Annotated in this window: 39 protein-coding genes and 1 pseudogene (1 of these 40 cut by a window edge); 25 read left to right on the top strand and 15 right to left on the bottom strand. The window is 71.7% G+C overall.

The annotated features are described in order from the left end of the window. Positions 1 to 30, top strand: the 3' portion of a protein-coding gene (locus AB0472_RS33485) for a TOBE domain-containing protein (RefSeq protein WP_366362068.1). The gene continues 393 nt to the left of window position 1, outside the view; only the last 30 of its 423 coding nucleotides appear in the window; the start codon falls outside the window, past its left edge; the stop codon is at positions 28 to 30. A 54-nt stretch (positions 31 to 84) separates the two neighbouring features. Here the strand turns inward: AB0472_RS33485 and AB0472_RS33490 are convergent, their stop codons facing one another. Beyond that, positions 85 to 1,080: a cytochrome c oxidase assembly protein gene (locus AB0472_RS33490; RefSeq protein ID WP_366362070.1), complete on the bottom strand. Its 996-nt coding sequence runs from the start codon at positions 1,078 to 1,080 to the stop codon at positions 85 to 87. Positions 1,081 to 1,461: 381 nt separating this feature from the next. On the opposite strand from AB0472_RS33490, the gene AB0472_RS33495 reads away from it, so the two are divergent. The 8 genes from AB0472_RS33495 (at position 1,462) to pstB (ending at position 13,355) form a co-directional block, all read left to right on the top strand. Next, positions 1,462 to 2,142 carry a hypothetical protein gene (locus AB0472_RS33495; RefSeq protein WP_366362072.1) on the top strand — a complete coding sequence of 227 codons (681 nt, stop codon included), beginning with the start codon at positions 1,462 to 1,464 and terminating at the stop codon, positions 2,140 to 2,142. Positions 2,143 to 2,527: 385 nt separating this feature from the next. Continuing rightward, positions 2,528 to 3,502 carry a phosphate ABC transporter permease subunit PstC gene (gene pstC, locus AB0472_RS33500; RefSeq protein ID WP_366362074.1) on the top strand — a complete coding sequence of 325 codons (975 nt, stop codon included), beginning with the start codon at positions 2,528 to 2,530 and terminating at the stop codon, positions 3,500 to 3,502. Positions 3,503 to 3,504: 2 nt separating this feature from the next. Further along, entirely contained in the window at positions 3,505 to 5,034 is a 1,530-nt protein-coding gene (gene pstA, locus AB0472_RS33505) for a phosphate ABC transporter permease PstA (protein WP_366362076.1), read from the top strand. After that, a complete protein-coding gene (gene pstS, locus AB0472_RS33510; RefSeq protein WP_366362078.1) occupies positions 5,034 to 6,704 on the top strand; it encodes a phosphate ABC transporter substrate-binding protein PstS in 1,671 nt (556 codons plus the stop codon). The genes pstA and pstS overlap by 1 nt, the downstream gene beginning before the upstream one ends. Beyond that, the gene (locus AB0472_RS33515; RefSeq protein ID WP_366362080.1) at positions 6,701 to 9,307 is read left to right on the top strand and encodes a hypothetical protein; all 2,607 of its coding nucleotides are present in this window, start codon (positions 6,701 to 6,703) and stop codon (positions 9,305 to 9,307) included. Before pstS ends, AB0472_RS33515 begins: the two co-directional genes overlap by 4 nt. Positions 9,308 to 9,460: 153 nt before the next feature. Next, positions 9,461 to 11,458 (top strand): Ig-like domain repeat protein, encoded by a 1,998-nt coding sequence (locus AB0472_RS33520; protein ID WP_366362082.1) that lies wholly within the window; start codon positions 9,461 to 9,463, stop codon positions 11,456 to 11,458. A 77-nt stretch (positions 11,459 to 11,535) separates the two neighbouring features. Next, a complete protein-coding gene (locus tag AB0472_RS33525) occupies positions 11,536 to 12,450 on the top strand; it encodes a sortase (protein ID WP_366362084.1) in 915 nt (304 codons plus the stop codon). Positions 12,451 to 12,587: 137 nt separating this feature from the next. After that, entirely contained in the window at positions 12,588 to 13,355 is a 768-nt protein-coding gene (gene pstB, locus AB0472_RS33530; protein ID WP_366362149.1) for a phosphate ABC transporter ATP-binding protein PstB, read from the top strand. A gap of 15 nt (positions 13,356 to 13,370) precedes the next feature. Here pstB and AB0472_RS33535 read toward each other — a convergent pair. Continuing rightward, positions 13,371 to 14,199 (bottom strand): annotated as a pseudogene (locus AB0472_RS33535) (M55 family metallopeptidase). A gap of 77 nt (positions 14,200 to 14,276) precedes the next feature. Here AB0472_RS33535 and AB0472_RS33540 point away from each other — a divergent pair. Together AB0472_RS33540 and AB0472_RS33545 are read left to right on the top strand one after the other, a co-directional pair. Next, positions 14,277 to 14,558, top strand: a complete 282-nt coding sequence (locus AB0472_RS33540) for a hypothetical protein (RefSeq protein WP_366362086.1) — start codon at positions 14,277 to 14,279, stop codon at positions 14,556 to 14,558. A gap of 131 nt (positions 14,559 to 14,689) precedes the next feature. After that, positions 14,690 to 16,489: a phosphatidylglycerol lysyltransferase domain-containing protein gene (locus AB0472_RS33545; protein ID WP_366362088.1), complete on the top strand. Its 1,800-nt coding sequence runs from the start codon at positions 14,690 to 14,692 to the stop codon at positions 16,487 to 16,489. Positions 16,490 to 16,510: 21 nt separating this feature from the next. Here AB0472_RS33545 and AB0472_RS33550 read toward each other — a convergent pair whose 3' ends face one another. The 5 genes from AB0472_RS33550 to AB0472_RS33570 all read right to left on the bottom strand — a co-directional run bounded on the left by AB0472_RS33550 (position 16,511) and on the right by AB0472_RS33570 (position 23,432). Then, positions 16,511 to 17,965, bottom strand: coding sequence for a HAMP domain-containing sensor histidine kinase (locus AB0472_RS33550; protein ID WP_366362090.1), 1,455 nt, complete (start codon positions 17,963 to 17,965; stop codon positions 16,511 to 16,513). Beyond that, on the bottom strand, positions 17,966 to 18,742 hold the full coding sequence (locus AB0472_RS33555) for a response regulator transcription factor (RefSeq protein ID WP_366362092.1): 777 nt from the start codon (positions 18,740 to 18,742) through the stop codon (positions 17,966 to 17,968). It lies immediately after the preceding gene. A gap of 812 nt (positions 18,743 to 19,554) precedes the next feature. Next, positions 19,555 to 20,151, bottom strand: a complete 597-nt coding sequence (locus AB0472_RS33560; RefSeq protein WP_366362094.1) for an FMN reductase — start codon at positions 20,149 to 20,151, stop codon at positions 19,555 to 19,557. After that, positions 20,148 to 21,281, bottom strand: coding sequence for an LLM class flavin-dependent oxidoreductase (locus AB0472_RS33565; protein WP_366362096.1), 1,134 nt, complete (start codon positions 21,279 to 21,281; stop codon positions 20,148 to 20,150). Before AB0472_RS33565 ends, AB0472_RS33560 begins: the two co-directional genes overlap by 4 nt. A gap of 195 nt (positions 21,282 to 21,476) precedes the next feature. Further along, on the bottom strand, positions 21,477 to 23,432 hold the full coding sequence (locus tag AB0472_RS33570; protein WP_366362098.1) for a sigma-70 family RNA polymerase sigma factor: 1,956 nt from the start codon (positions 23,430 to 23,432) through the stop codon (positions 21,477 to 21,479). A gap of 172 nt (positions 23,433 to 23,604) precedes the next feature. On the opposite strand from AB0472_RS33570, the gene AB0472_RS33575 reads away from it, so the two are divergent. Together AB0472_RS33575 and AB0472_RS33580 are read left to right on the top strand one after the other, a co-directional pair. Next, complete coding sequence (locus AB0472_RS33575) at positions 23,605 to 24,642, top strand: thaumatin family protein (RefSeq protein ID WP_366362100.1); 1,038 nt, start codon at positions 23,605 to 23,607, stop codon at positions 24,640 to 24,642. A gap of 123 nt (positions 24,643 to 24,765) precedes the next feature. After that, a complete protein-coding gene (locus AB0472_RS33580) occupies positions 24,766 to 25,650 on the top strand; it encodes an alpha/beta fold hydrolase (protein ID WP_366362102.1) in 885 nt (294 codons plus the stop codon). A 10-nt stretch (positions 25,651 to 25,660) separates the two neighbouring features. On the opposite strand, the gene AB0472_RS33585 is transcribed toward AB0472_RS33580, so the two are convergent. After that, positions 25,661 to 26,191, bottom strand: coding sequence for a YbhB/YbcL family Raf kinase inhibitor-like protein (locus AB0472_RS33585; RefSeq protein ID WP_366362104.1), 531 nt, complete (start codon positions 26,189 to 26,191; stop codon positions 25,661 to 25,663). Between the two features lie 36 nt (positions 26,192 to 26,227). Then, the gene (locus tag AB0472_RS33590; protein ID WP_366362106.1) at positions 26,228 to 27,304 is read right to left on the bottom strand and encodes an NAD(P)-dependent alcohol dehydrogenase; all 1,077 of its coding nucleotides are present in this window, start codon (positions 27,302 to 27,304) and stop codon (positions 26,228 to 26,230) included. A gap of 210 nt (positions 27,305 to 27,514) precedes the next feature. On the opposite strand from AB0472_RS33590, the gene AB0472_RS33595 reads away from it, so the two are divergent. Further along, the gene (locus AB0472_RS33595) at positions 27,515 to 28,900 is read left to right on the top strand and encodes an NADP-dependent succinic semialdehyde dehydrogenase (RefSeq protein ID WP_366362108.1); all 1,386 of its coding nucleotides are present in this window, start codon (positions 27,515 to 27,517) and stop codon (positions 28,898 to 28,900) included. Positions 28,901 to 28,986: 86 nt separating this feature from the next. Here the strand turns inward: AB0472_RS33595 and AB0472_RS33600 are convergent, their stop codons facing one another. Then, on the bottom strand, positions 28,987 to 29,463 hold the full coding sequence (locus tag AB0472_RS33600) for a hypothetical protein (RefSeq protein ID WP_366362110.1): 477 nt from the start codon (positions 29,461 to 29,463) through the stop codon (positions 28,987 to 28,989). Between the two features lie 122 nt (positions 29,464 to 29,585). Here AB0472_RS33600 and AB0472_RS33605 point away from each other — a divergent pair, with 122 nt between their 5' ends. The 4 genes from AB0472_RS33605 (at position 29,586) to AB0472_RS33620 (ending at position 31,710) form a co-directional block, all read left to right on the top strand. Continuing rightward, on the top strand, positions 29,586 to 29,918 hold the full coding sequence (locus tag AB0472_RS33605; RefSeq protein ID WP_366362112.1) for a YnfA family protein: 333 nt from the start codon (positions 29,586 to 29,588) through the stop codon (positions 29,916 to 29,918). A 157-nt stretch (positions 29,919 to 30,075) separates the two neighbouring features. Then, complete coding sequence (locus AB0472_RS33610; RefSeq protein WP_366362114.1) at positions 30,076 to 30,834, top strand: SDR family NAD(P)-dependent oxidoreductase; 759 nt, start codon at positions 30,076 to 30,078, stop codon at positions 30,832 to 30,834. Beyond that, complete coding sequence (locus tag AB0472_RS33615) at positions 30,834 to 31,004, top strand: hypothetical protein (protein WP_366362116.1); 171 nt, start codon at positions 30,834 to 30,836, stop codon at positions 31,002 to 31,004. The genes AB0472_RS33610 and AB0472_RS33615 overlap by 1 nt, the downstream gene beginning before the upstream one ends. Before the next feature lie 118 nt (positions 31,005 to 31,122). Then, on the top strand, positions 31,123 to 31,710 hold the full coding sequence (locus tag AB0472_RS33620; RefSeq protein ID WP_366362118.1) for a hypothetical protein: 588 nt from the start codon (positions 31,123 to 31,125) through the stop codon (positions 31,708 to 31,710). Between the two features lie 42 nt (positions 31,711 to 31,752). Here AB0472_RS33620 and AB0472_RS33625 read toward each other — a convergent pair whose 3' ends face one another. Next, on the bottom strand, positions 31,753 to 32,946 hold the full coding sequence (locus AB0472_RS33625) for an RtcB family protein (protein ID WP_366362120.1): 1,194 nt from the start codon (positions 32,944 to 32,946) through the stop codon (positions 31,753 to 31,755). A gap of 227 nt (positions 32,947 to 33,173) precedes the next feature. Here AB0472_RS33625 and AB0472_RS33630 point away from each other — a divergent pair, with 227 nt between their 5' ends. The 3 genes from AB0472_RS33630 to AB0472_RS33640 all read left to right on the top strand — a co-directional run bounded on the left by AB0472_RS33630 (position 33,174) and on the right by AB0472_RS33640 (position 36,512). Continuing rightward, the gene (locus AB0472_RS33630; protein ID WP_366362122.1) at positions 33,174 to 34,034 is read left to right on the top strand and encodes a DUF3558 domain-containing protein; all 861 of its coding nucleotides are present in this window, start codon (positions 33,174 to 33,176) and stop codon (positions 34,032 to 34,034) included. A 132-nt stretch (positions 34,035 to 34,166) separates the two neighbouring features. Continuing rightward, the gene (locus AB0472_RS33635) at positions 34,167 to 35,072 is read left to right on the top strand and encodes a DUF3558 family protein (RefSeq protein WP_366362124.1); all 906 of its coding nucleotides are present in this window, start codon (positions 34,167 to 34,169) and stop codon (positions 35,070 to 35,072) included. A 99-nt stretch (positions 35,073 to 35,171) separates the two neighbouring features. After that, complete coding sequence (locus AB0472_RS33640) at positions 35,172 to 36,512, top strand: DUF2637 domain-containing protein (RefSeq protein WP_366362126.1); 1,341 nt, start codon at positions 35,172 to 35,174, stop codon at positions 36,510 to 36,512. Between the two features lie 71 nt (positions 36,513 to 36,583). Here AB0472_RS33640 and lysS read toward each other — a convergent pair whose 3' ends face one another. Continuing rightward, positions 36,584 to 38,323, bottom strand: a complete 1,740-nt coding sequence (gene lysS / locus AB0472_RS33645) for a lysine--tRNA ligase (protein WP_366362128.1) — start codon at positions 38,321 to 38,323, stop codon at positions 36,584 to 36,586. 370 nt (positions 38,324 to 38,693) lie between these two features. On the opposite strand from lysS, the gene argS reads away from it, so the two are divergent. After that, positions 38,694 to 40,451 (top strand): arginine--tRNA ligase, encoded by a 1,758-nt coding sequence (gene argS, locus AB0472_RS33650; protein ID WP_366362129.1) that lies wholly within the window; start codon positions 38,694 to 38,696, stop codon positions 40,449 to 40,451. A 34-nt stretch (positions 40,452 to 40,485) separates the two neighbouring features. Here argS and AB0472_RS33655 read toward each other — a convergent pair whose 3' ends face one another. Further along, positions 40,486 to 40,659: a hypothetical protein gene (locus tag AB0472_RS33655; protein ID WP_366362131.1), complete on the bottom strand. Its 174-nt coding sequence runs from the start codon at positions 40,657 to 40,659 to the stop codon at positions 40,486 to 40,488. A gap of 140 nt (positions 40,660 to 40,799) precedes the next feature. Here AB0472_RS33655 and AB0472_RS33660 point away from each other — a divergent pair, with 140 nt between their 5' ends. Both AB0472_RS33660 and AB0472_RS33665 read left to right on the top strand, forming a co-directional pair. Next, positions 40,800 to 42,872, top strand: a complete 2,073-nt coding sequence (locus AB0472_RS33660) for a hypothetical protein (RefSeq protein WP_366362132.1) — start codon at positions 40,800 to 40,802, stop codon at positions 42,870 to 42,872. Positions 42,873 to 42,958: 86 nt separating this feature from the next. Next, positions 42,959 to 43,732, top strand: a complete 774-nt coding sequence (locus tag AB0472_RS33665) for a DUF4253 domain-containing protein (protein ID WP_366362134.1) — start codon at positions 42,959 to 42,961, stop codon at positions 43,730 to 43,732. A 13-nt stretch (positions 43,733 to 43,745) separates the two neighbouring features. Here the strand turns inward: AB0472_RS33665 and AB0472_RS33670 are convergent, their stop codons facing one another. Continuing rightward, on the bottom strand, positions 43,746 to 44,945 hold the full coding sequence (locus AB0472_RS33670; RefSeq protein WP_366362136.1) for a PLP-dependent aminotransferase family protein: 1,200 nt from the start codon (positions 44,943 to 44,945) through the stop codon (positions 43,746 to 43,748). Positions 44,946 to 45,256: 311 nt separating this feature from the next. Here AB0472_RS33670 and AB0472_RS33675 point away from each other — a divergent pair, with 311 nt between their 5' ends. After that, complete coding sequence (locus tag AB0472_RS33675; RefSeq protein ID WP_366362138.1) at positions 45,257 to 45,472, top strand: hypothetical protein; 216 nt, start codon at positions 45,257 to 45,259, stop codon at positions 45,470 to 45,472. Between the two features lie 40 nt (positions 45,473 to 45,512). On the opposite strand, the gene hemB is transcribed toward AB0472_RS33675, so the two are convergent. Continuing rightward, positions 45,513 to 46,505 carry a porphobilinogen synthase gene (gene hemB / locus AB0472_RS33680; protein ID WP_366362140.1) on the bottom strand — a complete coding sequence of 331 codons (993 nt, stop codon included), beginning with the start codon at positions 46,503 to 46,505 and terminating at the stop codon, positions 45,513 to 45,515. Positions 46,506 to 46,610 lie beyond the last annotated feature (105 nt).

The raw sequence follows: 46,610 nt of genomic DNA on the forward strand, positions 1-46,610 counted from the left end.
GCGACCGAGGTGTCCCTCGCGACCGCCTGACCGAGTGCGGGGACCCGGCCGGCGGTCGAACCGGCAGGAAGAGGTGCCCGGCCGTCAGTCCTCGCCGTGCTGGCGGCGGATCCTCGCGGCCACCTCGTTCTCCTCCGTCTCCCACCAGGGGCGGACCCGTTCGCCGGCCGGGGCGGGGGCGGCGGCCGGGACGGCGGTGGGCGCGGGGGAGGCGGCGGGGACCACGGCGAGCTGCTCGTCCAGGTGGCGGTCGAGGGCCGCCGTCTGGACGCGTTCCGCCCGCGCCCACTGGAACAGGAGCGCCAGCAGGAACGGCAGGGCGACCAGCTCGGCGATACTCAGCATCGCGCCGCCGCCGATCTGCTGGTCGTGCCGGACGTCCGGGGCCCAGGACGGGTGGTGGTGCAGGTACCACGCGCCGGCGATCAGCGTGCCGTGCGTCATCACGACGACCCCGGGGACCGCGTCGATCACACCGTCCAGGAAGACGAGGGCCGCCCGCACCGGATGGGTGCACCAGGCCGGGAGCGTCTCCTCGCGGGTCAGGACCGGTACGACGAAGAGGCAGCCCGCGACCAGCAGGTGCAGGTACATCAGCTCGTGCAGCCAGCCCACCCGCAGCGCGGTGGCGAAGTACGGGGTGAAGTAGACCGTCAGCTCGGTGGCGAGGACGAGGGCCGTACTGACCAGCGGGAAGGTCAGGAGGCGGAGCACGCGCCCGGTCATCGCGCGGCGGACCCGGGCCGCCGCGCCCTCCGGCAGCGCCTCCACCGCCAGCCGCAGCGGGTCGCCGAGGGCCAGGCCGAGCGGGGCCAGGAGGTCGAGCAGGATGTTCTGCACGGCCGCGGGCCAGAACAGCACATGGTCGTAGACGGCCAGGCCCGACATCGTCGCGACGACCAGGGCGCCCAGGCCCAGCACCGCGAAGGCGGCGGACCGGCCCGGCGACCAGGACCCGCCCGCGGCCCGCACGCGCCCAACGCCCCAGCCGTACAGCCCGCCCAGGGCCACGACCAGCAGCAGCGCCGGCACGTCCAGCTGCCACGACGTCAGCAGCCGGCCCACGGTCAGCTCGGCCATCCGGCTCACCCTCCTTCTTCGGTCGGGGACGAAACGGGTCAGGTCAGTCCACTGCGCGACGGTATACCCGTCGCGTCCCGCCTCCGCATCGGGGCCCGTGCGGAATCGGCGCGACGTCCGGTACCAGGTCGGCAGTTCGGTCCACGGCGACGCGGCGAACTCCGGCCGACCGCGCCCGGCCGGAGTTCGCCGCGACCCGCGAGGGGTGCCGAGCCGCCCGTCACCGGCGCCCACGGACCCGCGTCACAGTTCTGTGCCGGGTCACGGTGATCGTTGATCACCCGCGTCCGCCCGTGCCTAGAGTGATCGACGCGGCCCGCGGAGCCCGACCACCTCCGCCGCCGTACAGGGGAGACGGGGACCACGGGGGGATGCACCGCCATGAGGGAACGATTCGGCATGCCCCGGCGCGGGTCGGCACGGCCGTTGGCCGCGCTGCTGGCCGCCGTCGGTGTCGTCGCCGGGGTGCTGGTCGGCCGGCCGGGGCTGGAGACGGTGACGGGGTGCGGGAGCTCGGGGGACCTGTATCCGTCGCAGACCGCCGAGGACTGGGTGTCGTACGCCGACCACGTCGTGGTCGCCGGACCGACCCGGGAGCGGGAGACGAACCGGCGGACGTACACCAAGGGGGCCGTGGCGTACGCGACGGACCGGCTGGTGACCTTCCGGACCGACCGCACGCTGTGGTCGCGCGCCGCGCCCCGGCACGCCCTCGGCGCCACCTTCGACCTGGTCGCCCCCGGCTGGGAGGTCTACCGTTCCTCCGGCACCCGCGTCGCCGTGATGGCCACCGAGGCACCCCGCTTCCAGGTCGGCCACACCTACCTGCTCGCCCTGCGCCGGCACCAGGGCGGCTGGGTTGTCCTCGGCGAGGGCGCGGCGGTGCCCTTCGACGACCACACGGGCGACCAGGGCGAGTGGTGCGGACGCGTGCTGAGCAAGGAGGACGTCGCCGCGGGCGAGCGCTTCTCCCGGCACGACGACCACAGCCTGGAGAAGGCGCTGCTGGGACAGGACGAGCAGGCCGCCGAACGGGCCCTGGACCGCGCGGCCCGCGGCTGAACCCCGTCCTCCGGTTCTTTGCGTCCGGCCCCCTCCGGTCACCTACCGGCCGCCGGGGTGGCAGGACCGTCCCGCGCCCCGCTCCGCCGGGCGCGACCTGACCGAACTCGCCCTGCCCGCCCGCCCCCTGGACGGCACGGACGCCTCACGGGACCCGTCCGACCCGACCCTCCAGTACACAGGCACCCACATCTCCCCCACTGAAATGGCATGAACGGTTCACCTGTTCTCCACATTCGACGTGTTGGTGCGCAAGGAACCGGCCATTGACTCGACCCGCGCGGCCACCCGTTGGAGCCGCGTAGGGGGCCATTCGTTTCCGTATAGGGGGGGCACAGTGGTGTCCGCGCTCAAGGGTTCCGCAGGGGCGGAATCCGAAAGACCCGTGCCCAGGCAGCTGTCGGCCGCCCGGGGGCTCGGGGACCGCATCTTCCGGGTCCAGTTGACGGCCTCGGGCGTCACCGTCCTCGCCATCATGGCTGCCGTAGGGCTGTTCCTGCTGCTCCGGGCCGCGCAGGCGCTGCGAACCAGAGGGGTCTGGGGCTTCCTCACCACCGCCGAATGGCAGCCGGACGTGCACCGCTTCGGCATCGCGGCCGTGCTCACCGGCACCCTTCTCATCGCCGCCGTGGCCGTCACGATCAGCGTGCCGCTGGCCCTCGGGACCGCCCTGTTCATCTCGGACATCGCGCCCCGGCCGCTGCGCCGCACGCTCGTCTCCATGGTCGACCTGATGGCCGCCGTGCCGTCCGTGGTCTACGGCCTGTGGGGCCTCTTCTTCCTGCAGCAGCATGTGATCGGGCTGTCCCGGTGGCTGTCGGACTGGTTCGGGTGGATCCCCTTCCTGCACGTCGACGGCACCCAGCCGGGCGAACCGCTCGCCTCCCAGAGCGTCTACACCGCCTCCACCTTCGTGGCCGGCATCGTGGTGGCCCTGATGGTCGCGCCGATCCAGTGCTCGGTGATGCGCGAGGTGTTCGCGCAGGCGCCGGCCGGTGAACGGGAGGGCGCCTACGCGCTCGGCGCCACCCGGTGGGGCATGATCCGCTCGGTCGTGCTGCCGTACGGCATGGGCGGGATCATCGGCGGCACCATGCTGGGCCTGGGCCGCGCCCTCGGCGAGACCATCGCGGTCTACCTGATCATCTCCCCGGTCTTCACCATCCAGCCGCACATCCTGCAGACCGGCTCGAACTCGGTCTCCTCCCTGATCGCCCTGCACTACGGCGACGCCTCCACCTTCGGCATGTCCGCGCTGATGGCGGCAGGCCTGGCGCTGTTCCTGCTGACCCTCGCGGTCAACTTCACCGCTTCCTCGATCGTGGCGCGGTCACGGTCCGGCGCACAGAGCGAGGCCTGACGATGACCGTCGTAGACCTTGAGAAGGGCGCTCCCCAGGACGCCCCGCAGGACACCCCCGGCACCCCCGTGAGCGCCGCCGCGGAGACCTCCGACGCCGCGGCCGTCGCCGTGCTTCCCGACGTGCCGCGCCGGATCGGCGGGGTCACCCGCTCCGGTGTGCTGTCGGTGTCCGGCGCCGCCGCCTCCGGGCTGTGCGTCGCCGTCCTGCTCTTCGGCGAACTCGCGCCGTTCTCCGGCGCACTGGGGTTCTTCGTCACCGCATACCTCTCGTTCCTGGGCATCTACGCGGTGTTGACAGGGCTTGAGGAGGACGGGCAGGCCGTACGGGACCGGGTGATGACCGTCGTCCTGTGGTCGGCGGGCGGCCTGATGTTCGCCGCGCTCACGCTGGTCGTCGGCTTCACCGCGTGGCGCGGCCGGGAGGCCCTGCCGCACGCCAACTTCTTCACCCAGGACATGCAGGCCGCGGGTCCGCTCGACCCGCTGACCCACGGCGGCATCGCGCACGCCATGCTCGGCACGCTCATCATGATCGCCATCGCGCTGGCGATCACGGTCCCGCTGGGCCTGGCCTGCGCGGTGTACCTGAACCAGATACCCGGCCGCTTCTCCCGGTTCGTCCGCACGATCGTCGAGGCGATGACCGCGCTGCCGTCCATCGTGGCCGGCCTGATGGTCTACGCCGTCTGGATCCTCAACCTCGGCATGCAGAAGTCGGGTCTGGCGGCGGGCTTCGCGATCAGCGTGATGATGCTGCCGATCGTGATCCGCGCGGCGGACGTCGTGCTGCGCCTGGTCCCCGGCACCCTCACGGAGGCGTCCGAGGCGCTCGGCGCCCCGCGCTGGCGGACGGTCTGGCACGTGGTCCTGCCGACGGCCCGCTCCGGCCTCGCCACCGCCGTCATCCTCGGTACCGCCCGCGGCATCGGCGAGACCTCCCCGGTCCTGCTCACGGCGGGCTTCACGGCAGCGCTCAACGCCGACCCGACGAACGGCCCGATGGTCTCCCTGCCGCTGGCCGTCTTCAACTTCGTCAAGTCCCCCGAGCCCACGATGATCGCGCGCGGCTTCGGCGCGGCGGCGGTCCTGATGGCGCTCGTCCTGATCCTCTTCGTCATCGCCCGCGTGATCGGCGGCCGCGGCCCCGGCCACCAGAACAAGCGCCAGGCGAGAAGGGCGGCGAGGGCGTCCCGCCGGGACACCACGAGATTCGCCGAACTCCACACGCCGGGACTTGAGCTGTTCGAGACCGGCCCCGCCGAAGGCGACGTCGGGACCGAGCGCCCCGAAAGCAGCGCGCACACCGGTCCTTCCGAAGGCGACGGCCACGCCGAGCGGCCCGGAAGGGGCGCGGGGAACGGCGCGCCCAGCCCGGACGCACCCGCGGCCGACAACGGCGAGCAGTCCCCCGAAGACAACGCATCCGCACCCGCCGACGGCCCCCTTCAGGGGCCACCCGCACCCGACCACGAACCCCGCACGGGTGGTGCGGGTGGGAACACAGACCCAGCCACAGGAGACGCGCACTGATGTCCAGCCTTGTCATCAACGCCCTGAGACGGCTGGGCATCCTGGCCGCTCTCATAGGCATCATCAGCACAGCCACCCCCGCTTCGGCCGACTCCTACACCCCCATCGCGGGCGCCGGCTCCACCTGGGCCGAGAACGCCGTCGACGAATGGCGTCGCGCCGTCAACCAGTACGGCATGCGCATCAGCTACGCCGGCACCGGCTCTTCCGACGGCCGCCGTCAGTTCCTCTCCGGCACCGTCGACTTCGCCGTCTCCGACATCCCGTTCCAGACGAATCCCACCGATGGCAGCGCGGCCGAGCGCCCGGCCTCCGGGTCGTACGCCTACATGCCGATCGTGGCCGGCGGCACGGTGTTCATGTACCACCTCACCGTCAACGGCAAGCGGGTCAACAACCTCCGCCTCTCCGGCGACGTGGTCACCAAGATCTTCACCGGGGTCATCAAGACCTGGGACGACCCGACGATCAAGGCCGACAACCCCGGCCTGCAGCTCCCGCACCGCACCATCGTCCCCGTCGTCCGCTCCGACGGCTCCGGCTCCACCGCCCAGTTCACGATGTGGATGGCGAACCAGCACAAGTCGCTGTGGAACGCCTACTGCGCCAAGGTCGGCCGCTCGGGATCGTGCGGGCAGACGTCGTACTACCCCACCGTCTCCGGCATGATCGCCCAGTCCGGTGACCTCGGGGTCGCCGGCTACGTCGCCCAGAACTACGGCGAGGGCGCGATCGGTTACGTCAACTACTCGTACGCCATCAACGCGCGGTATCCCGTCGCCAAGGTCCTGAACCACGCGGGCTACTACACCGAGCCGACCCCGTCGAACGTGGCGGTCTCGCTCCTCAAGGCGAAGATCAACACCAACAGGAACTCGGCGGACTACCTCACCCAGCAGCTCGACGGCGTCTACAACGACAGCGACAAGCGCAACTACCCGCTGTCCAGCTACTCGTACATGATCCTGCCGCTGAAGGTGCAGGGCACCTTCACCGAGGCCAAGGGCAAGACGCTCGGCGCGTTCTCGTACTACTTCATGTGCCAGGGCCAGCAACAGGCACCAAAACTCGGCTACTCGCCGCTCCCGATCAACCTCGTCCAGGCCGGCTTCGACCAGATCCGCCGTATCCCCGGTGTGCGGGCGCAGAACATCAACATCAAGAACTGCAACAACCCGACCTTCACCACCACCGGCCAGAACCGGCTCGCCCAGACCGCGCCCTACCCCGCGGCCTGCGACAAGAAGGGCGCCGCGCCCTGCACCACGGGTACCGGCGGCACCAAGACCGGTTCCGGCAACAACGGCGGCGGCACCTCCGGAGGCAGCGGCAGCACCGGTGGCAGCGGCACGACCGGCACCGGCACCGACGGCGGCGGCGCCTCCGGAGGATCCAGCGCCCAGCCGTCGGTCGACCCCGACACCGGCCAGACCATCTCCCCGGACGGCACCACGGCCGGCGGATCCGCCACCGGCGGGACGGCCACCGGTGGCACCGTCGCCCTCGCCCAGCCGGTCGCCGTGGCCACCGCGCACGGCTGGACCGGAACCCAGACGCTGATGCTGCTGGCCGCGGTCCTGGTCTTCGGCCTGCTCCTGCTGCCCTCGCTGGTCTCCCGACTGGTGGGCAGCAAGGGCAACGGCCGTTCGGACGACGGGAGTACCCGATGAGACGACGGATCACAAACGCCTTCGTCCGGCTCCTCGCCGGCGCCACCGTCGGAGCCCTCGCCGGTCTCGCCGTGGCCCAGGCAGCCCCGTCCGCCACCGCGGCGAGCAGCGCCGGATCCGCCGTGACGGTGTCCGGCCGCGGCGAGTTCAAGGACATGAAGTTCACGGTCAGCCAGACCACGCACCTCACCAGCCAGGCCATCTCGGTGAGCTGGACCGGCGGCACGCCGACCACGTTCGCGGGCTCGCAGTTCAACACCGACTTCGTGCAGATCATGCAGTGCTGGGGCGACGACGACGGCACGGTCCCGGCCAACCCCGGCCCGGCGCGCACGCAGTGCCAGTTCGGTGCCTCCCCCTCCACGGACCGCGGCGGCTGGCCGGGCAACGGGACGGACGACACCCGGCAGATCTTCTACAGCGCCGACCCCACCAACTACGGCCAGGACGACCGGTACGGCGCCACCAACCCGAACGCCCCCGGCGAGGTCCCCTTCAAGTCGGTGGACGGCACCACCATCACCAGAAACACCCAGAACAACCCCCTCTTCAACTACAACACCACCAACGAGGTCGACTTCGCCCGCACCAGCGCCGACGGCAAGGGCCAGGAGTACTTCGAGGTCCAGACCGCGAACGAGGCACCGCACCTCGGCTGCGGCGTACCCGTCACCACCGACGGAGTCACCAAGCCCCGCTCCTGCTGGCTGGTGATCGTCCCGCAGGGCCATCTCGACCTGGACGGCAAACCGTACGCGGACCAGAGCCACGTCAATGCGGGCTCCCCGGTCTCCTCGACCAACTGGAAGAACCGGGTCGCCGTCAGGCTGGACTTCAACAGCGTGGGCACCAACTGCGCCCTCGGCTCGGACGAACGTCCGACCACGGGCAGTGAGCTGGTGGCCGACGCGATGACCAGCTGGCAGGCCACCCTGTGCTCGGAGGGCAAGGTCTACAGCTACACCGAGTACGGCGAGCCCAACACCCGGGCCCGGCTCATCTCGGACGGCTCCACCGGCCTCGCCTTCACCACCCGCAGACTCGGCGTCGACCAGGGCACCACCGCACCATCGGGCACGACGACCTACGCACCCGTCGCACTGAGCGGGGCCGTCATCGGATTCACCATCGAACGCAGACCCAAGTCCACCGCGCCGGAGAGCGTCCAGAAACTGGCGGGCACCAAGGTCGAGTCGATCAAGCTCGATCCCCGCCTGCTCGCCAAGCTGCTGACCGAGTCGTACCGCAACTCGACCTGGGGTTCGGTGCTCAACAGCGGCGTCGCCAAGGGCTACGGCTGGGCGAAGAACAACCCGGCGGGTCTCGCGTCCGACCCCGAGTTCATCGCCCTGAACCCCGAGTTCGCCAATCTCTCGGTCGCCGAGACGCCGGCCACCGACACCGACCTGATGACCTCGCTGGGCCACACCGACACCGCCCGCGCGCTCTGGCAGTGGATCGCCTCCGACAAGGACGCCCGGCAGTTCCTCGCCGGTGTCCCCGACGACGACGGGATGCGGGTCAACCCGTACTACAGCACCAACGCGGACCTGAACCCGTCCGGCGCCGCCTTCGACCCGTCGAACACCGACGAGTACCCGAAGAACGACCCCTGGTGCACGGTCCCGCCCGGCTCGGGCGCTCCCGAAGACGACAAGCAGTGCATGACCGACTTCCACCCCTACGTGGACGACATGCACGCCGGCGCCCTGCACACCCGGCGCGCGGACACGCTGTGGAAGTCCAGCTGGGACCAGCTGGCCAGCCCGCCCGCGTACAAGAGCGTCGGTCCGCAGACGGTCGGCTCACGCTTCGTGATCACAGTGACGGACGTGGCCTCCGCCGCTCGCTACGGGCTGCAGACCGCCGAACTGGAGAACAGCGCGGGCAGGTTCGTCGCCCCGACCGCGGCGAGCCTGACCGCGGCCGCCGCGACCGCCTCCGGCTCCGGCGTCGCCGAGATCACCCCGGCGAACGCCACGGCGAAAGACGCCTATCCGCTGGCCCAACTGGTCTACGCGGCCGTACGCCCCGGCAAGGTGAGCAAGGCGGCCCGCCAGGACTACGCTGCCCTGCTGCGCTACGCGGCGGCCGCCGGCCAGACCTCCGGCTCCGACCCGGGCAAGCTGCCCGTCGGCTATGCCCCGCTCTCCCGGACGCTGCGCGCACAGGCCGGCAAGGCCGCCGACGCGCTGCTCCACTACACGGGCCCCAGCCCCGCCGACACCGGTTCGGCCGACGGCGGCGGCACGAACACCTCCGGTGACGGCGCGCCCGGCTCCGCCGGTGACACCGCGGGCGCGAGCGCCGTCGGCGGCACGGGCACCGGGGCCGGTGGCACCAGCGCCTCGCCGAGTGCGTCGGCGTCGTTCGGGGGCGGCAAGGCGCTGGAGACGACCGCGGCCGGCAACACGCCGGCGGACCCGGCCAACCCGCTGCGCTATGCCGTGCCGGTCGGTGCCGCGCTCGGGGCCGTGGCCGGAGCGGGTGCGCCCTTCGCCGGTGGCCGTCAGCTGTCGATTGCTTCCGTGACGACGGCCGTACGTCGTCTGCGGGTGCGTCGTGGCTGGTCGCGCCCACGCGGCGGAGCCGCACATCGATAACGCCCCGCGCCCCTGAAGGGCGCCCCACGGAGCCCAGTGCTCCCCCACAGACGGCCGCCCGCCCCGAAAGGCAGTCGGGGCGGACGGCCCGCACCACCCTGCCAGATCCTCTGGCAACACCCCAGCTAGCTAGCTCTCGTCAGGAGACTCTCGATGCGCAGAATGCGCTCCTCGGCGGCGTTCGTCGCCGCGGCCGTGGTGGCCGGCGGTCTGGCCCTCGCCACCCCGGCACTCGCCGACCCCACCCCCGCCGGCACCTTCCGCCAGCTGGTCGGCGTGGGCTCGGACACCACCCAGGACGTGGTCAACGCCCTGGCCGGCGACACCGTCAACGGCAACAGCTACGCCGCCACCGCCGTGAAGTCGGCGAACGGCGCCGGTATCGCCTCGTACGACGCGATCGAGCCCGGCACCGGCTCCACCACGTCCACCATCGTCACCCGCTCCGGCGGTACGGCGTTCACCCGCCCGAACGGCTCCGGCAACGGCCAGAAGGCGCTGTCCGCGTCGCTGACCGGCGACAAGTTCCCGGCCGGCACCGGTACCGTCATCAAGGGCCAGGTCGACTTCGCCCGTTCCTCCGGCGGCCCGTCCACCCTCGGTTCCGCTCTCACCTACGTCCCGATGGCGCGTGACGCGGTCGGTGTCGCGGTCAAGGGCTCCGCCCTGGACTCGCTGACCAAGCAGCAGCTGTTCGAGATCTACTCCGGTTCGCTCACCGAGCTGAACGGCCAGACCCTGCACCCGAAGATCCCGCAGGACGGCTCGGGCACCCGCAAGTTCTTCCTGGCGGCGATCGGCATGTCCACCACGCCGCTCGGTGCGAACGTCCAGGTCGTCCAGGAGAACCAGGCCAACACGGCCCTCACCGAGGACGGCGCGCTCGTCCCGTTCTCCGTCGGTTCCTGGATCGCCCAGAACAACGGCGTCTCCCCCGACTACAGCAAGGCCGCTGCCGCCGCCGGCGGTCACCTGGCCTCCATCACGCTGCCCGGCGACACCGGTGCCACCAGCCCGGTCACCACGGTGAACGGCAAGCTGGCCCCGGTGCAGGCCTACTACGAGAACTCGACGTTCGGCCGTGACGTCTACAACGTCGTCCCGAGCCGCGCGATCGACCCGACCAGCGTCTTCTTCAACAAGGACCTGTACGACATCTTCGTCACCAGCGGCAGCCACACCGCCCAGCTGGCGTCGGAGAGCGCCGAGAAGGTCATCTCGGCCTTCGGCTTCGTCAACGAGCCGTACAACGGCTCCATCAACCTGCAGGCCAAGCACGCCCTGCAGGGTGGCCTGGAGGGCCTCTCCTCCGCCAACACGGTGCCGGCGGCGGCCACCCTGAAGACGACCGTGGGCGACGCGAGCCTGAAGCTGTCCTGGACCGCTCCGGCCGCCACCCCGCTGCCGCTGACCGACTACCGGGTGACGCTGACCGACGCGGACGGCGCGGTCGTCTCCACCAAGGACGTCCCGGCCACCACCACGACGTACTCCTTCCCCGGTCTGGCGACCGGCACCTACACCGCCACGGTCACCGGCTACAACATCGTCGGCGCCGGAGCGGACGCCACCTGGAAGGGTGCGGTCAAGTACACGAGCACCACCAAGGCCACCACCGCCACCACCGCCTACGGCAAGGTCCCGAAGGTCTCCGTCACCGTCGCCGGCTCGCACGGGGTGAAGCCGACCGGCAAGGTCACCGTCAAGGACGGCACCGCCGTCGTCGGCACCGGCACCCTGGACGCGTCCGGCAAGGTCTCCATCGGCCTGTCGAACCACCTCAAGGTCGCCACCCACTCGCTGTCGGTCTCCTACGCGGGCAGCTCCAGCCTGAACGCGTCCTCCGCCCTGGTATCCCTGAAGATCACCAAGGCGACGGCGTCCGTCTCCACCTCGCACCCGACCTCGGTGAGCCACACCGCCAAGGCCAAGGTCACCGTCAAGGTCACCGCCTCCGGCACCACCCCGACCGGCACCGTCCGCATCTACCAGGGCTCCAAGGTCATCGCGACCGGCACCCTGAGCGGCGGCAAGGTCACCGTCACCCTGCCGAAGCTGTCCAAGGGCAAGCACACCCTGCACGCCTTCTACGTCGGTTCCTCGACCGTGAACTCGAAGGCCGGCGCCAACTTCACCATCACCAGCAAGTGACCCTCTGACGGGCCCGCCGGGAGCCCGGACGGCTCCCGGCGGCCCCTCACCTATTCATCCGAAGGAGGCGGGCCGCCATGACCGTCGCCGTACCGACACCGAGACCCCTGGCTCCGGCCGTGCCCCGCAGGCCCGTCCGCAGCCTCACCTTCGTCCGCCACCTCTCGCGCGGCGGACTGCTCAGTCTCGCCGCCCTGCTGCTCGGCATCACCGCCCAGCTGCTGGTGATCAGCGGCGCCCAGGAGCACTCGGCCCAGCACGCCGACTTCGACCAGCTGCGCGAGCAACTGGCGCTCGGCACCGCCCCGGTGGCGCAGACCGGGCAGGACGGCAAGCTGCTGGCGCCCGGTACACCGGTCGCGCTCGTCGAGATACCGAAGCTGGGCCTGAGCCAGGTCATCCTGGAGGGCACCGACTCCTCGGTGCTGACCGACGGTCCCGGTCACCGCCGGGACACCCCGATGCCCGGCCAGGCCGGCACCAGCGTGCTGATGGGCCGGGCGGCGGCCTACGGCGGCCCGTTCGGCACGCTCCCGCGGCTCGCCACCGGTGACACGTTCTCCGTCACCACCGGCCAGGGCAAGGCGAAGTTCCAGGTCATCGACGTCCGGCGGGCCGGCGACCCGGCGCCGACGGCGCTGGCCGCGGGCAAGAGCCGGATCGTCCTCATCACCGCGACCGGCCCGAAGTTCATGCCCTCGGGCGTGCTGCGCGTCGACGCCGACATGGTCTCCGCACCGTTCCAGACCCCGTCGGCCGTGATCCGGGCCGGCACCCTGCCGGGCTCCGAGGAGCCGCTGGCCCGCCCCTCCGGGGTGCCGTGGCCGCTGGTGATGTGGCTGCAGGCGCTGCTCCTCACCGCCGTGGCCGCCGTCTGGACCTGGCACCGCTGGGGCCGCCACCAGACGTGGGTCGTCTTCGCCCCGGTCGTCGCGGTGCTCGGCCTCCAGGTCGCGACGCGGACCACCGAACTGCTGCCGAACCTGCTGTGACCGAGGTGAGTGAAGTGACCGAGACAACCGAAACGACCGTAGTGACCGAGACGACCGAGACCGCCGTGACCCCCGAGATGACCGACACCGCCGTGCTGCCCGCCGCCACCGCCGTGGTGGAAGGCCCCGCGCCCGCCATGCTCGAAGCCCGTGCCGTCTCCGCCTGGTTCGGCTCCCACCAGGTGCTCAGCCAGGTGTCGCTGACCATGCCCGCGGGCGAGGTGACCGCGCTGATCGGCCCGTCCGGCTGCGGCAAGTCCACGTTCCTGCGCACCCTCAACCGGATGCACGAGCTGATCCCGTCGGCGCAGTTCGGCGGCGAGGTCCTCTTCGAGGGCGAGGACATCTACGACCCGTCCTGGCGGCTGACCGACGCCCGCCGCAGGATCGGCATGGTCTTCCAGAAGCCGAACCCGTTCCCGGCGATGTCGATCTACGACAACGTGGTGGCGGGCCTGAAGCTGACCGGCACGAAGGTGACCCGCCGGGAGAAGGACGTCCTGGTCGAGGAGTCGCTGACCCGCGCCGGCCTGTGGAAGGAGGTCCGCGACCGGCTCCGCCAGCCGGGCGGCGCCCTCTCCGGCGGCCAGCAGCAGCGCCTGTGCATCGCGCGGGCCCTCGCGGTCCGGCCCCGGGTCCTGCTCATGGACGAGCCGTGCTCGGCCCTGGACCCCACCTCCACCCGCCGCGTCGAGGAGACCATCCAGGACCTGGCCGGGCAGGTGACGATCGTCATCGTCACCCACAACATGCAGCAGGCGGCGCGGGTCTCCCAGCAGTGCGCGTTCTTCCTGGCGGAGCAGGGCACCCCGGGCGGCATCGTCGAGCACGGCGACACCGAGGCCGTCTTCAACTCCCCGCAGGACCAGCGGACGGCCGACTACGTGGCCGGCCGCTTCGGCTGAGCCCGCCAGCGGGGGTCAGCAGTACGGCGGCTGGTTGGTGAGCGAGGAGGCAACCCGCATCCAGACGCCGAACCGGCGGTAGAGGGCGGGCAGCGGACCACCGGCCTGCACGGTACGGCTGTCCAGGGCCGTCACCCCGGGGATGCCGAGGAGGACGGCGGGGACGGAGGCGGACTGCCGGCGCACCGCGAGCACCGACGCGCCCTCGGGTCCGGCGGGCCGCTTCGGTACGGGCGTCAGGGCCGCGAGCACCCCCTCCTCGATCGCCCGGCGGGCCTCCTCCGCCGGGCGCAGCTCGGCGGCGAACCGGTCCCGGGCCTACTTCACGGGCACGGTGACCACCGATTCCGCCCAGGCCGTCATCTCGGCGCACGCCGCGTCGTCACCCGTGAGGGCCACGACCGGGACGCCGAAAGCCGCGGCGGTGGCGTGCGCGAGCCCGATCTCGCCGGCGGGCCTGCCGTCCAGCCGGATGTCCTCGATCTCGTGGCCCATGAAGCTGTGACCCAGCACACCGGGGGCACCGGCCCGGGAGTGGTAACCGACACATATCGCCGCGTCGTGCTCCGCCGTGAGCCCCTCGCATCATCATCTTCTTGGGCTTGCCGCGCACCAGGCGGGCCGCGGGGTGCAGGTGCTCGGGGAGCAGGTTCCGCATCGGCCCGTGGGCGTCGTTGACCAGCACCTCGGTCGCCCCGGCGGCCACCGCCCCGCGTAGCGCCGCGTTCACGTCCTCGGCCATCATCGACCGGCCGCGGTCGTAGTCCCGGCCGCCGGGCCGCACATCGTCCCGGTCGACGAGCCCGGTGAGGCCTTCCATGTCCACGCTGATGTAGATGCGCACGTCCTGAGGCTGTCCGGACCCTACGTATTGTAGGTTCCCCATCGGCCACGGCGGCTCGTCAGCTCACGGGGGTACTCATGCAGGGCACGGACACGCAGGAGGCGCGGCGCAGCCTCGCCCCCACGGTGGCGGTGCTGGTGGCGAGCCTGCTGGTCGCGGCGGTGGGCGTGTACGAGCTGTCCGGCTTCGGCCTGCACAGCCTCGACCGGCGCCCGCACCTGTTCAGCGACGGGCTGGCGACCGGCGGGGTGATCGTGGCCGCAGTGGCGGCGGGGGCGGCGATCGGAAACCTGGCGTGGATGCTGGCGGCCCGGCGGCGAGTGGAACGGGAACGGGCGCAGGCCCCTCTTGCTCCGTAAGAGGCGGTGCGCCGCTTCACACCGTATTCCGTACCACGGCGGATCGCTCCCCCGCCTCCCACCGTTACCCTACGGACTGTAGGGTCAGCCCTCCGTCAACCCGCTCCCCGTCCCCAAGGTGACCGGTCCCCATGCCCGCACAGCTGTCGACCCTGATCCCGGCCCGCGTCTCCGCCGCCCTCCGCGCCCCCACCGGCGCGTCCGGCGGCGCACTGCCCGGGCTGGCCGCCGACTTCACCGTCTGGTACCTGCGCGTGATCGCCGTACTGAACATAGTGGCGGTGGTCTCGCTCCCGTTCCGCCAGGAGGTCGACGAGCACAACAACGGCCGCATCACTCTGCACCTGCACCGGCAGCACGCGCACCACTCCGGCCAGTTCTTCACCCCGTACCTGGCCACGGCGGGCCTGGTCTCGGCCGCCCTCGCCATCTTCTTCGTGCTGGTGATGCGCCGCCGCAAGCGCGCGGCCTGGGTGGTCAACCTGGTCCTGTCCGCCCCGCTGTTCGCCCTCTACGTCCTCGCCCTCACCCAGCACGAGTACCGCGCCCACGCCTTCAACTGGGTCTCGGCGGCCGTCACCGGCCTCTTCGTGGCCGCGCTGCTGATCAGCCGCCGGGAGTTCAACGCGGTGGGCGACCCGTCGAACCCGAAGACGGCGCTGGCGGTGGGGGCCGCGGGCGTCCTGGTGACCGGCGGCCTGGGCACCCTCCTCGTGCACGCCACGAACAAGGTCCCCGGCGCGACCCTGCCCGACGAGATCGCCTACACCCTGCTGCGGGGTGTCAGCGTCGGCCCGCTCGCCGACCACGTCACCGCGGTGCACGCCCCCCGCTGGGCCGACATCGTCATCAACTTCCTGCTCGCCGCCGCCTTCTGCCTGGTCCTCTTCGCCGGCTTCCGGTCCCCGCGCGGCCGCCGCCTGCTCAGCCCGCAGGACGAGGACCGGCTGCGCGGTCTGCTGGAGCGGCACGGCGCCCGCGACTCCCTCGGCTACTTCGCGCTGCGCCGCGACAAGATGGCGATCTTCTCCCCCACCGGCAAGTCGGCGGTCACCTACCGCGTCGTCGGCGGCGTCAGCCTCGCCTCCGGCGACCCGATCGGCGACCCGGAGGCCTGGCCGGGCGCGATCGACGCCTGGCTGACGGAGGCCCGGCAGCACGCCTGGACGCCGGCCGTCATGGGCGCGAGCGAGGAGGCGGGCACCGTCTACGCCCGGCACGGCCTGGACGCCCTGGAACTCGGCGACGAGGCCATCGTCGACATCGCCGACTTCACCCTGGAGGGCCGTGCGATGCGCGTGGTCCGCCAGGCCCACAACCGGGTCCGGCGCGCCGGTTACACGGTCCGCATCCGCCGTCACGAGGACATCCCGGCCGACGAGATGGCGATGCTCATGGAGCGGGCCGACAGTTGGCGCGACGGTGCCACCGAACGCGGCTTCTCCATGGCCCTCGGCCGCCTCGGCGACCCGGCGGACGGCCGCTGCGTGATGCTGGAGTGCCGGGACGCGGACGACACCCCCCGCGCCCTCCTCAGCTTCGTCCCCTGGGGCGAACAGGGCCTCTCCCTGGACCTGATGCGCCGCGACCGCAACTCCGAGAACGGCCTGATGGAATTCATGGTCGTCGAACTCCTCCTCCGCGCCGCGGAACTGAAGGTCGACCGCGTCTCCCTGAACTTCGCGATGTTCCGCTCGGTCTTCGAACGCGGCTCCCGCCTCGGCGCGGGCCCGGTCCTGCGCCTGTGGCACGCGACCCTCACCTTCTTCTCCCGCTGGTGGCAGATCGAGTCCCTGTACCGCGCGAACGCCAAGTACCGCCCGGTGTGGGAGCCCCGCTACCTGCTCTTCGCCCGCAGCAGCGACATCCCGAGGATCGGGTTGGCGAGCGCCCGGGCGGAGGGGTTCCTGACGGTGCCCTGGGGGAGCTGACGGCGTCCGGGCCACCGCGGCTCAGACGGGCAGTGGCCCGCCCGTGATCCCTCCGCCCACCGTGAACCCGATCACCGCGCCGCCGCCCTCCCGGCGGGAGGCGAAGGGGGCGCCGCGGTGGGCGAGGGCGACCTCGCGGACGATGGAGAGGCCGAGGCCGGAGCCGGGCAGGGAGCGGGCGTCGGCCGCGCGGTAGAAGCGGTCGAAGATGCGGATCAGGTCGCCCTCGGCGATACCGGGGCCGCGGTCGAGGACCTCGACGCGGACCGTGCCGGGCCGGGCGGGGCCGGTCACGCTGATCTCGATGGGGGCCTTGCCGTCGCGGTCGAACTTGGCCGCGTTCTCCACGAGGTTGGAGATCGCCCGCTGCAGCATGCCGGGCCGGCCGTAGGTCGTGGTGTCGCCGGCCGCGCGCAGGACGATCTGGCGTCCGGTCCGGCGCCGGGCCAGCCCTGCCACGTCCTCGGCGATGTCGGCCAGGTCCACGTGCTGCGGGGGCTCGCTGTCGGACTGCCCGGCCGCGAGGTCGACCAGTTCGTTGACCAGGTCGGTCAGCTCGCGCGCCTCCTGGCCGAGGTCGGCGACGAGTTCGTCGCGGGTGGCGGGCGGGAGTTCGTCGATCCGACGGAGCAGGGAGATGTTCGTACGGAGCGAGGTCAGCGGGGTGCGGAGCTCGTGGCCCGCGTCCTGGACCAGGCGCCGCTGGTCCTCCTCCGACTGGGCGAGGCGGCCCAGCATCCGGTCGAAGGCGCGGCCCAGCCGGCCCACCTCGTCCAGTCCCGTCACCGGCACCTGGATACCGAGCTGGCGGGTGCGGGCCACGTTCTCCGCGGCCGCGGTGAGGATCACCAGCCGGCGGGTGATCCGCCGGGCCAGCCACCAGCCGAACAGCCCGGCGGCCACCACCACGGCCGCCATCAGCAGCAGCGTCCGCTGCTGGAGCGCCTGCAGCAGGTCCTCGGTGTCGCTGAACTCCTGCGCCACCTGCACCGCGCCCCGCCCGCCGCCGAGGGCGACCGTGGCGATCCGGAACAGGTCCTCGCCGGCCTGGACGTCCTTGTGCTGGACCGTCTTCCCGGCCTCCGCGGCGGTGGCGGCCGCCCGGTCGGCGGCGGTGACGGGCAGCACCGGGGTGCCGCGGTCGACGATCTCGCCGCGCGCGCCGAGCACCTGGACATCCGTGCGTGCGGGCCGGACCAGGTCATGGCCGGGCTGGGAGGAGGAGAAGTCCTCCGGCACCATCCGGTGCTGCTTGACCTCGTCCTGGACGTCGGAGACGACCTGCGTGAACACCGACTGCTGGTCGACGCGGACCAGCCGGGCGGCGGCGTTGTACGACAGGATGCCGACGACCACCGTGACGGCGGCCGTGACCGCCGCGAAGGAGACGACGAAGGTGGTCCGCAGGGAGACGAGGCCCGGCCGGCGCCGGGCCAGCACCCGGGTGAGCCGCTCCAGCCACTGGAGAGGGCCCACTCAGTCCTCCCGCAGCACGTATCCCACGCCCCGGACGGTGTGGATCAGCTGCGGGGCGCCCGGCTCGTCGAGCTTGCGGCGCAGGTAGCCGACGTAGACGGCGAGGTTCTTGGAACCGGGGCCGAAGTCGTAGCCCCAGATGCGGTCGTAGATCGTGGAGTGGTCGAGGACGATGCCCGCGTTGCGTGCGAGCAGTTCGAGGAGTTCGAACTCGGTGCGGGTCAGCTCCAGCTCGCGCCGGCCGCGCCAGGCCCGGCGGGCCTGGAGGTCCATCCGCAGGCCGGCCGCCTCGACCTGCCGGTCGGAGATCTGGGGCTCCCGGCCGGGCTCGGCGGCGACACCGCCGCCGACGCCGCCACCGCTGCCGCTGCCGCTGCCGCCACCGATGCTGCCGCCGCCGGTGGTCACGGGCGAGGTCCGGCGCAGCAGCGCCCGCAGCCGGGCGAAGACCTCCTCGACGTCGAAGGGCTTGACGACGTAGTCGTCGGCGCCGGCGTCCAGTCCCGCGATCCGGTCGGCGGTCTCCACCAGCGCGGTCAGCATGAGGATCGGGGTACGGTCCCCCTCCGCCCGCAGCACGCGGCAGACCTGGAGGCCGTCGATGCCGGGCATCATCACGTCCAGGACGAGGACGTCGGGGCTGGTGCGGTGGGCGTGCGCCAGGGCCTCCACACCGTCCGCGACCGCCGTCACCTCATAACCCTCCAGGGTGAGGGCCCGCTCCAGGGCGTGGCGGATGGCGCGGTCGTCTTCGGCGAGCAGCACAGTCTGGGGCACCTCCCCAGTCTGCCAAGGCCTCCGGCGGTTCTGCCGGGGTGAGTGGGCCTACGATCACCCTTTTTACCTGCCTCTCACCGTCACAGAAGCAACCGGACGCCGCGATCCGGGTGACGGACCGTGGTCGTTCGGCCGCGGCTGCGTGGGGGTCGCTCGCGCAGTTCCCCGCGCCCCTGACGGGGCGCTGTCGGCGCGTCGGCTCATGGTCGCGGGTGAGTGAGGGCCGGGTTTCGGCCGCGGGTGCGTGGGGGCTGCTCGCGCAGTTCCCCGCGCCCCTGGCGGGGCGCTGTCGGCGCATCCTGCTTCGTAGCCGCGGGTTTGTGAGGGCCGGGTTTCGGCCGCGGGTACGTGGGGGCTGCTCGCACAGTTCCCCGCGCCCCTGACGGGGCGCTGTCGGCGCATCCTGCTTCGTAGCCGCGGGTTTGTGAGGGCCGGGTTTCGGCCGCGGGTGCGTGGGGGCTGCTCGCGCAGTTCCCCGCGCCCCTGGCGGGGCGCTGTCGGCGCATCCTGCTTCGTAGCCGCGGGTTTGTGAGGGCCGGGTTTCGGCCGCGGGTACGTGGGGGCTGCTCGCACAGTTCCCCGCGCCCCTGACGGGGCGCTGTCGGCGCATCCTGCTTCGTAGCCGCGGGTTTGTGAGGGCCGGGTTTCGGCCGCGGGTGCGTGGGGGCTGCTCGCGCAGTTCCCCGCGCCCCTGGCGGGGCGCTGTCGGCGGTGTGGTTGCCCGGGTGTGGGCAGGCTTGGGGTTCGGCGGTGCGGGTGGGGGCGGTGGCAGTGTGCGGGTGCCGGGGGGCGTCGGCGCCCCCCGGCCCGGCTCAGCCGGCCGCGAGCCTCGCCAGTTGTTCTGCGAACGGCACGACCGGCAGCACCTCGGGCTGCTCGGGCACGCTCCGGCGAAGGCCCTGCATCAGCGCCGCCAGTTCCCCGGCCGCCCGCTCGATCCGGCCCTCCAGCCCCTCCGCGCCCCAGTCCTCCGAGGCCGCGTAGACGCCGGTCGGCACGACCACCGCCCGCAGGTACGCGAACATCGGCCGCAGCGCGTGCTCCAGCACCAGCGAGTGCCGTGCCGTACCCCCGGTCGCCGCGATCAGCACCGGCTTGCCCGCCAGCGCGTCCTTGTCGAGCACGTCGAAGAACGACTTGAACAGCCCGCTGTAGGACGCCGTGAACACCGGCGTCACGGCGATCACGCCGTCCGCCCCGCTCACCGCCTCCTGCGCGGCCGCCAGGTTCCGCCCCGGGAACCCGTTGGTGAAGTTGTGCGCGATCTCGACCGCGAGGTCGCGCAGCTCCACCACCTCGACCTCGACCGGGGTCCCGGCCTGCCGGCCGACCGCCGCGGCCAGCCGGTCCGCCAGCAGCCGCGTGGACGACGGCACGCTCAGCCCCGCCGACACGACGACGAGCTTCATACCCCGGCCTCCTTCTTGTCCGTAGCTTCCTGCGAGGCTTCCTCCGAAGCCTTCCCGGCCGCCGCGGCGGCCAGCAGCGAGGCGTGCGTCGGCGCCTCCGGGACGTCCGCCGGACGGCCCTTCGCGAACTCCTTGCGCAGCACCGGCACGACCTCCTCGCCGAGCATGTCGAGCTGCTCCAGGACCGTCTTCAGCGGCAGCCCCGCGTGGTCCATCAGGAACAGCTGGCGCTGGTAGTCACCCGCGTACTCGCGGAAGCCCAGCGTCTTCTCGATCACCTGCTGCGGCGAACCGACCGTCAGCGGCGTCTGGTCCGTGAAGTCCTCCAGGGACGGCCCGTGCCCGTAGACCGGGGCGTTGTCGAAGTACGGCCGGAACTCGCGCACCGCGTCCTGCGAGTTCTTCCGCATGAACACCTGGCCGCCGAGCCCGACGATCGCCTGCTCGGGCGTGCCGTGCCCGTAGTGCGCGTACCGCTTCCGGTAGAACTCGACCATCCGCTTGGTGTGGTCGGCGGGCCAGAAGATGTTGTTGTGGAAGAAGCCGTCACCGTAGTAGGCGGCCTGCTCCGCTATCTCGGGCGAGCGGATCGAGCCGTGCCAGACGAACGGCGGTACGTCGTCCATCGGCCGCGGGGTGGAGGTGAAGCCCTGCAGCGGTGTGCGGAACTTGCCCTCCCAGTCGACGACGTCCTCGCGCCACAGCCGGCGCAGCAGGGCGTAGTTCTCGATGGCGAGGTTGATGCCCTCGCGGATGTCCTGCCCGAACCAGGGGTAGACCGGCCCGGTGTTGCCGCGGCCCATCATCAGGTCCACCCGGCCGTCGGCCAGGTGCTGGAGCATCGCGTAGTCCTCGGCGATCTTCACCGGGTCGTTGGTGGTGATGAGGGTGGTGGAGGTGGAGAGGATCAGCTTCTCCGTCTGCGCGGCGACGTAACCGAGCATCGTGGTCGGCGACGACGGCACGAACGGCGGGTTGTGGTGCTCACCCGTCGCGAACACGTCCAGACCGACCTCCTCGGCCTTCAGCGCGATCGCGACCATCGCCTTGATGCGCTCCCGCTCGCTCGGCGTCCGGCCCGTGGTGGGGTCCGGCGTGACGTCGCCGACCGTGAAGATCCCGAACTGCATGCTCGCTCACCCTCCAGGTTGTTTACGATTCAACTATACCCGCAGAACGAGACCACACCGCCACCTATTCCCACGCCCGCCGACGCGACCGGCGTACCCACCCGCTCCGGAGGGCGCGGCCACCGCGTCACCCCGGACGTCGGCCCTGCCCCGGAGGGGGCCGGTACGGTCGCCGCCGGTACCGGCGGCGACCGCTCAGCGCGCCGCCTGGAAGGCCCGGCCCGCCGCGGTGGCCGCCGTACCGCTCGTGAACAGCCCGCTGCTCGGCTTCGCCGGGTCCGCGCCGAGCCCGAACCACGCGTACCGCTGCACGTACGGCAGCGCGTCGAGCGCCTTCGTGGACGCGGTGACGAAGTCCGCCTGCTGCTGCGCCGACGGGAACCGGGTCCCCTGCGAGAAGTCGATCAGCGCGTACTCCGTCAGCCAGATCGGCTTGTGGTAGCGCGCGTACACCGCCGCCAGGTACGAGGTCAGCTGCTGCACCGCCTGCGGGGTGCGGAAGTCACCGCCGTACCAGTGCAGGGTGATGAAGTCGACCCGGTACCCCTTCGCCTTCGCCCCGGACATGAACCGGTCCAGCCAGCCGCCGGCCGTGTCCCCGCCGTACGCCACCGCCGGGCTGCCCAGCACCTTGCCCGCCGCCATCAGCTTCGGCCACAGCCCGAGCGCCTGATCGACCGTCATGTTCGACTGCTGCGCCATGTCGGGCTCGTTGAAGCCCAGCAGGTACGGCCCCGCCGCCCGCGCCTGCGCCAGCGCCGAGGCGGTGACGGACGCACCGCCCCAGATCATCGGCACGAAGGAGGCCGCGGACGGCGTCGTCACGCCCTGGTGCTGGGTGTTCCAGGTGTAGTACCAGCTCGCCCCGCTCGCGGCGAGCGCCTGGCTCACGCCGTTGAACGTCCAGACCCCGACGCCCTTCTTCGCGCCGGAGACCACCGGCACCGCAGCCGCGGCGTGCTTCGAGGGGGACGGGTCGGCGGACGCCTTCGGGGAGGCGCTGCGGCTGGGGGAGGGCGAGGGGGACGCGGAGTGCGTCGGGCCCGGGCTCCGGCTCGGGGACGCGACGGCCACCGGCGTCGGCGGCGGGGCGGTGTCCGCGGCCGGGGCGGACGGGCCCGCCGTCATCCGGGCCGCGACCAGGGCGACCGCCACGACGACCGCGACCGCCGCCGAACCGCCCACGACCGCCTGCCTGCCCGCGAGGTGCCGGCCGGCCCGCTTGACCGCCCGCCGGCCCGCACGCCCGTGCCGCCCCCGCGGCGACCGGCCCCCACCACCGGCATCGGCGGCCCCGGTCGCATGGGACCCGGTGAGGTGGGACGCACCGGCACGGGCCCCGGTGACATGGGCCACCACCCGCGCCGGGTCGAGGCCCGCCGGCACGGCCACCAGCGGCAGACCGCTCAGCAGCCGGTCCATCGGCAGCAGCCCCCGCTCCAGGCCCGCGCACACCCCGCAGCCGCGTATGTGACGCCCGAACCGCTTGCGCCACAACGGGCTCGGCGTGCCGTCCCACGGCGCGGCGATCCCGTCCAGCTCGGCGCAGCGCGGGTCCGCCGTCAGCCCCCGCACCACCCCCCGCGAGACCTCCATCTGCCTCTTCATCCGCTGCACCCGCACCGCCGCATGCCGGTCCGACAGCCCCAGCGCACCGGCGAGTTCGGCACGCTCCAGGTCGCCGGTCTCCTCCAGCCACCACAGGGACAGCAGCTCCTGGTCGTCCGGGTCGAGCCAGCGCGTCGCCTCCGCGACCTCGCGGCGCTGCTCGGTCAGGCCCAGCCGCAGGATGGTCAGCCCGGCGAAGTCGAGCGCCGGGTCGGTGATCGTCTCCGCGTCGTCCAGGTGCGCCCGGCGGTCCCGGTCCGCGGCCCGCGACTGCTCCCGGTCGCGCACCTGCCGGATCGTGATGGCGACGAGCCACGACCGGAACGCGGACGGGTCCCGCAGCTTCTCCAGCCCCCGCACCATGCGCAACAGCGTCTCCTGAACGACGTCGTCGACGTCGGCATGACCGTTCAGGGCCCGGCCGACGATGTTGTAGACCAGCGGCAGACACGCGGTCACCAGGTGTTCCAGGGCCGCTCTGTCCCCCGCACGGGCGGCCGTCACCACGCCGGGGTCGGGTCCGCTCCGATGGTTCTGGGTCATGTGGGTCTGTTCCTCCGCGCAGAGTCCGGCTGTCGGAACGGAGACCCCGCGCGGGACGTGGGGACAACAGAAAACCGGCGAGTCGGCTTCGCGATTTGTGTTGTACGGCCCCCACCGAGGAGGTCACCGAAGGGCAGGCACACATCAGGTACCGCCCGAGGAAGGCACCAGGATGGCACGAGGACGCAGGAGACACGGCGCGAGACCACCGCGACGCCGCTGGTGGTACGCCGGCGCGGCCGCCCTCGCGACGGCCGCCACCGTGATCGTCACCTACGGCATGTGGACACCGGCCGGAACCCCCACCGCGCACCCGGACCGCCGCCCGGCCGCCGCCCTCCCCACGGGCCCGTCGGACACCGCGCTCGCCTCCTCCTCACCTTCGTCGTCACCTTCGTCGTCACCGTCGCCGTCACCGAGCCACCGCCCGTCCCCCTCCGCGTCGACCCACCCCGGGCCGTCGGCATCGGCGAAGACCCCGGCCGCCCCCGCCACCACCGTCCGGGCCGGACAGCCCACCGCCGCCCCCGCCGGCCAACGCCTGATCACCGTCGTCAACAGGACCCGGCAGACGGTGTGGGCGGTCGTCACCAACACCGCCGTCTACCCGGCCGGCCGCAGACTCGCCCCCGGCCAGAGCCTCTCGGTGACCGTCGCCGACAACTGGGGCGGCCGTATCTGGGGCCGTACCGGATGCACCGGCACGGCCGCGGGCGTCTGCGCCTCCGGCGACTGCACCAGTGTCTGCAGCGGCGGCAACCCGCCCACCACCCTCGGCGAGTTCACCTTCGACGCCTACGCGGGCATGGACTTCTACGACGTGAGCATGGTCGACGGTGCCAACCTGCCCATGTACATCAACGTCTCCCACACCACGACCACCGACCCGGTCAGCGCCTCCGGCTGCTACCGGGGCACCTGCACCACGGACGTCGACTGCCCCAAGGCCATGCAGGCCCTCTCCGGCGGCACGGAGACCGGCTGCAAGCCGCCCTGCGCGGCGTTCGGCGGCGACACCTACTGCTGCCGCGGCGCCTGGGCGGGCCGCGAGAACTGCGTCCCCGCCAAGTGGCCGGTGGACTACACCCAGGTCTTCAAGCGGGCAGCGCCCTACGCCTACTCCTACGCCTTCGACGATGGGGCGACCATGCCCTGCAAGGGCGCCTGCTACTACCGGGTGACCTTCGGGACGACGGCCGACTCCACCTGAGCGGCGCGGCCGGGGGCGGTCGGCCGTTCACCCGGACGGCCCGCGCACGGGGACACGCCGACGGGTCTCCTCGACGCTGGAATCCCGGGCGTCGTCCGACGCTCCCGCCCCCGAAGGACCGGCATGCACATATCCCGCTCCTCCCACCCCTCCCGCACGTCCGGCAAGCCCCGCCGCACCGCGCAGGCCGCCCGCTGGGGCGCCGCACTGCTGGCGCTGTCGGGCACCACCTCCGTCCTGGTCCCGGTGACGGCCCAGGCCGGCGGTCCGGCCGGCGACCCAGGCCGGGAGAAGCCCACCATCGTGCTCCTGCACGGCGCCTTCGCCGACGCGTCGAGCTGGGACGGCGTCGTGCAGCGGCTCCAGCAGAACGGCTACACCGTGGCCGCACCAGCCAACCCGCTGCGCGGCGTCGCCCAGGACTCGGCCTACCTCGCGAGCTTCCTGAAATCCATCACGGGACCGATCATCCTGGTCGGCCACTCCTACGCCGGGGAGGTGATCTCGCAGGCCGCCGTCGGAAACGACAACGTCAAGGCCCTCGTCTACATCAACGCGATCATGCCCGACAAGGGAGAGTCGCAGGCCACCCTCGCCGCGAAGTTCGCCCCCGCGCCCCTCACCAAGGCCCTCAAGGCGGTGCCCTTCCAGGCCGGTGCCGGCACCGCCGGCACGGACCTGTACATCCAGCCGGACAAGCTGCGCCAGGTCTTCGCCGCGGACCTGCCCACCAGCCGGACCACCGTCATGGCAGCCACCCAGCGCCCGGTCGCGATGTCGGCGTTCACCGACAAGCTCACCGGCGCCGCCTGGCGCACCAAGCCCGTGTACGCCCTCGTCGGCAGGCAGGACATGGCGATCAACCCGGCCCTGGAGCTGTTCGAGGCGAAACGCGCGCATGCCCGGAGGACGGTGGAGATCAACTCCTCGCACGTGTCCCTCATCTCCCACCCGCAGGCGGTCAAGGACCTGATCACCGAGGCCGCCGAGGACTACATGTGGAAGTAGGCCGTCGCGCCTAGGGCCGCTCGTACGTGCCGTACATCGTCGCCCGCGCGAGCGCGTGGCCGAACAGGAGGAAGTCGAGGTAGGCGGGGGTCGTCGACTCCGACACCGCCAGCTCCTCGGCGTCGACGGCGTGCACCACGAGGAAGTAGCGGTCCGGGCCGTTGCCCGGCGGCGTCGCCGGGCCGAGGTACCTGCGGTAGCCGGCGTCGTTGACCAGCGTCACCGCCGCGCCGGGCAGCGGCCCACCGTCTCCGGCACCGGCGGGCAGGCCGGTCACGGAGGCGGGCAGGTTGGCCACCGCCCAGTGCCAGAACCCCGAGGCGGTGGGCACGTCGGGGTCGAACATCGCCACCGTGAAACTCCGCGTCCCGGCGGGAAACCCGGACCAGCTCAGCTGCGGCGAGATGTCCTCCCCGCCCGCACCGAGAATGCCGCTCACCTGCTCCCGGGCCAGTTCCCCGCCATCGGCAACGGATTCCGAGGCCACCGAGAAGACCCTGATCGGCGGCAGGAAATCATAGGGACCATAGGGTCTGATCATGGCAGTCCCTCGACATCGCGGGCGCCGGCATCACGCTCACCCGAAGACGATGACCTGGCGTCCGACGACGTCACCGTGGCCCAGGGCGTCCAGGTTCTCGTTGATGTCCTCCAGCGCGACCTTGGTCACGTTGTGCTTGACGAGGCCGGCCTCGGCGAGCGACAGGACCTCGACGAGGTCCAGGTGGTTGCCCCAGAACGACCCGAGGTAGGACAGCTCGGTGCCCACGAACGGGAACTGCCGGTGCTCGACGCGCTGGCTCATCAGGCCGACGGCCACGAGCGCGCCCTCGGGGCCCAGCAGGTCGAAGCCCATGGAGATGGACGGCTCACTGCCGACGCAGTCCAGGATGGCGTCGATCGTCCGGCGGCCGGTCAGTCTCTCCAGCTCGTCCTGGATGGCCTCCGTGGACCTGTTGCGCACGTTGATCCCGTGGTCCGCGCCGTTCTCCCTCGCCACGTCCAGCTTGCTGTCGGTGCGCGCCAGTGCCACCACGGTCGCACCGCCGCCGAGCAGCTTCGCGTACTGGATCGCATAGCTGCCGAGCCCGCCGATGCCCGTGACCGCGACGGTCCGCCCGGGACCGAGCTTGCCCGCGTCCCGGAGCTTGCGCATCCCCCGGTACGGGGTCATGCCCGCGTCGGTCATCGGGGCGAGGAGCTCCGGCGCCCGCGCCGCCTCCTCCGAGACCGGGATCGCGTGCCGGCACTCCACGGCCATGTACTCGGCGAACCCGCCCGGCGGACCGAACCCCACCCACCGGCCGTCACCGCTGCACAGCTGTTCGTTGCCCTCCCGGCACTGCCGGCACGTGCCGTCCCCCCAGCTGGGGTTCACCACGACCATGTCGCCCTCCGAGTAGCCCACCGTCGCGGGCACCCCGGTGCCGAGTCCCGCCACCCGGCCCGTGACCTCGTGGCCCGGGATGTAGGGCAGGTCGACCGGGAACGGCCCCTCGAAGTAACCGTTGAGGAGCTGGTAGTCGCTGCGGCACATACCGGTCGCGGCAACCTTCAGGAGGATCTCTTCCGGCCCGGGCTCGGGCATCGGGACCTCTTCGACCCGGAGCGGTTCCTTGTATCCGTGCATCCGGGCCGCCCGCATCTGCGTCATGGCTGTCTCACTCTCGCCGACCAGCACAAAAGCGGCTCGGTGCGTGCGGCACGGGCAGGAAACGGGTCCCGGCGCCGGTCACCGCGGCCGCCGCTTCGGACCCCACCATGGTCGCGCGCCCGCGCCTGCCACGCATCCGGTGCCGCCGCATTCACTGGTGGTGCAAATGGGTGAATTGCTGGACTTGTCGGCCCGCCATACGTTGGATCCATGGCTATCGCAACGACGAGTCCGGTGACCGGTGAGGTCCTCAGGAGGTTCGACGAACTGACCCCCGAGGAACTCGAGGACAAGCTCGCCCGGGCAGCGGCCGCGGCCGCCTCGTACCGGCTGACGAGCGTCGAGGAGCGGGCGGAGTGGCTGCAGCACGCCGCGGACCGCCTGGAGAAGGAGGTCGAGAGCGTCAGCGAAATGATCACCACCGAGATGGGCAAGACCTTCCGGGCGGCGGAGCAGGAAGTGGTCAAGTGCGTCCACGGGCTGCGCTATTACGCCAACGAGGGGCCCGCGTTCCTGCGGGACCTGGAGGGCGACGGCGAACGCGTGGGCGCGCGGCAGACGTTCGTCACGTACCAGCCGATCGGTGTCGTCCTCGCGGTGATGCCCTGGAACCTGCCGCTGTGGCAGGCCATGCGGTTCGCCGCGCCCGCGCTCACGGCGGGCAACGTGGGCCTGCTCAAGCACGCCTCGAACGTGCCGCAGTGCGCGCTCTTCCTGGAGGACCTCTTCCGCGAGGCGGGCTTCCCCGACGACGTGTTCCAGACCCTCCTGATCTCCTCGGGGCGGGTGGAACAGGTGCTGCGCGACCCGCGGGTGGCCGCCGCGACCCTGACCGGCAGCGAACCGGCCGGACGCTCGGTGGCCGCCATCGCCGGCGACGAGATCAAGAAGGTGGTCCTCGAACTCGGCGGCTCCGACCCCTTCATCGTCATGCCCTCCACCGACCTGGACCGGGCCACCGACGTCGCGGTCCGGGCGCGGACCCTGAACAACGGCCAGTCCTGCATCAACGGCAAGCGCTTCTACGTGCACGAGGCCATCGGGGACGCGTTCATCGAGATGTTCGTCGCCAAGATGGGCGCACTGGTGGTCGGCGACCCGATGGACGCGGGCACCGACGTCGGACCGCTGGCCACCGAGTCCGGCCGGCAGGACGTGGAAGCCTACGTCGAGGACGCCGTCGCCAAGGGCGCGACCGTCCTGGTCGGCGGCGAACGCCCCGACGGGCCCGGCTGGTTCTACCCGCCCACCGTCCTGACCGGCATCACCCCGCGGATGCGGATGTACCACGAGGAGGTCTTCGGCCCGGTGGCCCAGGTCTGGACGGTCTCCTCCCTGGAGGAGGCCCTTCGGGAGGCGAACGGCCACCCCTACGGCCTCGGCTCGAACCTGTGGAGCGAGGACGAGGCCGAACGCGAGCTGTTCGTCCGCGACATCCAGTCCGGCATGGCCTTCGTCAACGGCAACACCACCAGCTACCCCGAGATCCCCTTCGGGGGCGTCAAACGCAGCGGCTACGGACGCGAGTTGTCCGACCTCGGCATGCGGGAGTTCATGAACGCCAAGACCGTCTGGATCGGGCAGGACACCGCCTGACCGGACGGCCGGGACAGCAGCGACAGCCGGAAGCACCCGGTCCGCCACGTGGGCCCCGTCCGCCGCGTCGGCCGCGGCGCCGCGGCTCAGAACGCGTACGGATCCCCCGTCGCCAGCACCAGCACCCGCTGCTCGTCGTTCGTACGGTCCTGGTCCACCGCACCCCCGCCCCACGCCACGTCCACCGCCAGCGTCACCTCCGCCGGCCGCTCCCGCAGCCGTACCGGCACCACCAGCTCCTCCCCCGGCACCTCGACCGCCAGCGGCCCGGTCTCGCACACCACCTCCCGGTCACCGGTGCGCGCGCACCCGCCCGGCAGCTGCTGCGAGTCGGCCAGCGGCGCCGACGAGACCAGCCGCACACTGGCCCCGGTCACACCGTCCGGCCCGTGGTTGCGCGGAGTGACCCGGACCTCCACCAGGTCCCCGCCCAGCACCGCGGACCCGTGCACCTCCAGATCCGCGCTCCCGGCCCAGGCGGCACCAGCGCCCCCCACGACCAGCACACCCACCGCCAACGCCACCGCACCGGCCACCACCGGCCCACCACGACGCATCGCCATGCCACCCGTCCCGTCCGACTCCGGCATCCGTAACCCTGCTCTCGTACGGATGTATGCCACCCGGACCCCGCCGCAGGCGCCCCCCATCAGGTGACACCCGCCGGACGTGGCACGCTGCACGCATGCTCATCCTCCGCTCCGCCGCCCTGTTCGTCGTCGCCGCGTTCTTCGAGATCGGCGGCGCCTGGCTGGTCTGGCAGGGCGTACGCGAGCACCGCGGCTGGCTCTGGATCGCCGGCGGCATCCTGTCCCTCGGCGCCTACGGCTTCGTCGCCACCTTCCAGCCGGACGCCCACTTCGGCCGCATCCTCGCCGCCTACGGCGGCATCTTCGTCGCGGGGTCGATCCTGTGGGGCGTCGTCGCCGACGGCTACCGCCCGGACCGCTGGGACCTCACGGGCGCGGCGATCTGCCTGGCGGGAATGGCAGTGATCATGTGGGCACCCAGGAACTGACCGCCGGACGCACCACCCGGGGCGCGGACCGCACCGACACACGGCTCCGCCGGGTGGACGCGCTCGGCCCGCACCGGCCCGCGGCCGACGGATCACCGCACATATCCTTGCCACGACACACCCGTACGCCCGACCCACCCTGCTGAGGAGTACCCCCATGGCCCCGTCCCGCATCGCGGTCGTCACCGGCGCCAGCAGCGGCATCGGCGCCGCCACCGCCCGCCGGCTCGCCGAGGCCGGCTACCGCGTCGTCCTCACCGCCCGCCGGGAGGACCGCATCGAGGCCCTGGCCAAGGAGATCAACGACGCCGGCCACCAGGCCACCGCCTACCCCCTCGACGTGACGGACCGCGCGGCCGTGGACGAGTTCGCCACCGCGTTCCAGGCGGTCGCCGTCCTCGTCAACAACGCCGGCGGGGCCCTCGGCGCCGACCCGGTCGCCACCGGCGATCCGGCCGACTGGCGCACGATGTACGAGACGAACGTCATCGGCACCCTGAACCTCACCCAGGCCCTGCTCCCCAAGCTGGAGGCGAGCGGCGACGGCACGGTGGTCGTCGTCTCCTCCACCGCCGGCCACGCCACCTACGAGGGCGGCGCCGGCTACGTCGCCGCCAAGCACGGCGCCCACGTCCTCGCCGAGACCCTCCGCCTGGAGATCGTCGGCAGACCGGTCCGGGTCATCGAGATCGCCCCCGGCATGGTGAAGACGGACGAGTTCGCCCTGACCCGCTTCGGCGGCGACGCGGAGAAGGCGGAGAAGGTCTACCAGGGCGTCGCCGAGCCCCTCACCGCGGACGACGTCGCCGACACCATCACCTGGACGGTGACCCGTCCCAGCCATGTCAACATCGACCTCCTCGTCGTCCGCCCCCGCGCCCAGGCCTCCAACACCAAGGTCCACCGGGACCTGTGATGCCGACCGAGGACGACCGCGCGGCGGCCCTGGAAAGGCAACGGGAAAAGGGCCGCCTGGAACAGGAGACGAAGAACGAACGCCAGGTCTGGTACTTCCTCGCCTACTTCCTCTTCGGCATCCACGTCATCGCCTTCGTAATGATCTACGCGGTCCGGCACGCGAAGTGACCGGCAGGTAACCCTTACGGGCGAACCTCACCGTTCACCCGATCATCACGCGAACGCCCGTCCTAGGCTCGCATCACACGATCATTTCGACGGCCCTCGGCGGGGATGCAGCCCAGCCGTGGGCCTCGCCAGCATGGAAGTGGAGCTTCCTGTGGCTGATTGCGAGCCTGACGCGCGCCGGTTCATGGACCTCACAGCGCCCGATTACGCATACATGTTCGGGTTTCTGCAGACAGACGGTCACCTGTCGAAGGGGGCGGGCCAGAAAGGGCGCCTGGTTGTGGAGATCAGCGCCCGCGACTCCCTCACCACGGCCAGCTGCTCCATCGCGTCGTACCTGGCCGACTACGGACTGGACGTGACTGGGGTCGCGCGCAACCCGAAGCGCAACGCACGCGACGACGTCTACAACGTGCTTTACATGATGGAGCGGGCTCAGCGCCTGGCGGCCGACCTGTACTACCCGGGCTGCCTGGCCTTGGAACGCAAGCGCACGGCAGCTGAATCGCCGTCGGGCTGGGTGCGCCCCCCGGGCATGAGGTCCGCGTACACCGCTCGCCGCTGGTCGGAAACCGAGGACCAGATCCTGCTGGAACTCAGCAGCCCCGCGGCAGCGGCGGACGTGCTCGGCGGGACGACCGCGAGCTGCAGTCTCCGCCTCTGGCGTCTGCGTAACCGGACCACTTCCCCAGGCAGTCATCGGTGACCGGGTGAACGGGGGCACCGGTTTCACCCGGTGCCCTTCGCATCAGCCCTTCACGCAGATGAACTGCTTCAGCTTCGCCACGATCTCCACGAGGTCCCGCTGCTGTTCCATGACTTGGTCGATGTTCTTGTAAGCGCCCGGAATCTCGTCCAGCACTCCGGAGTCCTTGCGGCACTCCACACCCCGCGTCTGCTCCTCCAGGTCCTTCGTCGTGAAGCGCCGCTTCGCCGCGTTACGGCTCATACGCCGTCCTGCTCCATGAGACGCCGAGTTGAACGCCTTCTCGTTCCCGAGCCCCTTCACGATGTACGAGCTGGTACCCATGGAGCCCGGGATGATCCCGAACTCACCGGAGCCCGCCCGGATCGCGCCCTTTCGGGTCACCAGCAGGTCCATGCCCTCGTACCGCTCCTCCGCCACGTAGTTGTGGTGGCAGGAGATCTCCGTTTCGAAGACCGGCTTGGCCTTCTTGAACTCCTTGCGGATCACGCCCTTCAGGAGCGCCATCATCAGCGTCCGGTTGTACTTCGCGTACTCCTGCGCCCAGTAGAGGTCGTTTCTGTAGGCCGCCATCTGGGGGGTGTCCGCGACGAAGACGGCGAGATCGCGGTCGACCAGGCCCTGGTTGTGCGGAAGCTTCTGGGCCACGCCGATGTGATGCTCGGCGAGTTCCTTGCCGATGTTCCGGGAACCGGAGTGCAGCATGAGCCAGACCGAATCCGACTGATCAAGACACAATTCGATCATATGGTTGCCGCTGCCCAGGGTCCCCATCTGCTGATGCGCCCGCTCCTGACGGAATTTGACCGCCTCCGCGACCCCGTCGAACCGCCCCCAGAACTCACCCCACCCGGCCGTCGTCAGCCCGTGGAAGTCCCCCGGCTCGACCGGGTCCGCGTGCATCCCCCGCCCCACCGGAATCGCCTGCTCGATCCTCGAGCGCAGCCGGGACAGGTCACCCGGCAGGTCGTTCGCCGTGAGGGAGGTCTTCACCGCGGACATGCCGCAGCCGATGTCCACCCCGACCGCCGCCGGGCACACCGCGTCCCGCATCGCGATGACGGACCCGACCGTCGCACCCTTCCCGTAGTGGACGTCCGGCATCACCGCCAGGCCCTTGATCCACGGCAGGGTCGCGACGTTGCGCAGCTGCTGGAGCGCGACGTCCTCGACGGTCGCCGGGTCGGTCCACATCCGGATGGGTACCTTCGCGCCCGGCACCTCCACGTACGACATGTCTTCCTCATTCCCCCACGGACAGCACATCAAAAAGAACAAAAAGCCTAATTTCAACAAAACGCAAATGCGGCGCCAGAGGCCCGGAAACCAGACACAGGACCGGCGTTCACGGCAGTGCGTGCGATAGACATTGTCTCCAGGGGGCGCCCCGCTGCGGCAAGCGATTAACCAGCGGGGACACTGGAGCAGGACCGAGCGGACCAGTGAACGGAAGGAGCCTGACCGTGCAGCGGAAGGCGTACGTAACCGGCATCGCCGCCCTTCTCGCGGCCCTGCTGGCCGGCTGCACGAGCGGTTCCAGCGGTGGCGACGACACGAGCGACAAGAACGCGGACACCAGCACCTCCACCGTCGCCGCCCAGCCCGGCAAGTACCGCACCCTCCCGGAGGCCTGCGGCGCGGTCAGCCACGACACCCTCGACTCGCTGCTGCCGGGCATCGCCCAGATCACCGACGTCGACCAGCGCGACAAGGCGTACGCGGGCGACGCGGCGCTCACCTACGACACCGACCGCAAGGTCGGCTGCCGCTGGAAGATCGAGTCCACCGACGCCACGGACCGGCTGTCCGTCGATTTCGAGCGCGTGGTGTCGTACGACAACGCGGTCAGCGACGACAGCGAGGCGCAGACGATCTACACGCAGCTGGAGACGGCGGCGGACATCCCCGAGTCCGCGCCGCCGAGCCCGGCCGAGACGGAATCACCGTCGCCGTCGGCGTCGGACTCCCCGTCCGCGACCGCGTCGTCGACCACGTCGCCGTCCGGGTCGCCGTCCGGGTCGCCGTCCGGGTCGCCGTCCGGATCCGCCGACCCGTCCTCCTCGGCTTCCGCCACCCCGGCCGGTCTCCAGCCGCGCACCCTCTCCGATCTCGGCGACGAGGCGTATCTCGACGACCAGCTCAGCGGCTCGGGTTCGACGGCCGAACAGCGGACGGTGACTGTGGTGTTCCGCACGTCGAACGTCGTCGTGACCATCGTGTACGAGGAGCAGCCGATGGCCACCGGGACCGTGCCGGACAGCAAGGAAATGCAGGACAGGGCGCAGAATCTGGCCGGGCAGCTGGCCGAGGCACTCAACGGCTGAGGGCTTCGGCACACCCTCTGCTCCCCGCCCGCAAAGGGCGTGAACCGGAACCGCACAGCTTCCTCACCGCGTACCGTGGCCCCTCGGACCCGATCCGACCGCAGGAACCCCGAACGTGTGAGTGAAGGAACCATGCAGCGAGTAGCAGTCCAGTCAGACGACCAGCGTGCCCGGAGCGGGCGGAAGGCACAGCGGCGGGCAGGGCGCCTGCGCCGCGGTCTCGTCTGCGCGGCCGCCGTCCCCGCCGTGGCGCTGTTCGCGACGGCCTGCTCCTCGGACTCGGACGCCGCCGCGCAGGGGACTGGCGGGAGTTCGGACTCCGCCGCCGGGACGGCCGACGCCGGCGGCTCCTCGACGGCGTCGCCGGGCGTTCAGGCCGCGAAGTACGCGAAGCTGCCGAAGCCGTGTGCGGTGCTCTCGAAGGAGACGCTCACCTCGCTGGTACCGAAGGGCGTCAAGTCGGGCAAGGAGGGCACGTCGGACGACGTGGCCACGCGGGGCAGCTGCTCGTGGAGCAGCCTGGACAGCAACGGCGTGAAGGGCTCGCAGTTCCGCTGGCTCAACATCTCCTTCCTGCGCTTCGACTCGGACGCCGGCCGGGGTTCGGGCGAGAAGCAGGCGGAGGCGTACTACGCGAGCCAGGTGCAGGGTGCCCAGTCGGTGGCGGGTGCCAAGAACACCAAGTCGGTGCCGGTGACCGGGGCCGGGGACCAGGCGACGGCGGTGCGCTACGACCTGAAGAAGAAGGAGGGCGCCTTCAAGCAGCAGACGGTCGTGGCCCGGGCCGCGAACGTCGTCGTCACCCTCGACTACAACGGTGCGGGTCTGGCGGGCGGGAAGGCGCCGGACGCGGACGCTCTGACGAAGGTGGCGGAGAAGGCGGCCGCGGAGGCGGTGGCGTCGGTGGCGACGGCCAACGGCGCTGCTCCCGCACCGAGTTCACCTGCGCCGACACCCTCGAAGTCGGCCTCCGAGTCGGCCTCCAAGTCGGCCTCGCCGTCCGCCTCGCCTTCCAAGTCGCCGGCGAAGAAGAGCTGACCGGTCACACGTACGCCGCACTGATGTGCCACCCTGTTGCGCGCAACAACTGGCAAGGGGAGGGGAGTACCGGTGGCCGCGCCCATACAGCTGACTCGGATGCACCGCGTTCTCATCGGTGTGGTCGTGACCGGCGCGATGATCATCGCCGGCATCGGCTTCGCCGGCTCGTACGCGGCCGTCCGTGAGCTGGCCATCAAGAAGGGCTTCGGGAACTTCGCCTATGTGTTCCCGATCGGCATCGACGCGGGCATCTGCGTCCTGCTCGCCCTTGACCTGCTGCTGACCTGGATCCGCATCCCCTTCCCGCTGCTGCGGCAGACGGCCTGGCTGCTGACCGTCGCGACGATCGCCTTCAACGGCGCGGCGGCCTGGCCGGACCCGCTGGGTGTGGGCATGCACGCGGTGATCCCGATCCTGTTCGTGGTCGCCGTCGAGGCCGCCCGGCACGCGATCGGCCGGATCGCGGACATCACGGCGGACAAGCACATGGAGGGGGTGCGGCTCACCCGCTGGCTGCTCTCCCCGGTGCCGACCTTCCTGCTGTGGCGACGGATGAAGCTGTGGGAGCTGCGCTCCTACGACCAGGTCATCAAGCTGGAGCAGGAACGTCTCGTCTACCAGGCGAGGCTCCGGTCCCGCTTCGGCCGGGCCTGGCGCAGGAAGGCTCCCGTGGAGTCCCTGATGCCCCTGCGGCTGGCCAAGTACGGCGTCCCGCTGGCGGACACGGCCCCGGACGGCCTGGCGGCCGCGGGCATCGACCTCCCGGCGCTGCTGCCGGCTGCCGAGTCGGCTGCGGGCGCCCGTGCCGCCGGGGCGGTGCCCGCCCCCCAACAGGCGGCGCCTTCCGGCGGGCAGCGCCCGGAGCTGGTCCCCGGTCCCCGCCAGGAGCAGCCTGTGTACGCCTCCGAACCGGAGCCGTCGCAGCCCGACCCGGAGGTCAACCCCTGGCTGCACGCCAGGAACCCGCAGCAGATCGAGTACCACGGGGACTACGACCCGACGTACGAGCCCCAGTACTCCGAGGAGCAGTACGCGGCCTGGCAGTACCAGCAGGAGCAGGAGCAGTACCAGCGCCAGCTGCAGGAGTACGAGCAGGCACAGCTCCAGCAGCAGTTCGCGCCGGACCAGCTCCCCCAGGAGCAGCAGCCCCTCCCCGAGGAGTCGCCGTCGGAGACGACCGGCAGCTTCCCCATCCCCTCCGGCCCGGGCCGTACCCGTGAGCTCGGTGAGGGCGGTGGCCCGCCGGAGCCGACCGAGGAGGACTTCTACCTGGTCTTCAAGAAGTCGATAGACGGCGGCTATCCCAGCTCCAGCCAGTTCCGGGGTGACGTGGAGGCGACCTTCGGCACCACGCTCCCGCAGCGGGAGGCCGACCGCATGGTCAACCGCTTCACGAACCGCCACACGGCGGAGCTGCAGGACGACCACATCGCGTAGGCGAGCCGCGCACGGCGTACGGCGTGAAGAAGGGGCCCTCCTCGGCGGAGGGCCCCTTCTTCATGCCGGCGTCACGCCCCGAGCAGCGCCCGCACCCGCTCCTGCCCGACCGCGAGGAGCAGCGTGGGCAGCCGGGGGCCGGTGTCCCGCCCGACCAGCAGGTGGTAGAGCAGGGCGAAGAACGTCCGCTGGGCCGTCTTGATCTCCGGCGGCAGTTCCTTCGGGGTGGCGTCGGCGGAGAACCCGGCCTGGACCTTGGGCACGCCGTAGACGAGGTGGGTGAGCCCGTCCAGCGACCAGTGCTCGGCGAGGCCGTCGAGCAGGAGCCGTACGGACTGCTGGGACGCCTCGTCGAGGGACTTCAGCAGTTCGGCGTCGGGCTCGTCCCGCACGATCGTCCGCTGGTCGGCCGGCACCTGGGTGTTGATCCAGGCCTCGGCCTTGTCGTACCGCGGCCGGGCCTCGTCCAGCGAGCCCAGCGGGTTGGCCGGGTCCAGTTCGCTGAGGATGCGCAGCGCCTGGTCCTCGTGCCCGGCGGTGATGTCGGCGACGGAGGCGAGGGTCCGGTACGGCAGCGGGCGCGGCGTCCGGGGCAGCTCGCCGGCCGCCGTGCGGACGGCACGCGAGTGCGCGGCGATGTCACCGGGCAGCGCGGACCCGTCCGCGACCTTCCCGTCGAGCTTGTCCCACTCGTCGTAGAGCCGCTGGATCTCCTGGTCGAAGGCGATCTTGAAGGACTGGTTCGGCCTGCGGCGGGCGTAGAGCCAGCGCAGGATCTGCGGCTCCATGATCTTCAGCGCGTCGGCCGGGGTGGGCACCCCGCCCCGCGAGGACGACATCTTCGCCATGCCGCTGATGCCCACGAAGGCGTACATCGGCCCGATGGGCTGCTTGCCGCCGAAGATTCCGACGATCTGGCCGCCGACCTGGAAGCTGGACCCCGGCGACGAATGGTCCACACCGCTCGGCTCGAAGATCACGCCCTCGTACGCCCACCGCATGGGCCAGTCGACCTTCCAGACCAGCTTGCCGCGGTTGAACTCGCTGAGCCGGACGGTCTCGGAGAAGCCGCACTCGGTGCAGGTGTAGGTCAGCTCGGTGGTGTCGTCGTCGTACGCGGTGACGGTGGTCAGGTCCTTCCCGCACCCACCGCAGTACGGCTTGTACGGGAAGTATCCGGCGGAGCCGGACGAGCCGTCGTCCTCGCTCGCCGCGCCCGAGCCCTCCTCGGCCTCCAGCTCGGCCTCGTCGACGGCCTTCTGCTGCTGCTTCTTGGGGGCCTTCTTCGTCCGGTACTGCTCCAGGATCGCGTCGATGTCACCCCGGTGCTTCATGGCATGCAGCACCTGCTCCCGGTACACACCGGACGTGTACTGCGCGGTCTGGCTGATCCCGTCGAACTCCACGCCCATCTCGGCCAGCGACTCGACCATCGCGGCCTTGAAGTGCTCGGCCCAGTTCGGGAACGCGGAGCCCTTCGGCGCGGGCACCGAGGTCAGCGGCTTGCCGATGTGCTCGGCCCAGCTCTCGTCGACCCCGGCGATACCGGCGGGCACCTTGCGGTAGCGGTCGTAGTCGTCCCAGGAGATCAGGTGCCGGACCTGGTACCCGCGCCGCCGGGCCTCGTCCGCGACCAGGTGCGGGGTCATGACCTCGCGGAGGTTGCCGAGGTGGATCGGTCCCGACGGCGAGAGCCCGGACGCGACGACGACCGGTTTGCCCGGGGCCCGACGCTCCGACTCCTCGATGACCTCATCCGCGAAACGGGAGACCCAGTCGGTGGTCTCGGTGCTCTGAGCCACGATCGGCACGTCCTTCTTTCTGGCACGGGACAGCCGGTACGGTCGCACGGCTGACCGCTCCATTCTCCCAGCCGAGGTCGAATCCACGAAAACGGGTTGTCGAGACCCCCCTGAGCGGCGGCGCAGCCGCCGTTCAGGGGCGCGGGGCTGCATCGGCATGCGGCTCCGCCGCGCGGGCGCGACCGGCCGGCGGCACCAGCGACCGCTCGGCGGCGCAGCCGCCGCTCGGGGGCGCGGAGAACTGCGCGACAAGCCACAACGCACCCGCACCCGGCCACGCACCGGACCCCCCGGGCCGGTAGCCGCAAAAACCCCTTTACCCCCCGTGAAATACTGGTCCCGTCTACCTAACCCCACGAGGAGAAACGGCTCCCACCTCATGGCCCCGGTCACGTCCCTCAGCGCCTCCGTCAACCAGCAGCTCACCGACGCCCTCTCGGCAACCCTGCCGGAGGCCTCCGTCGACCCGCTGCTGCGACGCAGCGACCGGGCCGACTACCAGGCGAACGGCATCCTCGCCGCCGCCAAGAAGGCCAAGGCCAACCCGCGGGAGCTGGCGACGCAGGTCGTCTCCCACATCACCACCGGCGCGGACCTGATCCAGGACGTCGAGGTCTCCGGCCCCGGCTTCCTCAACATCACCCTCTCCGACAGGGCGATCACCGAGAACCTGGCCGCGCGGTACGCGGACGCCGACCGGCTCGGTGTGGCGGCGAAGGCGGACCCGGGCATCACGGTCATCGACTACGCCCAGCCGAACGTCGCCAAGGAGATGCACGTCGGCCACCTGCGGTCCGCGGTGATCGGCGACGCGCTGCGCGGCATGCTCGACTTCACCGGCGAGCGGACGATCGGCCGGCACCACATCGGCGACTGGGGCACCCAGTTCGGCATGCTCATCCAGTACCTGATCGAGAACCCGGCCGAGCTGTCCGCGAAGACCGACACGGACGGCGAGCAGGCCATGTCGAACCTGAACCGGGTCTACAAGGCGTCCCGGGCGGTCTTCGACGCGGACGAGGCGTTCAAGGAGCGGGCGCGTAAGCGGGTGGTCGCCCTGCAGTCCGGCGACAAGGAGACCCTCGACCTGTGGCAGCGGTTCGTGGACGAGTCGAAGGTCTACTTCTACTCGGTCTTCGAGAAGCTGGACATGGAGGTCCGCGACGACGAGATCGTCGGCGAGTCTGCGTACAACGACGGCATGCCGGAGACCGCCCGCCTGCTGGAGGAGATGGGCGTCGCGGTCCGCTCCGAGGGCGCACTGGTCGTCTTCTTCGACGACATCCGGGGCAAGGACGACCAGCCGGTCCCGCTGATCGTGCAGAAGGCGGACGGCGGCTTCGGCTACGCGGCCTCGGACCTGACCGCGATCCGCAACCGGGTCACCGACCTGCACGCCACCTCGCTCCTCTACGTCGTGGACGTCCGTCAGTCCCTCCACTTCAAGATGGTCTTCGAGGCGGCCCGGCGGGCGGGCTGGCTCACCGACGAGGTCACCGCGCACAACATGGGCTACGGCACGGTGCTGGGCGCGGACGGCAAGCCGTTCAAGACCCGTGCGGGTGAGACCGTGCGGCTGGAGGACCTGCTGGACGAGGCCGTGCAGCGGGCCGCCGAGGTGGTCCGGGAGAAGGCGCAGGACCTGACCGAGGACGAGATCCAGGAGCGGGCCGCCCAGGTCGGCATCGGGGCCGTCAAGTACGCCGACCTGTCGACCTCGCCGAACCGGGACTACAAGTTCGACCTGGACCAGATGGTCTCGCTGAACGGCGACACGTCCGTGTACCTGCAGTACGCGTACGCCCGGATCCGGTCGATCCTCCGCAAGGCGGGCGAGGTCCGGCCCGCCGCCCACCCGGAGCTGGAACTGCACCCCGCGGAGCGGGCGTTGGGCCTGCACGTGGACGCGTTCGGCGACACCGTCTTCGAAGCGGCGGCGGAGTACGCCCCGCACAAGCTGGCGGCGTACCTGTACCAGCTGGCGTCGCTGTACACGTCGTTCTACGACAAGTGCCCGGTCCTGAAGGCCGGCACCCCGGAGCAGGTGGAGAACCGCCTCCTGCTGTGCGACATCACGGCCCGCACTCTGCACCGGGGCATGGCCCTGCTGGGGATCAGGACGCCCGAGCGGCTGTAGCCGACGGCAGCTCCTCGTCACGGCGGGACGGTCCCTACTTCTCCGGCCCGCCCCGCCCGACGCCCAGCCAGGCCCCGTAGAGGCCGCCCATGGCGACGACGACGATCGCCAGGGACTGCGGCGGTACGCCGATGAGCAGCAGCACGACGACCGTCACGAGTACGGCGATGAAGGCCAGCAGGTCGGTGGTGCGCTTGGCCGGGGTCATGGTTCCTCGTTTCTCCGCGCAGTGGGCCGCGAACGCTTTCGCTCGCGGAAGCAGCGTGCGCGGCACTGGAATTTGTCCTCAACCCGGGAGCAGAAGCGGCTGACCATGGGCACGGGCCTGCCGGACAATGGCCTTTGTCCATGGAAAACGGGACCGGGGGACAGATGGCCGAGCAGCATCCGCGTACGCACCGCTCGCCGAGTCGGCCGGGCCGGAAGTTCGGCCCGGTGCGGGCGGACACCGAGGAGTACAAGGCCCTCGCCACCTTCCTGCGCACACGCATGGAAGCCGCGGGCATGACGGTGCAGGCGCTGGTCGACTCGAACGCGACCGGTCTGAGCAAGTCCGCGATCAGTGAGCGTCTGGCGGGCGCCAAACTCGACGAGGCTTTCGTGAGGGCGGTCGTCGAGGCCTGCACGACCACGCCCGAGCTACGGCCGAGCCGCGGGCGCCTGCTCGCCGAGGGCAGCACCCTGCTGGCCACGGCGGAGCACCGGCGCACTCCCGTACTCGACGCGACGCGGGAGAAGGACCCGGTCATCAGAAACGTGGCGGTGGCCGCCCAGGCGAGGCTCCTGGAACTCCACGAGGAACTCCACGCCAAGAACGGCCGGTTGGAGGCGCTCACCCGGGTCCGGCACCAGTCCGAGCTGGCGCTGCGCGACGCCACCAACCTCGCGTCCGTCCTGTCCGTCTGGGTCGTCGTGCTCGCCGACGAGGTCGAGCACCTGAGCCGGGCACGCGAGTTGACCATGTCGGCCGTTCCCGCCGATCTGCCCCGCCTGGTGAGCGTGGACGCGGAACTGACCCACACGATCGAGCGACACGACCGGACCACCTCACAGCTCGCACGGACCGAGCGGGACCGCCAACTGGCCACCGCACTGCTCGCGGAGGCCATGACCCGGACGCGGGAGATCCGTCGCGAGATGCTCCGCCTGCGGGCCGCCGTGGATCTCCCCCCGTCGGGCACCCTCGCGGACACCGTCGCCGATGCGCCGGTGGGCCACCCCGACCTCGCACCACAGAGCGCCTACGGCGACGACGTGGACGCGGCTCTGGACCGGGCCGAAGCGGTGAGCCGGACGATCGCGGACCGTCTGCGTGATGCCGTGACCGATCTGGACGACGGCGCCGAGACGCTCCCGCTGTCCGCCGCGGACACCGCGTACGCCGAGGAGATCGCGAACAACACGGACAATGCCGCTACCAGCGCGGACGTCACGGAGAATCCCACGGGGCTGTGGTGGGACATGCTGGGCGAGGTACCGACGGAGGCGTTCGCCTGGGCCGAGGAGACGGCGGTCTCGCTGTGGGATGCACGGGACCCGGCGGATCCACGCTTCGGTGAGCTGGTCCGCGATCGCCGGCCGCGTGAGGTCATGCTGGTGGCGGACAGGCTGCTGGCTCATCGGTGGGCGGAGGGTTCCGTACGGCTACGGGCCGCACTCGCGCTGGCCCTGCCGCCGGAGGAGCTCGCCCCACTGGTCCTGGCGCTGGCCAGGACCTCCGGCTCCATGCAGCGCGCGGAGCAGGGTGCGCAGATGCTGCTGGCGGCCGTGCTGGAGCGGACGCCGGGTGACGTGCTCTCCCTGACCAACCTGCTGGCCGAGGTCGGTGACGAGCTGCCGAGGAGGTTGCGGTGGGGAATCGCCGCGTTCGTTCGACGCCCGAAGGCGGACGTCACGGACTATCTGCGAGGCCAGTTGGCCCTGGGGCGCCGCATGAGTGTGCACAACGACCACGTGATCGGGGCCGTCGTCCGCGAGTTGCCGACCGACGAGATCCTTGCCCTGGTCGACGAGCTGTACGAACCGGCAGCGGGCGAGGAGAGCGACTTCGGCTGGCTGCTCTTCCAGGCGATACCGCAACCCGCGATCGACCAGACCGAGTTGCTGCTGCACCTGTGGTCCAAGCTGCCCCGGTTGTATTTCACCGAGATGCTGCCAGGCCTGTACCGGGGCAACTGGAAGGAGGTGTCCGCTGCCGTCGCCGCGCTCCACCAGGAGTGGCCGCCGCCCCTCGACCGCGCCGCGCGGGAGATGTCCGCGCAAGTGATGCCTGAGATCATCCGCAGGGAGTCGGTATCGGGACTCGACTCGATCGCCGGTCGGCTCACCAGGCTCGGACTCTCCCCGGAGCGGATCTTCGCGCCCTACCGAAAGCTGCTCACCCCGGAGTTCATCGACCGCCCGCGGGACGACGGCGTCTGAAGCGGCACGCCGCCCGGGCCGCCTTCACCGCCTGGGTGGGACAACCGCCGTCGGCGTTGTCGGTGACGCCCCTTACAGTCATCGCCATGGCGACTCTTCCCAACCCGCTGCCCAAGCTGGCGACCGACCCGAGTGGTCGGTCGCTCGGGCTCCAACTCCCGCCCGGGACACTGCTCGACGACACGCTCGACGGCCCGTGGCACCAGCCGTTGCTGTGGTACGCCGGGCAGCCCGCCGGTCCCGGGACCTGGACCGCGCTGGGCGCGCCGGCCGCCCGTGCGGGGCTGCTGCCGGTGCTCATCGACGTGTCCGAGCTCGACGACTGGGAGTTCGCTCCCGGGGAGACGTCCTACCCGGGGGACCACGACGCCGACGAGGTGCTGGAGGACTACTGGGAGGAGGACCCGCCGGAGGGCGAGGAGTGGCCGGGGCTCGCTCCCTCCACGGCGCTGGTCGCCGACCCGGACTCGCGGGCGGCGGACGTCGCCGACGCGCTGAGCCAGGGGCGGCCCTGGCTGAAGGAGCCGCATCTGGCGCTGGTGTCCGCCCGGCGCAGCGCGGACATACCGGCGGCCATCGGCTGGAGCGGCCCGGTGAACTACGAGGAGGACGTGGCCCGGCTGTCCGCGGTGCTGCGCTCCTGGGAGGACCGGTTCGGCGCCCGGCTGGTGGCGCTCGGCTTCGACCACCTCGCGCTGTCCGTCGCCGCCCCGCCCGCCGATCTCGACGAGGCGGAGGCGGTCGCCGCCGAGCACTTCGCCTTCTGCCCGTACGCCGTGCTGCCCGGCGCCGACGACACCCTCTCGTCGTACGCCGAGCAGCTGGTCGGCGGGCGGCTGTGGCACTTCTGGTGGGACTGAGCCCCGGCCCCGGTCAGCCGCCCAGGCCCTTCGCGAGCCTCCGCAGCCCTTCCCCGATCTCCTCCGGCGTCTGCGTCACGAAGCACAGCCGCAGCGTCGCGCGGTCGGGGTCGGCGGCGTAGAAGGGCTCGCCGGGGACGTAGGCGACGTGGTGGTCCACCGCCCGGCGCAGCAGGGCGGTGGTGTCGTACGACGACGGGAGCCTGGCCCAGAGGAACATGCCGCCCTCGGGCCGGTTCCAGGTGGAGCCGGCCGGGAGGGCCTCGGCCAGGCCGGCGAGCAGGGCGTCCCGGCGTTCGCCGTACACCGCGCGCACCTTGGCGACATGGCCGTCCAGCACGTCCAGGTAGCGGGCGGCGGCGAGTTGGTTGAGGGTCGGGGTGTGCAGGTCGGCCGCCTGCTTGGCCACCGCGCAGGCGCGGCGCAGGGCGCCGGGGGCGCGGAGCCAGCCGAGCCGGAGGCCGGGGGCCATGACCTTGGAGAAGGAGCCGAGCAGGACCGTCCGGTCCTCGGCGCCGGGGAACGACGCGATCCAGGGGACGTGGTCGCCGTCGTAGCGCAGTTCGCCGTAGGGGTCGTCCTCGATGATCCACAGGCCGTACCGGGCGGCGGCCGTCGCCAGGGCGGCGCGGCGGACGGCGGGCACGGTGCGGCCGGTGGGGTTCTGGAAGGTCGGGACGAGGTAGAGGAGTTTGGGCCGTTCGGCGCGGACGAGTTCCTCCAGGGCGGCCGGGTCGACGCCGTCCGCGTCCCCGGGCACCGGCAGCACGCGTGCGCCGGCCAGCCCGAACACCTGAAGTGCCGCGAGGTAGCAGGGGCTTTCGACGAGGACCGTGTCGCCGGGGTCGATCAGGGCGCTCGCGAGGAGGGAGAGGGCCTGCTGGGAGCCGGTGGTGACGAGGAGGTCGTCGGCCTCGGTGGGCAGGCCGCGCGCGGAGAGGCGTGCCGCGAGCCGCTGCCGCAGGGCCGGTTCGCCCTCGGTCGTCGAGTACTGCAGGGCCCGCTCCGGCGTCTCCTCCAGCACCGTGCGGAAGGCGGCGGCGATGCCCTCCCGGTCGAAGAGTTCGGGGGCCGGGAGCCCGCCCGCGAAGTTGATCACCTCGGGCCGGGCGGTCACCGCGAGGATCTCCCGCACGGGTGACCCGCCGACGGTCCGGGACCGGGCCGCGAGCGGGGGCGGCGGGGCGGAGACGGGCGCTGGGGTGAGGGTCATGGACGGCTCCTTGGGCTGATCCTCGTCTTGGCGGGAGCGTAGAGAGGTCCGTGCCGCCTACACCGGTAATTCCGCGATCCGGACGACCGGCCCGTGCCCGCGTCCCGTACCGCCGTCCCACGGGACGGGATCCGCGCAGTTCACAGAGGTGGAGCGGGTTCGGGCGTCCCGAATCTCCCGTCGGCACTGGCGGTCCGGGCGGGCCGCCCCACAGGCTGAGGGCACGTCCATGCCCCCGCCGCTGCGCCCGCACCCGCCGTTCCACCGCACCCCGCCGCCGACCGCGCCGAGATCGTCAAGGGAGCCCTCGTATGTCCGCCACGCACCGCACTCCGGCCCCCGGCCGCCGCCGTCTCCTCGCGGCGGCCGCCCTGGCGCTGGTCGCCGCGACCGCACTGAGCGGGTGCCGGGACGGCCAGGGCGTACGCGACGAGGGCCCGTCCTCCTCCGCGGCCCGCGTCCGGCCCGGCGCCGATCCCGCTCAGGGCCCGGCGTCCGGGTCCCCGGCGCCCAGGCGGACGTCCTGAAAGCGGCCCGGGGCGGCCCCGGGACGCACGTCGTCCGCGGTCAGCCCAGCATCCGGGCGGCCTCCACGGCCCAGTAGGTGAGGATGTTCTGCGCGCCGGCCCGCCTGATGCCGGTCAGGGTCTCCAGGATCGCGCGGTCGCGGTCGATCCAGCCCTTCTCGGCGGCGGCCTCGATCATCGAGTACTCGCCGGAGATCTGGTAGGCGGCGACCGGCACGTCCACCGAGTCGGCGACCCGCGCGAGGATGTCGAGGTAGGGCCCGGCCGGCTTGACCATCACCATGTCGGCCCCCTCCTCCAGGTCGAGGGCCAGTTCGCGCAGCGACTCCCGCACGTTGGCGGGGTCCTGCTGGTAGGTCTTGCGGTCGCCCTTCAGTGACGACCCGACGGCCTCGCGGAAGGGGCCGTAGAAGGCGGAGGCGTACTTCGCGGTGTAGGCGAGGATCGCGACGTCCTCGCGCCCGATCTGGTCGAGCGCGTCGCGGACGACGCCGATCTGGCCGTCCATCATCCCGCTGGGCCCGACGACATGGGCGCCCGCGTCGGCCTGCACCTGGGCCATCTCGGCGTACCGCTCCAGCGTGGCGTCGTTGTCGACGCGGCCCTCGGCGTCGAGCACCCCGCAGTGCCCGTGGTCGGTCGTCTCGTCGAGGCAGAGATCGGACATCACGAGCAGGTCGTCGCCGACCTCGGCGCGCACGTCGCGCAGCGCGACCTGGAGGATCCCGTCGGGGTCGGTGCCGGGCGTGCCGAGGGCGTCCTTCTTGCTCTCCTCGGGCACCCCGAACAGCATGATCCCGGAGATGCCCGCCTGGACCGCCTCCGCGGCCGCCTTCTTCAGGCTGTCCCTGGTGTGCTGCACGACGCCGGGCATGGCGGCGATCGGCACCGGCTCGCTCACCCCCTCCCTGACGAACGCCGGGAGGATGAAGTCCGCGGGGTGCAGCCGGGTCTCGGCGACCATGCGCCGCATGACGGGGGTGGTCCGCAGCCGCCGCGGCCGCGTGCCGGGGAAGGAGCCGTACTTCGTCATGCCCTCTACGCTACGCCCGCCACAGGAGCGCCCTTGCCGACGCGGCGTCCGCGGTGTGGTTGTGCAGGACGTGCCGGGCGGGGTCGTACCCGCCGCGCACGGTGC

It is taken from the genome of Streptomyces sp. NPDC086777, from assembly GCF_040702065.1.
Classification (GTDB): Bacteria; Actinomycetota; Actinomycetes; order Streptomycetales; family Streptomycetaceae; genus Streptomyces.

What these genes read in the sequence shown, in the direction of transcription:
- AB0472_RS33660 (WP_366362132.1), top strand. Translation starts at nt 40,800, where the DNA reads ATGGAAAACGGGACCGGGGGACAGATGGCCGAGCAGCATCCGCGTACG.
- AB0472_RS33595 (WP_366362108.1), top strand. Translation starts at nt 27,515, where the DNA reads ATGGCTATCGCAACGACGAGTCCGGTGACCGGTGAGGTCCTCAGGAGG.
- AB0472_RS33540 (WP_366362086.1), top strand. Translation starts at nt 14,277, where the DNA reads ATGCAGGGCACGGACACGCAGGAGGCGCGGCGCAGCCTCGCCCCCACG.
- AB0472_RS33600 (WP_366362110.1), bottom strand. Translation starts at nt 29,463, where the DNA reads ATGGCGATGCGTCGTGGTGGGCCGGTGGTGGCCGGTGCGGTGGCGTTG.
- AB0472_RS33655 (WP_366362131.1), bottom strand. Translation starts at nt 40,659, where the DNA reads ATGACCCCGGCCAAGCGCACCACCGACCTGCTGGCCTTCATCGCCGTA.
- AB0472_RS33570 (WP_366362098.1), bottom strand. Translation starts at nt 23,432, where the DNA reads ATGACCCAGAACCATCGGAGCGGACCCGACCCCGGCGTGGTGACGGCC.
- pstS (WP_366362078.1), top strand. Translation starts at nt 5,034, where the DNA reads ATGTCCAGCCTTGTCATCAACGCCCTGAGACGGCTGGGCATCCTGGCC.
- AB0472_RS33665 (WP_366362134.1), top strand. Translation starts at nt 42,959, where the DNA reads ATGGCGACTCTTCCCAACCCGCTGCCCAAGCTGGCGACCGACCCGAGT.
- AB0472_RS33520 (WP_366362082.1), top strand. Translation starts at nt 9,461, where the DNA reads ATGCGCAGAATGCGCTCCTCGGCGGCGTTCGTCGCCGCGGCCGTGGTG.
- AB0472_RS33615 (WP_366362116.1), top strand. Translation starts at nt 30,834, where the DNA reads ATGCCGACCGAGGACGACCGCGCGGCGGCCCTGGAAAGGCAACGGGAA.
- AB0472_RS33560 (WP_366362094.1), bottom strand. Translation starts at nt 20,151, where the DNA reads ATGAAGCTCGTCGTCGTGTCGGCGGGGCTGAGCGTGCCGTCGTCCACG.
- pstA (WP_366362076.1), top strand. Translation starts at nt 3,505, where the DNA reads ATGACCGTCGTAGACCTTGAGAAGGGCGCTCCCCAGGACGCCCCGCAG.
- AB0472_RS33590 (WP_366362106.1), bottom strand. Translation starts at nt 27,304, where the DNA reads ATGACGCAGATGCGGGCGGCCCGGATGCACGGATACAAGGAACCGCTC.
- AB0472_RS33585 (WP_366362104.1), bottom strand. Translation starts at nt 26,191, where the DNA reads ATGATCAGACCCTATGGTCCCTATGATTTCCTGCCGCCGATCAGGGTC.
- AB0472_RS33545 (WP_366362088.1), top strand. Translation starts at nt 14,690, where the DNA reads ATGCCCGCACAGCTGTCGACCCTGATCCCGGCCCGCGTCTCCGCCGCC.
- AB0472_RS33515 (WP_366362080.1), top strand. Translation starts at nt 6,701, where the DNA reads ATGAGACGACGGATCACAAACGCCTTCGTCCGGCTCCTCGCCGGCGCC.
- hemB (WP_366362140.1), bottom strand. Translation starts at nt 46,505, where the DNA reads ATGACGAAGTACGGCTCCTTCCCCGGCACGCGGCCGCGGCGGCTGCGG.
- AB0472_RS33575 (WP_366362100.1), top strand. Translation starts at nt 23,605, where the DNA reads ATGGCACGAGGACGCAGGAGACACGGCGCGAGACCACCGCGACGCCGC.
- AB0472_RS33565 (WP_366362096.1), bottom strand. Translation starts at nt 21,281, where the DNA reads ATGCAGTTCGGGATCTTCACGGTCGGCGACGTCACGCCGGACCCCACC.
- AB0472_RS33580 (WP_366362102.1), top strand. Translation starts at nt 24,766, where the DNA reads ATGCACATATCCCGCTCCTCCCACCCCTCCCGCACGTCCGGCAAGCCC.
- AB0472_RS33495 (WP_366362072.1), top strand. Translation starts at nt 1,462, where the DNA reads ATGAGGGAACGATTCGGCATGCCCCGGCGCGGGTCGGCACGGCCGTTG.
- pstB (WP_366362149.1), top strand. Translation starts at nt 12,588, where the DNA reads ATGCTCGAAGCCCGTGCCGTCTCCGCCTGGTTCGGCTCCCACCAGGTG.
- AB0472_RS33625 (WP_366362120.1), bottom strand. Translation starts at nt 32,946, where the DNA reads ATGTCGTACGTGGAGGTGCCGGGCGCGAAGGTACCCATCCGGATGTGG.
- AB0472_RS33640 (WP_366362126.1), top strand. Translation starts at nt 35,172, where the DNA reads ATGCACCGCGTTCTCATCGGTGTGGTCGTGACCGGCGCGATGATCATC.
- argS (WP_366362129.1), top strand. Translation starts at nt 38,694, where the DNA reads ATGGCCCCGGTCACGTCCCTCAGCGCCTCCGTCAACCAGCAGCTCACC.
- AB0472_RS33675 (WP_366362138.1), top strand. Translation starts at nt 45,257, where the DNA reads ATGTCCGCCACGCACCGCACTCCGGCCCCCGGCCGCCGCCGTCTCCTC.
- AB0472_RS33635 (WP_366362124.1), top strand. Translation starts at nt 34,167, where the DNA reads ATGCAGCGAGTAGCAGTCCAGTCAGACGACCAGCGTGCCCGGAGCGGG.
- AB0472_RS33525 (WP_366362084.1), top strand. Translation starts at nt 11,536, where the DNA reads ATGACCGTCGCCGTACCGACACCGAGACCCCTGGCTCCGGCCGTGCCC.
- AB0472_RS33490 (WP_366362070.1), bottom strand. Translation starts at nt 1,080, where the DNA reads ATGGCCGAGCTGACCGTGGGCCGGCTGCTGACGTCGTGGCAGCTGGAC.
- AB0472_RS33605 (WP_366362112.1), top strand. Translation starts at nt 29,586, where the DNA reads ATGCTCATCCTCCGCTCCGCCGCCCTGTTCGTCGTCGCCGCGTTCTTC.
- AB0472_RS33610 (WP_366362114.1), top strand. Translation starts at nt 30,076, where the DNA reads ATGGCCCCGTCCCGCATCGCGGTCGTCACCGGCGCCAGCAGCGGCATC.
- AB0472_RS33670 (WP_366362136.1), bottom strand. Translation starts at nt 44,945, where the DNA reads ATGACCCTCACCCCAGCGCCCGTCTCCGCCCCGCCGCCCCCGCTCGCG.